The sequence below is a fragment of the Wandonia haliotis genome (assembly GCF_039523435.1).
In the GTDB taxonomy this organism is placed as follows: domain Bacteria; phylum Bacteroidota; class Bacteroidia; order Flavobacteriales_D; family Crocinitomicaceae; genus Wandonia; species Wandonia haliotis.
In genome coordinates, this window is the sequence record NZ_BAAAFH010000003.1 from 1 (window position 1) to 57,671 (window position 57,671).

Genomic DNA, 57,671 nt, shown 5'->3' on the forward strand with positions numbered 1-57,671 from the left:
TTCTGCGTTCGTTTTACATAATCTGATCTTTGACCTTCTTTCATAACGATTTTTTTGTGTATCGCTATTTCAGGACTAGACAATTGACACAATAAAAAAGTCGGTGGAATACTCCACCGACTTTTATTTTTCTCGTATATCTAATCAATTACTTGCGTACCAGTGTTAAGTATCCATGACCGGAAACTTCCTGTCCGTCTAGTCCCAGAACTCTGTATTTAAAGAAATAGACTCCTTCAGCAGCCTCTCCTCCTGACGGTGTTCTTCCATCCCAACCCGGAGACTTCACATCTATAATCTCTGCCATGGTATTTCCCCATCGATTGAAGATATATAATTCTATCTCCGCCGCGTGCTCTATTCCCAAATGGAAATAATCGTTACTTCCATCACCATTTGGTGTGAATACATTCGGAACGTGATATACTAAAGGAGGAAACTCAACAATAATACTGAAAGACGCTGTATCTGTACACCCTTCATTAGAAGCAACAACAGTCACCGTGTACTCTCCTTCATTATATATATTCAGATAAGTGTCAAAATCTTCATCCGAGAAAGTTCCGTCTCCAAAACTCCACTCATAATCTGTAACATCACCGGTTGTTTCATTAAAGATTGTCGCTTCCAGAGGAGGGTATCCTGTTTGAGGATCTACTGACAAACCAGCTTCCGGGTAGGAATACACCGTTACAGAAACCACAGACGAATTCTCACAACCATTTGCATCCACTCCTGTCACCGTATAAGTTGAAACACCTACTGGTGGCGTAAACGGAACACCATCCTGGACACCGTTATCCCACGTATAAGAAACACCTCCTGTTCCGGACAAAGTAACTTCTTCTCCTTCGCAAACTCCAGCACCTTCCGCAGAAATCTGAGGTAAATTATTTACCGTCACAGTTACCTCGTCACTCGCCTGACAACCATTCGGGCTTGTATAGGTAACCGTATATGTTGTTGTTTGTGTCGGTGAGAAAGGAACACCATCCTGGACACCATTATCCCACGTATAATTAGAAGCTCCTGAAGCAGTTAACGTAACCGATTCTCCTATACAGATCGTTTGATCTGCTCCCGCATCCGGTTCATCAATTTCATCGACAAAAATTGTTATCGAATCCGTAGCTGTACAACCGGTTGGACCAACTCCTACAACTGCATAAGTTATTGTGGTATCACCAATGGCTATTTCTACACCGTCTACCAATCCCTGATCCCACGTATAAGAAACACCACCCTGTCCCTGCGGAGTAAATGGTTCTCCGGGACATAAAGTCAAATCGGGTCCAGCAGAAATCGGAGGTGCAGGAGAAACCAAAATTTGCTCCGTAGCTGACGCCGCACAACCTGCATCCGATGTTACTGTAAGCGTTGCAGTAAAATTCCCGGACGTAGTATAAGCGTGTGTAGGATTGTCATACGTTCCTATCGTATTTGTTTCCCCGGTAATCGGTCCACTCGCTGATTGTGTCGTAATCCCATTGCCAAAATCCCATTGCCAAAAATCAATACTACCTGAACTTATCGTAGAATTATCCGTAAATGTAACCGAATCATTTTCACAAATCGATGTTGGAACAGCTGTGAGGTCTGCTACAGGATACGGTGCTGTTCCAATCGTTATGGAAGCAGTTATCGAACAAGAAGACCCTGTAACCGGAATCATTTCCACCTCGTAATAACCTCCTGCCGTAATGGTAATAGCCTGTGTGGTTTCTCCTGTGTTCCAAAGATAAGAACTGGCTCCCGGAGGTGCAGTTAATACCAATGGATCGTTACCACAAATAAAAGCATCACCTGTCGAAGTAATGATCTCTGATCCACTGCATGAAGCATCCACATAAGCATATCCGTAATGTCCTGACTGAGAACAGTCGGCTACACGGAACTCAACTGTAACATTCTGGCCTATGTATGCTGTTAAAGGGGCAAAAGCTGTTCTCCAGGTCTGATAAAGTACATCATTTCCTGCACTGATGAAATCAGGGTTACTGGCAGTTGACTGAACACTGTAACTTCCACAAGGTACATCATTACCATTCTCGTCGTAAACTCTAACCACAAAATAAGGTTGTTCTGCCAGTGTATGCCCCGGTTCCTCAACAATCACAGCGTAACTATAAGTAAACAAATCATTTGTAGCATCGACCAAATACGTTTGTCTTAACAAAGAAACATCTGCTCCACTCACGTTTCCATTTCCCAACAATGCTGAGTATTGACCTCCATCGGGGTTTACACGTGGAATACCTACAACCCCGTCTGTACCACCAGACATGATTGAGTGTTGCAAACCAGGTGTTACTGTACTAACTCCTGTAACGCCATATGCATTACCCGGATGAGATCCAGCGGACAATTCCCAACCGTTGAATGTACCATCTTCGAAATCCATATTAACGCATGGTCCGTTCAGAACTCTTGAAGTACGTTGATTTGCCTGTTCATCCTGATTTTCTTTGTCCAAAGGAATCAGCTCTACCTCTTCCTTCAGTTCTTCGATCCAGTCTCCATACATCTTATATACCTCTTCCAACGATTGTACTTTTCCGGACTTCAACTGTTTTGCAAGATTTCTTGCAAATTTATGCCTACTATCCAAAATAAAGTCGATTGTTTTCTGATGACTTTGTTTGTAAAGATTCAAGCGGATATCATCTGATATTTTCATAAATGATACTTCAGAAGTGATATAATCTACAATATCACCAACACTTGATTTTTTAATAAACGAGGTGAGTTCCTCCTGACTGTGAATATGTTCATGCTTCTCCTGAGAAAAAGTTTTAGTAGTAGCCAAAAGAAACAAAACCAGTAGATAAAAGCTATACTTTTTCATAACTAGTTGTTTTAAATTAAATAATGATTAGATCTTTTCTTTAACGCAGCGCGACAACATCACGCCCGGATTACCCCCTGTATCACAACCTGTTAATTGAATAACATCCGAGTAGCAACTATGATAAGAGATATCTGAAGAACCCGCTCTCGCCTGAGCAAAAAATAAGAATTGCACGAAAGGAAAGAGGAGTATAAAAACCACCTTTTTCATAATAAATAGTAATAATAGTTAGCGATCAAAACGTGGTTTTCAGGAAACCACCTTTGACTAGACAACAAATGTAACCAAAAGGTTGCACTAAATGTATTTTTTTATTTTTCCTAACAAAACGAAAGTAATTTGTTAGGAATTGTTTGATTTTCAATACCAAAAGCAACAATAAGAAAATAAGTCAGGTTAGCGTTTGAAAAATTCGATTCTATAAACAACTCCTATAAAGAGCAGCAATAGTATATTATGAACAAAGAACTGAACAAAACCAAACTCAAGATTTAACAACCTTTTTATTATATAAATTACAAGTGCCAGAACAAAATAAAACCCGGCCTTTCGTAAGTTGTATTTAATCGGGTAATGTTTTTGCCCCAAAAGATATGAGGCTGTCATTTGTCCACCATACACCAAAAGTGTAGTCCAGGCAGCAGCCATATATCCAAAAACCGGAACAAGTGAAACCAAAAGGACTACGGTTGCGGTAGCACCTACAATAGAAATGTAAGCACCGTATTTGGTCTGTCCCGAAAGTTTGTACCAAATAGACTGATTCATATAAATACCCAGAAATATATTGGCGATCAGAAGCACAGGAACAACCTTTAACCCTTCCCAATAAGCTTCATTCCGGATAAAATATTTAAAAATATCTATGTTTAATGTTACTAATAAAAAGAAAGCAGCCAAAGCAGCAATCAGGTAATTCATAACCCGACCATATATTTTTCGTTTGGGATCATCTTTTGCCTGTGCAAAGAAAAAAGGTTCTGCCGCATAGCGAAACGCCTGCAGGAAAATGGTAATCAGCATTGCCAGTTTATAATTGGCGCTGTATATTCCGACCTGACTCTCTGCATACCGCAAAGCACCTCCTATATAACCATCGGGAACCAGCTCCACATTATTCAGCAGCTGCTTGATCAGAATTCGGTCTATCGTTTCGTTAATGATTCCGGCAAATCCGGCAATAACAATAGGAAAAGCGTACCACCACATCTTCTTTAGCAGTTCCGGATCCACTTCAAGTCGAATCGACAAAAATTCTCTCCAAAGAAGCACCGGGCGAATTAAAGATGAAACCAGGTTAGCAATAAAAATATACAATACTCCCATAGCCGGATCATCCGTCTCCGGATCGAACAAAACAAGAAGAAAGAATAAGTTGAGAACAATATTGGTAAAAATAGAAGCCAGTTGGACTATGGCGAATTGCTTAGCCTGTTCTTTTGCTCTCAAACGGGCGAGTGGCAAACTGGACATTGCATCTACAGCAACAATGATAGCCAGAAGTGCGATGTACTCGGAATGATCCGCATATAGCATTGCTTCTGATATAGGTCCCAGAAATACAAGAACTACCAGAAGGAATAAAGCATTAATCCCGGTAAGTGAGACAAAAGCGTTACTAAAAACTTTATCCTGATTCTGTTCATTATTGATGAAACGGAAAAATGTTGTCTCCATCCCGAAGGTTAGCAGGACAATAAAGAAAGCAACATAGGCATATAACTCCGAAACAACCCCATAATCCGCCGGATCGGTAAAAACCATCGTATAAATAGGGACCAGCAAATAATTCAACAACCGACCTACGATACTTGACATACCATAAATCGCTGTCTGCCCCGCTAATTTCCTGATAGCACTCAACCTGTATTCCTTCGTTTAATTTCAAAAGTAGTGAAAGAATCCGAATCGAAGTATGTAATCACCTTATGTTCGAAATTTGAAAAGGGTTCGTACCTTCATCCTGAGAGTCGCTTGCACTGAAAAATCAGATACGCAAACACACTTAATGTATCTTCATTATCAATAACCCATTCATCTCACATAGGTATGCAACATATTTTTCATCCGGAGAAACAGATAGACTATGACAGTTCTCTCCTTCTGATTTCCAAAGTACTTCTGGTTTCTGCCCCTTTTTTGTTACGACTAACGCAACTTGGAATCCATCCATTCTTAACTCAATCTTGATCCCGTCAGAAGTAATTACTTCTCTGGGATGTAACTCGGACACTTTCATAAACGCCTCTATTTCTTTCTCCGTCATTTTACTTACGGCGTTTTTTGTACTTATAAAACCAATTGTTTGATTTCTCCAGGTAGCCTCTCCCAAGCGAATATTTGTCAGCCTGATTTTAAACCACTTTCCCATTACGTTACACCCAACGTAATCAGATTCTGCTGACCATATCGGGTATTCATCAATTGCTTGTGATTGAACAACAAGAACTGTCCCCGTTTTTATGCGAAGCATCTCTGCCTCCAACGTCTTCTTTTGAGGTTTTTGAGCAACGGAGCCAATTGAAATTATTAGGGAAAGTATAACTACTAACTGTTTCATAGTAAACTAGGTTTTGAAATTCAACGATTCTGTATTTAAATTATTGTGGTTTTATCTCTTAAAAAGCAATCCGTGTTACGTTGTTCAGGATATTTTCTGCTATGCATCACTGTCGGTTAATACAATTTGTATCAACCATTTTTTTGATGAAGTAAACAAGCATTTTTGAATCGAAAAGGTTGTTACTAAAATTTCTATCTTTGCGACTTCTAATTAACTGAGTAAAATGAGCGCAAAATATCAGGAGTACAAAGGGTTGAATTTGCCGCAAATGGCAAAGGAGGTGATGCAGGAATGGGAAAACAACAACATTTTTGACAAATCTATCTCAACACGGGAAGGTAAGAAGCCTTTTGTCTTTTTTGAAGGGCCTCCTTCGGCAAACGGACTTCCGGGAATTCACCATGTTATGGCGCGCTCTATTAAAGATATTTTTTGCCGCTATAAAACGCTTCAGGGATTCCAGGTAAAACGTAAAGCAGGTTGGGATACGCACGGGCTTCCTGTTGAATTAGGTGTAGAAAAAGAGCTGGGAATTACCAAAGAAGATATCGGAACGAAAATTTCCATCGAAGATTATAACAAAGCCTGTCGCGAAGCGGTGATGCGTTATACTGACATCTGGAATAACCTTACCCGCGATATGGGATACTGGGTGAACATGGATGATCCGTATATTACGTATGAACCGAAATACATGGAATCTGTTTGGTGGCTGTTGGGTCAATTGTACGAAAAAGGGTTAATCTACAAAGGATATACGATTCAACCGTATTCTCCGAAAGCAGGAACTGGTCTTTCTTCTCACGAATTGAACCAACCCGGATGCTACCGTGATGTAAAAGATACTACGGTTGTTGCCCAGTTCAAAATGGAAGACGGACAAAATACACCTTTTGGGGTAACGCACGACCTTCATTTTCTGGCCTGGACAACCACACCCTGGACGCTTCCTTCGAATACGGCACTTGCTGTAGGGCCCAAAATTGAATACGTACTGGTACAATCATATAATCAATATACCTACGAGCCTATTCACGTTGTACTCGCCAAAAATCTGGTTTCGTATCAGTTTGCAAAAGGATACAAAGCTGTTGAAACGGCAGATGAACTAAAAACATACAGTAAGGGAGATAAAACCATTCCTTACTTCATAGCAGGAGAATGTACCGGATCTGATCTTGTAGGTCTGAATTATGAACAATTGTTACCGTATGCTCTGCCTTACGAAAATGCAGATCAGGCGTTTCGTATTATCCCGGGAGATTTTGTTACAACAGAAGACGGAACCGGAATTGTACATATCGCTCCGACTTTCGGAGCAGATGATGCCAAAGTAGCTAAAGACGCTGGTGTACCGGCCATGTTGGTTCTTGATGACAAAGGAAACCCTGTTCCACTTGTTGATTTGCAAGGTCGTTTTCGCCCGGAAATGGGAGAGTTTGCAGGTATGTATGTAAAAAACGAGTACTATGCAGATGATGAGGCTCCTGAAAAATCAGCGGACGTTCAGATTGCCATTAAGCTCAAAGAGGAAAACAAAGCCTTTAAAGTAGAAAAATACGAACACTCGTATCCACATTGCTGGCGTACAGATAAACCGGTATTATATTATCCGCTGGATTCATGGTTTATCAAATCTACAGAGAAAAAAGACCGTATGATTGAACTCAACAAAACGATTAACTGGAAGCCCGAATCAACGGGAACCGGTCGTTTTGGAAACTGGTTGGAGAACCTGAATGACTGGAACCTTTCCCGTTCACGTTACTGGGGAATTCCAATTCCAATCTGGTCTACTGCAGAAGGGGACGAACGTATTTGTATTTCTTCCGCAGAACAGTTGAAAGCAGAATGTGAAAAAGCAGTTCAGGCCGGAGTTATGGACACAAACCCATTGGCAGATTTTGTACCGGGTGATATGTCAAAAGAAAATTACGACAAAATCGACCTGCATAAAAACTATGTGGATCAGATCACACTGGTTTCCCCTTCCGGAAAACCAATGAAACGAGAAGCAGACCTGATTGATGTATGGTTTGACTCCGGATCAATGCCCTATGCACAATGGCACTATCCATTTGAAAACCGGGAATTGATTGAAAACAGAACCGGTTATCCGGCAGACTTCATCGCTGAAGGTGTCGATCAGACACGCGGATGGTTCTTTACCCTTCACGCAATCTCTACGATGGTGTTCGATTCGGTGGCTTATAAAAATGTTGTTTCCAACGGGCTGGTTCTTGACAAAAACGGACAGAAAATGTCCAAACGTCTTGGAAATGCAGTCGATCCGTTTGAAACATTACCCAAGTATGGCCCCGATGCGACACGTTGGTATATGATCACCAATGCACAGCCCTGGGATAACTTGAAATTTGATGAAGACGGAATTGTAGAGGTACAGCGTAAGTTCTTCGGAACCCTGTACAATACCTACAACTTTTTCGCACTTTATGCAAATATTGATGGGTTTACATACAGTGAAGCGGACATAGATTATGCAAAACGTCCTGAAATTGATCGCTGGATTTTATCAAAATTGAATTCACTGATCAAAGAAGTAGAAAATGCCTATGATCAATATGAGCCGACCCGTGCGGGACGTTTGATCCAGGATTTCGTAAATGACCAATTATCGAACTGGTATGTACGTCTTTGTCGCCGCCGTTTCTGGAAGGGTGATTATACAGAAGATAAAATTTCAGCGTATCAGACTTTATACACCTGTCTGGAGGTTGTCACTATTCTTTCTTCTCCTATTGCTCCATTCTTTATGGATAAACTTTTCAGTGATCTGAATAAGGTTTCTGGCAAACACGACGCGGAGTCAGTTCACCTGGCATATTTCCCGAAAGCAAATGAGAACTTTATTGATCTCAATCTGGAGGAACAAATGGATATTGCTCAACGCGTTTCTTCACTGGTGTTGAGTCTCCGTAAAAAAGAGAAAATAAAAGTTCGCCAACCCTTACAAAAAGTAATGGTTCCAATTCTGGATCCTACGTTTAAGTCCCGTATCGAACATGTAAAAGACCTGATACTGGCGGAAGTGAATGTAAAGGAAATGGAACTGTTGGAGGACACTACCGGAGTTTTGGTAAAGAAAATCAAACCCAACTTCAAGACCATCGGCCCGAAGTATGGTAAACAAATGAAAGCTATCTCGGCAATGGTAAACGGTTGGGATCAACAAGCCATCGCGGAAGTGGAAACGAACGGGGGCTGGAACGGTGAAGTGGATGGTGCTGCTATCGAATTGACGCTGGAGGATTTCGATATTCAGGCAGAAGATATTCCAGGATGGCTGGTAGCGTCCGAAGGAGGAATTACAGTAGCACTGGATATTACCATTTCAGAAGAATTGCGCGACGAAGGAATTGCCCGCGAACTGATTAACCGCATCCAGAATTTCCGTAAAGAAAGTGGATTGGAGGTGACTGATAAAATCAGATTGACAATCGCTTCCACAGATGAAATTCAACAGGCTGTGGCAACCAACAAGACCTATATTTGTGAAGAAGTACTCGCAACAGATATTGTTTTCGAAGATACATTGAAAACAGATGCATTGTTGACGGATATTGAATCGGAAGGTGATACGCGGATCCTATTGGAAAAAGCGTAACTCACGATATCTATTGTTTATTAAGGCTGTTGCACTCTGTGTAGCGGCCTTTTTTCTATCCACTAAAAAAGGCGTGCTCACTGCACGCCCTTCAAAATATCGTATGAAATGCTAGTCGCTAGTTAAACGCTGCTTTCCGTTTTTCGATAAATGCAGTTGTACCTTCCTTAAAATCAGGTGTACCGAAACACTTTCCAAACTCTTCTACTTCGACTGTATAACCGTTTACACCTTCTTCGTAGTTTGCATTAATAGAACGAATCGCAGAAGCAATAGCTGTTCCTGAGTTGGCTGTGATTTTACCGGCAATTTTGTGTGCCAGGTCTAACAATTCCGCCTGTGGTACTACATGGTTTACCAATCCCCATGATTTTGCTTCTTCAGCAGAGATCATTCCCGCAGTAGCCACCATTTCCATAGCTTTGCCACGACCTACCAATTGTGCTAATCGCTGTGTCCCTCCGTATCCCGGAATAACACCCAAAGAAACTTCCGGTAAGCCCATTTTTGCATTATCCGAAGCAATACGGATATGAGATGACATGGCTAACTCCAATCCGCCTCCCAGCGCGAAACCATTCACCGCAGCAATAACCGGCTTTGTCATATTTTCCACATAGTTAAAAAGTAACTCGTGCCCTTTTGCGCTTAATTCTTTTCCTTGCGTTACATCAAAATGAGCAAACTCTTTTATATCTGCCCCTGCAACAAATGCCTTTTCTCCGCTACCAGTCAGAATAACTGCACGCACGCCTTGATCCGTATTCGCTTCCGTAAGTGCTTTGTTCAATTCTTCGATTGTCTCTTTATTCAGTGCATTCAACTGGCTCGGGCGGTTAATCGTAATTACCGTTGTTTTCCCGGTCTTTTCTACTAAAAGATTATTGTATGACATGTTTTTCTTTTTTTCGTAAAAATAACGTTTTTATGAGAGTAACAGGAAAGTTCTTCCTGTCTACTTTTCCTCTTTACCGGATTTGGGCTTGGGTTCTCTTTTCGCTTCCTGCAGAGCTTTATGAATAATCCACTCCAACTGACCATTAACACTTCTGAATTCATCAGCTGCCCACTTTTCCAGTGCTTCGAATTTATCGGTATCAATTCGCAGAAGAAATGATTTTTTATTTGCCATTACTTTTTCACTTCACGTTCCAACAATACGGTAATTGAACCATTCGTATCCGAAATGGATATTGCTTTCCATCCGCCAACACATTCTTCATTCAAACGCTGTTCGAATTTCTCAAGCGATTCAAATGCTCTTTTTCTAATAAGTCTATATTTCGGATTCATAATCTGCCGTTTTCTAATTATACAATGTTCCCGTATTCACAACAGGAGTTGCCTCTTTGTCTCCGCACAGCACCACCATCAGATTGCTAACCATTGCTGCTTTCTTGTCCGCATCCAGTTGGATATCTGTTTTCTTGTCCAACTCTTCAATAGCCATCTCAACCATTCCTACTGCTCCCTCAACGATTTTAAACCGGGCAGCAACGATAGCCGTAGCCTGTTGGCGCTTCAACATCGCCTGGGCAATTTCCTCCGCATAAGCAAGATAACCGATTCGCGCTTCCATCACTTCAATACCTGCCATTGCCAAACGTTCCGTAATTTCATCTTCAAGAGCTGTATTTACCTCATCCATTCCGGAGCGTAAGGTAATTTCAGACTGGTCATCATCAAAATTATCGTACGGATATGAACCCGCCAACTTTCTGACAGCCGCATCTGTTTGTACCCGTACAAACTCTTCGTAGTGATCAACCTCAAAAGCCGCCTTAAACGTATCCTTCACCCGCCAGACCAGAATTACATTTATTAAAATCGGATTTCCTACTTTATCATTCACCTTCACACGTTCACTGTCAAAATTACGTGCCCGAAGTGAAATACTTTGCTTAGAATAAAACGGATTCGCCCAATAAAAACCATTCGCCCGTACAGTCCCTTTATAAGACCCAAACAGAACCAACACTTTTGAACCGTTTGGCTGTACAATAAAAAAACCAGGAAGAAGGAAGACCGCAAGTACGTCCAGCGTAATAAATGCAACCTTATTGGTCAGGGCAATACCCGCAATGCCTCCTGCAATTAAAACCAACACTGCCAACAGAATAAAATATCCATTAAAAGCAGACACATTCTTTTCTTTCTCCATAATGATATTGTTTTGATATCACTAATATATAATAAAAAATGAAATATCTTCCGAATTTTTCAAAAAATCGGAAAACAGTCTTCCTACTGTACACACTATAGATGGACAGCAAACTTACTTTGTTCCGTAACAGAATTTATGATTTTCTAAGCCGCTTGTAGAGCTTTATCCCCATCATCAGACCTATGGCAACGGCAAAAAAGCCAACAGTACCCCAAATCCAGTTCAGGGACGATTTCAGAACGACAATAAACACAATGGCCACCAGTAATAGCGTAGCTACTTCGTTCCAGATACGTAGTTTTCCGGACGACCAGTTAAAAACACCTCTTTTCAATTGATTGAGAATACGCTGACAGGCAAAATGGTATACCAAGAGTACCACAACAAAACCTAATTTCAGATGCATCCATCCCTGCGCCAGGTAACCGGGAACGAGTATCAGCATCCAGATACCGAACACAATTGTTAATACCATGGCCGGCCAGGTGATAATATACCACAGTTTACGTTCCATAATTTCAAACTGATCTCTGAGTATTTTGCCTTCCGCTTCAGGTTTTTGAAGCGATTCCGTATGATAAATAAACAACCGGACAATATAGAAAAGTCCTGCAAACCAACTTACTACAAAAATTATATGTAAGGCCTTTACCGTTCCTAAATCCATGTGTCCAAATGTACGCATTTTCACAATTCTGCTTACCTTTGTGCAAAAATTCAGAATAATGAAGGCAAAGAAAGCTTCTGAGACACTGGCAATATCAACAAAAGTTGTTTTGCCCAATGATACCAATACATTAGGAAATTTGTTCGGTGGTCAGTTACTGGCGTGGATGGATGTAATTGCAAGTGTTTCAGCGCATCGTCATTGCAGAAGAGTTGTGGTTACGGCTTCTGTTAATAATGTTGCTTTCAATGCTCCCATTAATCACTCATCGATTGTAACACTTGAGGCAAAGGTTTCCAGAGCCTTTAACTCGTCTATGGAGGTGTTTGTGGATGTTTATGTCGAAAATCCGGTTACGGGAAATAAATTTCGTTCGAACGAGGCGATTTATACATTCGTTGCTGTCGATCAGAACGGAGGCCCGATCCAGGTTCCGGAACTGATTCCTGAGACACAAGAGGAAAAAGAACGCTATACGGCTGCTCTGCGAAGAAAACAGCTTGCATTGATTCTTGCCGGAAAAATGAATCCAAAGGATGCAAATGAGTTGAAAAAGTTGTTTGTCGATTAGTCAAATGCTTTTCTGACTTTGGTCGCGATTTCATCTATATTTTGATCATTCATACACTTAAAATGTCCTTTTGGGCATTTTTGGTATCCGATTTTACTGCACGGACGGCAAGAAAGCTCTTTTTGCTCGAACAATTCGCTTCCCTCACCGGGAAGATAGGGATACATTCCCAACTCCGGAGTGGTATTTCCCCAAATAGAAAAGATTCTTTTCTTAAAGGCACTTCCGATGTGCATTAACCCCGTGTCGTGTGTGACTAAACAAACGGATTGTTTCACCAGTGAGGCACTTTGACCAAGTGTACATTTCCCCGCAGCATTGAACACATTGGACGAAGCGATTGCTGCCAATTGATTCCCCGTAAGTTCATCTTCTTTTCCTCCCAGCAGAACAACCGGAAGTTGTATTTTATGCACCAGTTCTTCGAGTTTTTCCAGAGGCAATCGTTTTGTAGCAAACTGTGCTCCCATTGCAATAGCAATATAACCCGTGTGGAAAATCTCCGGAAGAAAGCTCGTCACATCCACTTCTTCACTTTCCGGAATAAAGTAATCCAGTCCTTTTTGATCGTTGTTAACCCCCAGATGACGGACTGTTTCAAAATAGCGGTCGACAATGTGGAGATCCGGCATCATCTTCCATCCCAACCGCACGTACAGAAACTTTTGGATATTTAATTTTGGAAACGACTTTGCTGGTCTTTTCAACTTGCGCTTTAGTCGTAGTGTACGTAAATTGTGATGCAGATCAATTATGTAATCGTACTGTTCGTTCTTCAATTCTTCGACTACCTCGTCTATATCTTTTTGAAAGGTAATGACCCGATCGATATACGGATTAGGAGCTACTATTCCTGTGAAGGGTTGTTTGGTAAGATAATGAACTTCTGCTCCGGTCTGTTCTTTGACAGCCCGTACAACTGGTGTAGTAAGAACAATATCCCCTATGGAGCTAAAACGAAGAATCAGAATTTTTTTCATCCGCGACAAAAATAGAACAACTCGTTGACCTTACAATAGAATCTTTTAATGGGCATCCAGCCAGTTGTGACCAAACTCAGCTTCTACAGTCAGAGGTACAGCAAATTCTATCGCATGCTCCATTTCTTGTCGTACTAACGCTTCCATTCGCTCTTTCTCCTCCTTCACCACATCAAACACCAATTCATCGTGTACCTGCAACAAAAGTCGGCTTTTCAGCTGCTCTTTCTTCATCGCATTCTGCACACGGATCATTGCCAGTTTAATGATGTCCGCAGCTGTACCCTGTATAGGTGCGTTAATCGCATTTCGTTCAGCAAATCCCCGTACTACTGCATTATTCGAAGTAATATCCGGTAGGTATCGTCTTCGCTTCATGAGGGTCTCAACATATCCATGATCTCTTGCAAACGCAATAGATTCCTCCATGTAGGTTTTGATCCCCGGGTATTGTTCAAAGTAACTATCGATAATAGTTTTCGCTTCTGTTCTGGATATTCCCAGATTCTGCGCCAGTCCGAAAGCACTTTGCCCGTAGATAATTCCAAAGTTTACCGCTTTTGCATGGCTTCTTTGTTCCCGGCTGACTTCTTCCAGAGGAACATTGAAAACTCTTGCCGCAGTGGCTGCGTGAATATCTTTCCCTTCTTTAAAAGCCTCCATCATGTTCGGGTCTTTACTCAATACCGAAATAATACGCAATTCAATCTGGGAATAATCGGCAGCCATCAATTCAAAATTTTCATCGCGAGCCACAAAAGCCTTCCGGATTTCACGTCCTCTTTCGGTACGAATCGGGATATTCTGCAAATTCGGATTGTTGGAGCTCAATCTACCCGTTGCTGTAACCGTTTGCATATAGTTCGTATGAATTCTCCCATCTACAGGATCAGCAAGTGTAGGCAATGTATCTACGTATGTATTCTTCAACTTACGAAGTTGTCTGTATTCCAAAATCAACGGAACAATCGGGTGATCATTACTGTGTTTGTTCAGAATATCTTCACTGGTTGCATACTGACCGGTCTTGGTTTTCTTTGCTTTTGCAGAAATTTTCAAATGCTCAAACAGGACGTCTCCTAATTGTTTCGGAGAGTCAATATTGAACTCCATTCCTGCCAGTTCCAGAATCTCTTTTTCAAGTCTGTCGATGTGTTCCCCCAACTCCTTAGAATAGGTCTTTAGGTTTTCTATATCAATTGATATCCCTTCTTTCTCCATCTCTTGCAGAACCAATACCAAAGGCATTTCAAGATCATAGAACAGATTCTTCAGATGCGGTTTTTGCATTTCCGGCTCAAACAGTTCTTTTAGCTGCCAGGTGATATCAGCATCCTCACAGGCATAATCTTTAACCTCAGCCGGCTCCAAATCCCCCATAGAACGCTGGTTTTTACCTTTCTTCCCGATCAGATCTTCAATAGAAACGGGTTTATAATGCAAATAATACTCTGCCAACTGATCCATCCCGTGTTTACTCTCCGGCTGAATCAGGTAATGTGCCACCATGGTGTCAAAAACCGGACCTTCGATGGCAATTCCATACCGATCCAACACATGTGCATCGTATTTCATATTGTGTGCCACCTTCTCAATAACAGGACTTGTAAAAAAGTCGGCAAAGGGAGTTAAAATTTCTTTTGCTTTGTCAAAATCCTGCGGAATCGCTACATAATAAGCTTCTCTCTGTTTCCAGGATAAAGCCAACCCGACAATATCTGCATGCCGCGCCTCCAGCGATGTGGTTTCCGTATCAAAACAAACGGAAGGTTGTTTCAGCAATTGAGCAAGTAATTCTTTTCTCTCTTCCGGTGTGGTAACCAGATGATACGATGGCTTTTCGGTTGCTATTGTTTTCAATTCCGCCGTTTCAGTTGGTGCCTGATTCTCTACCAGGGATTGGGTTCCGAACAGATCCAGTTGCCCCTCATCATTAACAGGAGCTGCAACAACGATTTCTTCACCGATCACCCGCTTTGCCAGGTTACGGAATTCCAGCTCAGTAAAGATCTCCTTAATCTTTTCTTCATCGACCGGAATAACCCGCAAATCCTCTTCATCCAACTCCACATCCACGTCCGTGATGATCGTCGCCAGCATTTTGGAAATCATCCCCTGCTCTGCAAAATTGATGACATTCTCTTTTTGCTTTCCTTTCAATTCATGAGAATGTTCAATCAGGTTTTCTACCGAGCCGTACTGGGCAATCAGTTTTTTCGCAGTCTTCTCTCCGATGCCCGGAATACCCGGGATATTGTCCACCGAATCGCCCCAGAGCCCCAGGATATCAATTACCTTTAAAGGGTCGTCCACTTCGAATTTTTCGCAGACTTCTTTCACCCCCAGAATTTCGGGACCATTCCCCATCCGGGAAGGTTTGTACATAAAAATATGCTCCGACACCAATTGACCAAAATCTTTGTCCGGTGTCATCATATAGGTAACAAACCCTTCCTTTTCTGCCTTTTTTGCCAGTGTTCCTATCACGTCATCCGCCTCAAAACCATCTCTCATCAGGATAGGAATATTAAACGCATCGATAATCCGTTTGATCGGTTCTATCATACTGCGAATATCTTCCGGCATTTCCTCCCGGTTGGCTTTATAAAAACTGTGTTCCTCTGCACGATTCGTTGTAGTCGGAGCATCAAACACCACCGCAAGGTGAGTCGGCTGCTCTTTTTTCATTACATCAATTAACGCATTTGTAAACCCAAAAGCCGCACTGGTATTCTGCCCCTTTGAATTTACCCTCGGGTTCTTCGAAAAAGCAAAATACGCTCTATAAATCAATGCAAACGCATCCAGTAAAAACAGTTTTTTTTCTGCGGGAGGAGTCATAATTTATCTTTCAATTTGAATCATTTCAAAGGTAGTGAAAAATTATTGTAGCAGAAGAACAAGAAGATCCGGGCAAGGAGTCCGGTAGGTTTGCATTGTGGTATTTTGGTCAATAGTTTTGCTATCTATATCTGCTAATTAATTATATGCAGGATGTTTTTCTCCTTGCACGCCGAAGGTAAGTATATGCAAAGTAGGCGATTTCGGGCTTCAGACTTATCAAACTGTTACAGTTTTGTAAGAAGGAAAGAACACCTGGTAACAGTATGTATACTTTACATTCCTACTTTCCGCAAATACGCAAAACATAATTGCTAACTTGCGGGAGCAAACAAATAACACAAGCTTTTACGGAATGGAAGAGTTCACAACAGAGAAATTAATTCGGAAACTTGGTAAATCAGAAGGGTTTTCTATTGTGCTAATTTGCTTCGGTATATTTTATTTGTTTCTACAAAATTGGTCTGCTATTTATAATTTCCGTAGCCTTTTCAACTTTTTAAGTGCATTTACTCCTCTTTTATTCGGAACTGTCATATTAATTAACAACGCAAATAGAATTAAAAAATTAAGAGGATCGTACGTCAAAATATCTAATCAAAAGATTGCTTTCAAATCAAGAGGAGTAGAATACCACTATGATGACTCCAACTCCCTGGAAAGTATTGAAATACGGCTTTATGAAATTGTGTTTACAGAAACTGGCGGAACAAAAGGAACTCTCTATTTAGAAGACTATATCGGAGACGGAGAGCAAAAGAAAATAAAAGAGTTACTTGCCCTTAATAAAGAAAATCTAAAGGCTAGATAATTGGTCGCAAATAAATTGAAAAATAATTTATCCAATGTATAGAACAGAAGCACGCACCCTGATTAAACGTATAGTAATCGCATCAGCAACAGTATTTACACTAGTAGTTCTGACAGGCTGTAAGACAACTAAAACATATACTGATTTTCATGCCCCATTACAGCCGGATAAGGTTGTTAGAGTTACTATCGAAATCCAGACTGATACAATAAGAATTCACTCTATTACAGCCCAACAGGAAATACAAGCGTTTATAACGGACCTGAATAGCGCACAAATTAATGGCATCTGGAAAGGCGCAAACTGGTCTAAGATAGTGCTACACTACAGTGACGGGGAAATGGTCTTTAACACAAACGGAAAAGTATTCGGACCACAATCAAATGGACAATTTTACGAATTGAGTGACAAGTATAATCAGTATTGGAAGTAGTTCATGTTTATACAGATTCAGGAAGTAAGAAATCATGAAATGGAGTACCAATTGCTCTCCTTTCTTCAATGCCGGAAAGGAATGGTGGGGAACTTTCTTCTGGACAATCTATAACCCCGAGAAGAATTGGTATATTGGAATCTGTGGATCAGAAACCGATTAATTAAGAAAAATGGCAAAGAAAATTCAATTACTATTCCTCGCAGTCGTATTGACTGTAACAGGAGTATGTGCACAGACCATCGAATCGCTGCGAAACGACATTGAACAAATTGTACGTTCGAAAAATGCAATCGTAGGTGTTGCTATTAGCGGAGCGAATGGTGATGATACCCTAAGTAGCAATGGAACTGAGCATTTTCCAATGCAAAGTGTATTCAAGTTTCCGATTGCTTTAGCTATGCTGTCAGAAATAGACAAGGGTCGTTTTTCGCTTGACCAAAAAATTGATATCAAAAAAAATGAACTGCTTCCTGGTCTCTGGAGTCCCATCCGAGAAAAGTATCCCGACGGGGTCACCCTGACTATTGCCGAAATCATTGAGTATACTGTTGCTTTGAGTGACAATGTAGGTTGTGACGTTTTACTGAAATTGCTGGGGAAACCCCAAAAAGTTGAAACCTACCTGCTGAAAAATGGTTTTAACGATATTTCTATTAAAATCAACGAAGAGACGATGCAGAGTAATTGGGATTTACAATTCCAAAACTGGACAACACCCCTGGAAGCCAATAGAATTCTACAGGTATTCTATGAAAACAAAGACAACCAGCTTTCTCAAAAAAGTTATGATTTTGTGTGGGAAACCATGAAAACTACTCAAACAGGGAAGAACAAGCTGAAAGGTCAACTACCTGAAGGAACTATTGTTGCACACAAAACCGGTTGGTCCGGACAAAACAAAAGCACAGGAATTACTGCAGCATCTAATGATATCGGAATTGTTTTTCTGCCCGATGGGAGCTATTTTGTCATCAGCATTTTTATAACCGCATCAAAAGAAGATGAGGAAACCAATGAGAAAATTATTGCTGATATAACAAAAGCAGCCTGGGAGTATTTTATAAAAAAATGATAACTCTAAGAGAGTTATTACTGATAGTATAAGAGCTTTTATCATAATACGAAAGGGATACGTAGCAAACCGTAATATTTGCGCAAATCCTAATCAACAAAATATAAAAAACTACAATCATGTCATCAAGTATTCAATTTGTCAGAAATGCAACCTTTGTACTACACTACGCAGGAACATCTATTTTGGTAGACCCTCTGTTTGCTGAAAAGGGAAGATACCCCGGGTTTCCCGGAACAGTTAACTCAGAGTTATCGAACCCTCTGGTGGATATGCCCATAAACCCGGAAAGTTTACTGGATGGAATTGATGCGGTTGTTGTTTCTCACTTACACCCTGATCATTGGGATGAGGTAGCCGTTCAACTCATTCCGAAGGACTTGAAAATCTATGCTCAGAATGAGGAAGATGCGGAGATCATCCGATCACAGGGTTTTACGCATGTTGTAGCCATGAAAGAAGAGAATGATATCAACAGAATTAAACTCCAAAAGACCTATTGCCAACACGGAACAGATGCAGCGTATTCCATTCCTGAACTTGCAGCAATTTTAGGCAAAGCTTCCGGTTGTTATTTTACTGCATCAGGTGAAAAATCGGTGTATTATATAGGCGATACGATATGGATAGAAGAGGTGGAAAATAATCTGAAAAAATGGAAACCTGACATCGTACTTGTAAATGCGGGAAAAGCAACTTTACTCGATGATCGTTTGGGAGCCATTATCATGGGAAAAGAAGATCTTTTAAAAATTCACAGGATTCTGCCGGAAGCTACAATCGTAGCCATTCATTTGGAAACTGTAAACCACTGTGTCCTGAGCCGACGAGAATTACGACAGTTTACTGAAGAGCATGGTTTCTCTGATAAAGTCCGGATTCCGGAAGACGGAGAACAATTCAGCTTAGAATCGTAACATTTTCATAGTAAAGACCAACTAACAAACCAGAGCTGTTCTTTTGAAAACAGCTCCGGTTGAAAACAAAATGTCTACTTCAACTTCGCAAAAACAGCATCTAGCGCTTCGCAGAATGCAGGAAAAGTTGTATCCAGAATCTCCTTTGTATGTGCTTTTGAAATGAATCCTACCTCATAACCACTTGGCCCGATATAAATACCTCTGTTTAATAATTCAGAGTGCAGCATCTTAAAAGGAGTCATATCACTATCAATTTCGTCAGCTCGTCGAATAGCTACTTTGTCGGAAAAAGCAATCCAGAAAATAGACCCGATCGAGAAAATTTCAAAAGCATATCCCTTTTCACCGGCATACGCATTGATTTTATCAACCAGATAATTCGTTCTCTCTTCCTGATCCTGATAGAACCCGGGCTGCGCGCACTGCTCCAATGCCGCAATTCCTGCCGCCATAGCTACAGGATTCCCTGAAAGCGTCCCCGCCTGGTAAACCGGACCATCCGGAGAAATACACGCCATAATCTCCGCTTTTCCTCCATACGCACCTACCGGAAGACCTCCCCCGATAATTTTACCATACGTAACCAAATCAGGCGTAATTCCATAATATTCCGCTGCTCCTGAAAAAGCAACTCTGAAACCGGAAATTACCTCATCAAAAAGCAGAAGAATTCCGTATTGCGTACAAATTTCACGCAGTTTTGTTAAAAACCCTTTCTCTTGTAAAAGCAGTCCGTTATTTGCAGGAATCGGTTCTATTATCGCACAGGCAATCTCATTCCCCAATTCACGTACGCAGGCCTCCAATGCTTCCGGATCATTCAAAGGAAGGACAATCGTCTCCGCAGCAAATGCTTCCGGCACTCCGGCACTCGACGACTCTCCGAAAGTTACCAGTCCTGAACCAGCCTTTACCAGTAAAGAATCGCTGTGCCCGTGATAACATCCTTCAAACTTGATAATTTTATCTCTCTTCGTATATCCTCTTGCCAAACGAATCGCTGACATAACAGCTTCCGTCCCGGAACTTGTGAACCGAATCTTATCCGCATACGGATTGCGGGAAAGAATTAATTCCGCCAATTCATTCTCTAACTTCGTAGGAGCTCCAAAACTCGTTCCGTTTGCAAGTGTCTCTTCAATTTTCTTACGTACTTTTTCATTGTTGTGACCAAGAATTAATGGTCCCCAACTACAACAAAAATCGATAAACTGGTTATCATCTTCATCCCATACATACGCCCCGTCTCCTTTCTTAATAAATAACGGAGCCCCCATCACCGATTTAAAGGCACGTACAGGCGAATTTACTCCTCCCGGAAAATAGGTTTTCGCTTTTTCAAAAAGTTGTTCGGAATTCTTGCGTGAGATCATATCAGTATACTATCTAAATTTTGTACAAAAATAACAGCTTTAAAGGGATTCCCCCCTCTTTTTTACGAAAAACAGCTACAAATTCATTACGCCCCGATACAATTTTAGGAAAACACTATCAATACTCTTAATCAGAAGTGTTTCCTACAAGAATTTCTCAGCATTTCGTATTTTCGTCACATGGAAAACACGAGGAACATTCGACCAAACGAAATAGAACTGGTACACTTTTTATTGGAACAGCTCGGGCTTTCTCCCGAAAACTATCCGTTACCCGACACGGTTCATGAATACGAAGGGGGAATTATGGGTAGTATCAGTTTTCAGTTAACCGACACCCCTCAATATGCAGGAGATCTTATTCAGGTGAAATATATTGATACAGATGAAGTTCCTGTCGTAATAACTCTGACACAAGACGTAAACGGAAAGTTACTCGATCTTGACTTCTGGAAAGAAGATTTCAGCAAACTCCTTGAGTACCCTGTCCCTCAAAAAGTAGAGCGACTTTAAACCAACCCGGACAGATTTCATTTTTAGGTACGGAATCCTCGGGTTGAGTGGGTTTACAATGAAAAATTTATACTAGTTTTGTTATTGAATCCGGCAGATACTAACCGGATTATTTTAATTAACAGAATATGACGCGCACAAAAATTGCATCGCTATTATCCCAGTATGAGCTGGGACAAGAAGTTTTGGTAAAGGGATGGGTACGTTCGTTCCGCAACAACCAGTTTATTCAACTGAACGACGGGTCAACGATAAAAAATATCCAGGCTGTCATAGAATTCGAGAATTGGAATGAAAATGAGTTAAAGCGCATTACCACCGGAGCTGCTTTGGCAATCAAAGGAACAGTTGTTGAATCCACAGGTGCAGGACAGGCAATCGAGATTCAGGTAAAAGAACTTGACATCCTGGGAGATGCTAATCCGGAAGAAGTTGCTAAAACAGTAATGCAGCCCAAACGTCACTCACTTGAATACCTCAGAGAGCAGGCACACCTTCGTTTCAGAACGAATGTTTTCGGAGCTGTTTTCAGAATTCGTCACGCTGTTTCGTATGCGATCCATCAGTTTTTCAACGATCGTGGATTCTATTATCTGCATACGCCTATCATTACAGGATCTGATGCCGAAGGAGCGGGAGAAATGTTTCGCGTATCTACGCTTGACCCAAAAAACCCACCACTGAATGAACAGGGAGAAATCGACTGGTCGGAGGATTTTTTCGGAAAACAAGTTAACCTTACGGTTTCCGGTCAGTTAGAAGCCGAATTAGGAGCACTCGCTCTTGGACAGGTATATACGTTCGGACCTACTTTCCGCGCTGAGAATTCAAACACCGCTCGTCACTTAGCTGAGTTCTGGATGATCGAACCGGAGGTTGCTTTCAACGATCTGGAAGACAACATGAATCTTACGGAAGAATTCCTTAAACATATTTGTAACTATGTATTGACCAACTGTAAGGATGATCTGGAGTTCCTGAACGAACGTGAGAAAAACGAGCAGAAACAAAAACCACAGAACGAACGCAACGAGCTGACATTGGCAGAGCGTCTGGAGTTTGTGGTTGCGAATTCATTCGAGCGGATCACTTACACAAAGGCAATTGAGTTATTACAAGATTCCAAACCGTTTAAGAAAAAACAATTCAAATATCCGGTTGAATGGGGAACAGATTTGCAATCTGAGCACGAACGTTACCTGGTTGAAAAACATTTCAAAAAACCGGTTATCATTACAGACTATCCGGCAAGCTTCAAAGCTTTCTATATGCGTCAGAACGAAGATGGAAAAACAGTAGCGGCAATGGACGTATTGTTCCCTGGAATCGGTGAAATCGTAGGAGGATCGCAGCGGGAAGAAAGACTGGACGTATTGAAGAAAAAATGTGCCGACTTTAACATTCCCGAAGAAGAAATCTGGTGGTATCTTGACACCCGACGATTCGGAAGTGTCCCTCATTCCGGTTTCGGTCTTGGGTTCGAACGAATGGTAATGTTCGTTACGGGAATGACTAATATCCGCGATGTTATTCCTTTCCCGAGGACCCCAAAAAATTGTGAATTTTAAATAGCAGATTAAACAATATTTTAGTACCTTAACAAGGAAACAACAAGCGTATGGCAGCAATGAAGCAAATACTATCGATGAAACTGGAGCAGCGACTTTCTCCGCAACAGATTCAATTGATGAAATTGCTCGAAGTTCCGACAATGGAACTGGACCAACGCATTAAAAAGGAGCTGGAAGAAAACCCGGCACTGGAAGAAGGAAAAGAAGAAAATCCGGATGATCTTTTTGAGGACAGTGAACCTGATTATGAAGATGATACCCGTACGGAAGCAGAAATGGAATTTGATGTTTCCGAGTACCTGGACGATGATGCAGATTATAAAACGCACGTCAACAACAAAGGGAAAGATGACGACGATGTCTATATGCCTTTGGCACAGGGGTCCAGTTTTCAGGAACGCCTGATGGAACAAGTCAGTCTCCGCTATTTATCCGAGAAAGAAGATATTATTGCGGAAACCATAATAGGAAACCTTGATGAAGATGGCTACCTGAGCAGAGACATCGAAAGTATTGTTGATGATCTGGCTTTTTCACAGAATGTTTCGGTTACCGAAGAAGAAGTAGAAGCCGTTCTGGAAATTGTTCAGGATTTGGAGCCGGCCGGAATCGGAGCCCGAAATCTTCAGGAATGTCTCCTTCTTCAATTGAAAAGAAAACAAGACGGAAATATAACCCGGTACACAGCTAAGATTATTCTTGAAGATTATTATGACGAGTTTACCAAGAAACATTACGACAAGATCAAAAGTAAACTTGAAATTGAAGAAGAAGATCTTAAGGAAGCAATTGCTGAAATTGTACGTTTAAATCCAAGGCCCGGAGGATCCAGTAAGGAGGCAGGGAAACCACTCGGCACCATTACGCCTGACTTCATGGTGATGGAACACGAAGGGAAACTGGAACTTACATTGAACGGACGAAACGCTCCCGAATTGCGGGTAAGCAGAGGTTATGAAAATATGCTGCGCAGTTATGCAGAAGGAGCCAAGACTTCTAAAGGCGATAAAGAAGCCGTTCTGTTTGTTAAACAGAAACTGGATGCCGCCAAATGGTTTATTGATGCAATGCGCCAACGTCAGGAAACGCTGTACTTTACTATGCGTGCCATCGTCGAATACCAGAGAGAGTATTTTCTGACAGGAGACGAATCCAATCTGAAACCAATGATTTTGAGAGACATATCGGAACTGGTTGGTTTAGATATTTCGACCATTTCACGTGTAGCCAATAGCAAATATGTACAAACCAATTACGGGATTTTTCCGTTGCGACACTTTTTCTCCGAATCCATTGTCAGTGACAGCGGTGAAGAAGTTTCTACACGAGAGGTAAAACAGATTCTGGCCGAAGCGGTTGAAAATGAAAATAAACGTAAACCACTTACGGACGATAAACTTGCTGAGATCATTAAAGAGAAAGGCTATACTATCGCCCGAAGAACAGTTGCAAAGTATCGGGAACAGATGAATATCCCTGTTGCCAGATTAAGGAAAGAACTGTAAACAAATCATGAAGCAACCAGCAAATTTTCTTTCTTACATTTTTCATCCGCTTTTTGTACCCATTTATGGATTACTGATCCTGATGTACACATCGAGCACACCCGAAAGCTTTTTAATAAAAGACTCTTTGTTTCATATTGATCCTTCTATCAAACACATTTTGCTTTTCCTTTTCGGCATCTTTGGTGTTATAGCTCCCGGAGTTTCTTTATTATTATTCCGGTATAACAATACCATCACAAGTCTGGATCTTGAAATCCGTGAAGAAAGACGAATGCCTATCTTCATGATGGCTGTTTACATGGCCATATTGTATGGTTTCCTCTTGTATCAGGTCCCTCAGGGAGCAATTCCCCCTGCAGTAGTTGGCATAGCGCTTGGAGCAGCTATAGGCATTGCCCTGACAGGCTTGCTGAACAATTATTTCAAAATCAGTCTGCACATGATTGGAATGGGGATGCTTAGTGGTGCCGTTTATTCCTATTACCTCTTTCAGGTTGTTTTCCCAACATGGGTACTGCCTCTTATTTTTATGATTTCAGGAATTGTAGCTATGTCAAGGCTGGCTTTAAAGGCGCATACTTATCCTGAATTAATCTCCGGGTTTTTACTCGGATTTGCTGCTCAGGCTATTTCCGTTTATTTTTATTTGAGTTAACTTTGTAGCATTGATATTTATCTCTTAAACAGAACGAAAATGAAACATTTACTTGTTCTTTTGCTTGCAACACCACTGTTTCTTGCATCATGTGGAAGTTCCGGGAAACTATCCGGAAAAAATATTAACCTTTTTACCATAGACCAGGATAAAGAACTGGGTGCTCAGGTTGATTCAGAGATCAGATCCAACCCACAGGAATATCCAATTCTGAATGAGATCCAATACAAAGAGGTGTACGACTATGTCTATAGTATTAGAAACACCATTCTGAACTCCGGAACGGTTGAACACAAAGATGACTTTGAATGGAACATTAAGATTATTCACGACGACAGCACGTTGAATGCTTTCTGTACTCCGGGAGGATATATCTATGTTTACACAGGTATTCTTAAATTTCTCGATTCGGAAGATCAGTTTGCCGGAGTTCTGGCACACGAAATTGCACATGCTGACCTGCGTCACTCAACACGCCAGATGACACAAATGTACGGTGTTCAGGTATTGTTAAATGTACTTGCAGGTGATCGCGAGATGTTGAAGCAAATTACTGGAGGTCTTATCGGATTGAAGTTTTCCCGTAGTCACGAAACAGAAGCAGATTACAACTCCGTAAAATACTTATGTCCTACATCCTATAATGCTGCAGGCGGCGGTGGTTTCTTCCAGAAAATAACAGAAATGGGGGGAAGCCAGACTCCGGAATTCTTAAGTACACACCCCAGCCCGGACAATCGCATCGAACAGTTTAATACCAATAAAGAAACAATGGGTTGTTCGGGACGCGAATCTTACCAAAGCCGATACAAGCAGGTAGTCGCTAAGTTACCTTAAGAGATAACAATACTAGATGAAATACAAAAAGGAGCGCAAATGCGCTCCTTTTCAGTTTATAATAATTCATTTGCAAGATTAGCCAGCTCAGACCGCTCTCCCTTCTCCAGTTTAATGTGTGCAAAGAGTTCCTGACCTCTTAACCGGTCAATCAGATAGGTCATTCCGTTACTGTGTTCGTCCAGATACGGAGAATCAATCTGATGAATATCTCCCGTAAAGATGATCTTCGTTCCTTCTCCTGCCCGGGTAATAATCGTCTTGATCTCGTGTGGTGTAAGGTTTTGTGCTTCGTCTACAATAAAAATGATATTGGACAAACTTCTTCCCCGGATAAACGCAAGCGGAGTTATTACGATTTTACCACTCTCCTGCATTTCGACGATCGCCTTATGCTTCTTTTCATTCTCTCCAAAATGCGATTTAATAAACTTTAAATTGTCCCACAGTGGCTCCATGTAAGGTCCGATTTTATCATTTGCATCTCCCGGCAGGAAACCAATTTCTTTATTACTCAATGGGACAATCGGGCGCGCCAGAATAACCTGATGATATAATTTATGCTGTTCGAGCGCACAAGCAAGGGCTAAGAGCGTTTTTCCCGTTCCTGCCACCCCCTGTAGGGTTACCAACTTCACATTCGGATTCATCAAGGCATTTACTGCAAACGCCTGTTCCGCATTTTTGGGTTTAATTCCATATACAAACTCCTTTTCTACGCGTTCAATTCGTTGTGAAAAAGGATTAAAATAGGCCAGAGAAGATGATTTACCATTCTTCAGAACATAGTATCCGTTGTTTTCTTTGTGATTGCCCAAAACATCGAGGTTTTCTGTAAATCCTTTGGTAAATAATTCACGGATCAATTCCGAATCCAGTCCGTCAATTGTCTTCAGACTTCCCTCTACGATATCGACATCCTCTACCTTATCCGTTTCATAATTCTCAGCTATAAGTCCCAAAGCTTTTGCTTTAATCCGCAAATTCACATCCTTGGAAACCAGGATAACATCCTTACGGGGCTCCTGCTCTTTCAATGTAAGCCCTGCATTAATGATTTTGTGGTCGTTCTTCCCGACAGCATAAATTTGCTCTGCATCCAGTTCCTGTTGCGTATTGTCGAGGACAATTTTGAACATTCCCTTATTCTTCCCGAGCGGTATCCATTCCCGGAGACTCGCACTTCCCGATAATTTATCTATAAAACGAATGACTTCCCTGGCGGAAAAGTTCTTCGTTTCATTACCTACTTTAAATTTATCCAACTCTTCCAGAACAGTAATCGGTATAGCAACCCAATGTTTATCAAAATTTGAAATTGCCTGGTGATCGTGTAACAGCACTGAGGTATCCAACACGAAAATTTTCTGTTTTCTTGCCATAAGCCATCCTTTTTGTTTCTTAACAAGGTAATCAGTTTTTACACCTCACCGACCCGGCAAAAATTCAACTATACACAAATACATGTTAATACATCAACTCAAATAACTGGAAAAAAGGAGGTTGACTAATTCTGTAAAACAATTTAATAACAATTGAGTAATACTGAGCAAACAGAAGGTCTGCTCCCAAAAAACACACGAATTTTTCTTATAACTTTTCGACCGATCGGATCGTTTTGACCATGGTCTCAATAATCGGTTTATGGTATCCTTCATCCCGACTGCGCAGCACGTAGGTAATTCCATCTATCTCTTTCGTTCCGTAACAATGATATGTGATATGCTCTGCTCCTACTGCCTCAGCTTCTGCTGATGATTTTCCGGAATAACTTAACGTGCGTTTATACATAATCAAGTCCGGCTCGTCGATACTGTACTCTATTGTATAAAAACGAATACGCGAAAGCCGGTCCTTCTCTTCCTGCACCATGCTTTTTTCATTTCCGTAATCTTCGATTTGCATAGTAAAATTCGGACCAATGATAATCTCCCACTTAAAATCACCGTCTTCGTGCAGTATCTCCGGTTCAACAGCAGCCCCGATATTTGAGGTCTGATCCGGTAACATAATAAGAGCAGGAATTCCATAGTCGCGTAACGATTTCCCCTCAAATTCAGAGTAATCAATCTCATCCGGATTGGTTTCAATTCTCTCTCCCGAATTATCAGCATCAGCAGTACAGGAAAAAAAACCGAACAGGAGAAGCCCTAGAAAGACACTATGGATTAGTGATTTCATAGTTTAACATGTTTGTACAAATATAAGCTATTCCACTTTTTTTCCAAACAAGTTCAGGAAAAACTACGAGCCCTTTGCCAAAGCAAACTTTTACTACAGACGATTCTCTTTTTCGTATATTTGAAAATATGCCCTGTACTTATGAAAGATTCCCGAAAACTCTTCCTGTCAGTCATTCAACTGAACTTATTGGTTCTACTCTTTCATTGTACGATCAACGCTAACGCACAATCTGACACGACGGATCGCAGTTTCCTGTTGGAAACCTCCGGTATTCGATCCACCTATCGCGATTTAGCAACTTCACCTCTCTATTACACCGGTTATGGGCTTTCCCTCGGACTGGGATGGGATTGGAAAAAGAAACAAAGTGAGTCTTCTGTCTTTTTTGATCTTTCAGGAAGTATACTTCGTTCCGTATCACCGGAGTCTAACCTCATTCCTTCTATCACCAGAAGTTACATGGCTTCCGCAAACTTCTTTACCGAGTATCTCAGAAGAATTCCTCTGCAAAACAACAGGTGGCGACTATTTTTAGGTGGTTCTTCGAACCTTTCACTTCCATTCAGGTACAATCCGTCACTTGGAAACAGTGCATTAGGAGCAGATCCCCTGCTCAATCTTATGGGAGCAGGAAGAGTTCGATTTGATGTTTCACGAAAAGAAGAACGAACCTTCTCTTTCTGGTTAATCTCCCGACAACTTGTCCCGGTACGGAGGTATTTTCAATTGGATCTTCATGCTGGTCTGTTCAATTTTAACTACAGACCCGGATATGCCTATACGTACGATGCTTCCATTCAGGGAAATGATACCCGCTTATTAAATTACTATTTTGATAATTACAAGTGGTCACTCAACGGTTGGCGCATACAAACCCGGCTTTCTTTCTTTCGCGAATCCCAAACCGGGAATGGTTTTCAGCTCTTTTATGCCTGGGAGGCTACTGTAGCCAAAGGAAGATTTGAGCCTCTGGCTCTGGCAATACACAAAATAGGTATCCGGTTAAATGTTCAACGAAAACCCCGAATAAAATGAGTCGATTAGCTATTATAGTAGTATTCACACTTGCAGGGTTAACTTTCTCCTGCGAAAAAGTGCTGTTCGGGCCGGATAAAGCAACAACGAATCCCTATGCCAACTTCGATTACCTTTGGGACGAAGTAGACAAAAAGTACAGTTATTTTGTATTGAAAAGTGTAGACTGGAATGCCATCAGAACACATTACCGCAGTCAATTGTATGAAGGAATGGGAGAAGAGGAACTTTTTTCCGTGCTCGCTTCTATGCTAAATCAACTCAGAGATGATCACACCAACCTTATCTCCCCTTTTTCTGTTTCCGTTTACACACAACCCCAACAAGCCAATCTTAATTTTCACCCGACTACTGTGTGGGAAAATTATATAGATGAACGAATCCTGACCGGATCATTTCAACATGGTAATATTACCGGGAAAAACATTGGATATGTTCGTTATTCTTCCTTCTCCAATGCTGTTTCCAATGCACATCTCTATTATATTTTCAATACATACGCCAATGCCAGGGGAATCATACTCGATCTGCGGGAAAACGGTGGGGGGAACAGCCTCAACGTGGGAACCTTATTGAGTGCCTTTTCCTTATCTGAAATACAAGTAGGTTCTTTTATCACCAGAAATGGTCCTGAGCACACTGATTTTAGTTCTCCGGAACCCTTTATGGTCTCTGCCGGAAGCATTGTATATACCAAACCTGTTGTCGTACTCATTGACAAAGGCTCCTATAGTGCTACAACCATGTTTGCCCTTGGAACAAAAGCGATGCCGGGCATCACTCTCGTCGGAGATACAACCGGAGGAGGTGGAGGACTTCCGAACGGCGGACAACTCCCGAATGGCTGGAGTTATCGCTTCAGTATTAGTCAGCTTCTGGATCTTGTAGGCAACAGCTATGCTGAATCCGGTGTTCCTCCGGATATACTTGCAGACTTTGACTGGTCTGATCTTTCTAAAGATGAAATCCTGGATCAGGCAATTCTGACTTTTGAATAATCACCTGTAAACTGATAACTTATGATACGACTTTATCTGACTTTTGTACTGCTTGTAAGTTGCTTTTCTTTCGGACAAACGACTTCTCTTCTGGAGGAAATCAACCAACGTCAGGTACAACAAACCCGTAACGGTATGATCTCATTAAACGCATGGGCAGGAGCAAATTTGCTCTCCGGTGGAATTGGTTTTTACACAACTTCAGGTGATACCCGATATTTTCATCAGATGAATGCATTCTGGAATGTTGTGAATCTTGGAATTGCGATACCCGGAATCATCGGAACCTACAAAAAAAGTTCGGAGCTAACCTTTGAATCTGTTTACAAAAGACAAAAACAGCTGGAAACTATTTATCTGTTTAATGCCGGATTAGATGTTGGTTATATGGCAACGGGCTGGGCTTTATTCAATTTTGGAAACACAAAAACCGGTGAGCTACGCCATCGTTTCAGGGGATACGGACAATCACTTGTATTACAGGGTGGATATCTCCTTATTTATGATCTGGTTATGTTTGCTCTCTTTAAAAAATCAGGTAAAAAACTGGATACTGTGTGGAAAAATGTCACAATAACACCAACAGGTATGGGAATGATTATCTCATTCTGACCTTTCTTATTTTTTAATGATACGTGCCACTTTTGTTTCTTCCTCTCCCTTGAGGTAAATAGTATACGTCCCTTGTGACCAACTGTCCGTATTTATCGTAAAGGTTGTCAATCCTTCGGGAAGAGATGCGTTATTGACCAGGCGATACACCAATCTACCCCCGGCATCGTAAATAAGCAGATCAATTACTTCTTCTGCCGGCATAATTACCTTTACAATAAGGTCTGTCTCAACAGGGTTTGGATACGGTAACAAAAGTATTGCTTCCTCACCTAAAACATTTTGACACAATTCATTATTCTGCGGTCTTTCATCTTCAAGCCCCGCGGGAAGAACAATGCGGGCTTCTGCACAAATGTATCGCTCTGTTTCAGTATCCATATTAACCGGTTCCGAACTTGTTGAAGGGAAAATGAACATTTCTGTTTCTCCGGGACGCAACTCGCCTACCCAAACAGCCTTCAAAGGTAGATTATCTGTCATTCTTACTATTACATCAGAACGTGTGATCGTAGAAGAACCTTTGTTGCTTAATTCCACACCTATAGTCTGATCACCAAACTGATCTGTATACGTATAGAGGTTAGTAACCGCAAGATCCGTTATGGCTTCATAAATACGCATACTATCCACCAATGTGTCTGCACAACCAAAACTGTTGGTTACAATCAGAACAACTTCGATCGTATCGTCAATATAACTTTCATCAAAGGTTACTACCGGGTTACTATCCGATCCGGAATAGAAACCTCCTATTGTCCATGTTACTCCTTCGTCACCTGTGCTTTCATTATTGAACGCTATCGGGAGTCCTGCTAAAAGAGGTTCAGGATTTGTACTAAAATCAGCAGCAAGCGCCGGATTCGTCGTGATCGTAGTAATCTCAGTGTGCTGACAACCAAACTGAGAAACAACTGTCTGACGTACCTGTTGTGTTCCTGGGTTGACAAAAGTATGCGCTACTTCATCACCATTCACCGGATTTTCGGCATTAAACTGCCAGGTTACAAATGCAACGTTTCCGTCCGGAACAATAGACTGATCGGTAAACACCGTTGGCAATTGCGCACAGGAAGTCCCAAGTGTATAATCCGGCTGAGGTAACGCATGGACTTTCATTAGTTGTGTAAGCGATTGCTGACACCCGTTATTGGCATTTACGGTAAGTGTAATATCAAAACTGCCTGCGTTAACATACAAACGGGAAGGACTAAATTGTGTTGATGTAGCTCCCGCCCCTAATTGCCATTGTGCTGAAGAAATCAAATACGGAGTTTCTATCGTGCTCTGGTTGGTGAACGTCACTGTTTGTCCCTGGCAGACCTCGCTAAACGTAAAATCCACCTGTGGCGAAGGAAGTATCGTGATCGCTTGTTGTATCGTATCCCGGCAACCATTTACATCCTCTCCTCTCAACGTTACCGTGTAATTACCAAATCCGTCAAAAACATGTGTTGGGTTTTCTCCTGTCGCTGTATTATCTGCACCACTTGAAGGGTCTCCAAAATCCCATTGCCAATCACTCATCAATGTAAGGGACGTTTGTGAAGCAGCAAAAGCAATCGGATCGGATTGACACTCATTCGTACTTGTAAAATCCAATACCGGCTTTTGATACACTTCCACAGCAACCTGTCCGGTGTTTTCACAACCTGCATCTGTTGTTACCGTCAGTATTACGTCAACTATCCCATAGCTCGAATACGCATGCATTCCGGATGATGTAACCGATCCTGTTGCATCACCAAAATTCCAATCCCAACCGACAATCGTCGAACCATCCGTAGTATAACTCTCATCTGTATAGGGAAAATCCTCTAACTCACAATAAGACGGATCAACTCCAATTTGTACTACCGGCGCATCCCCCACAATCGTTACCGTGATATTATCTGTTGCAACGCATCCGTTAGCGTTATACGAAGTAAGACTATAATTTCCGGTAGTATTTACTACAATAGACGGGGTTGTCTCAGAAGTATTCCATAGATAGGATTCTGTTTCAGCAGTTCCGCTTACCAGACCTATACTATTTCCTGAACATAGGCTTACATCCGGTCCAAGGCTTACTGTAGTAGCGTATGTGTCTTCCTCAAATTCGATAGAAGGGAATGTTTTCGAGCAACTATTCGTATCAGTTACGGTGACAAAGTATGCACCATGTGTGTTAACATCAATACTTTCCGTTGTTTCTCCTGTTGACCACTCATACGTATAATACATTCCCAGATTGGCGCTCCAAGTTACGGACGAACCAGGGCAAAACAATGTAGAATTTGGTTGTGAAATTGTAGGATAAGAAATTTCAAACGTGTCTCTATCAACATAGCCATATATGTTTGTAGCTTCTACCCAATAAGTCCCAGGTGTGTTAAAAGTTGCTTCATGGGTTGTAGAACCATTACTCCACAAGTAATCTGTGTAGATATTTGGAATGAAAACTGTTGTATCACAAAACCCATAATCAACCTCTATATCATCGATATCAATGTAAGAAATATATTCGCTTGGAAAATACCTGTATCTAAAATAATTTTCAACTTCAAATTGTTCCTGATTGTTTAAATATCGATTATATAATAATAATTCAACAATCTCTCCATTAAGTGTTTGGACTGCATCACCAAGGGCACCAACTGTATATCCATTAGCAGTATGTGTATTAACAAGGTTGTTTGTTGTGCCTGTTTGAATTCCATCAAAAAAGTAACGGGTTACCACAGATGAGTCATTACTTGTTAAGACAGAGTAGTAATGATATTCATTATTTTGAACGACTGGGTCAAAAACAACGGAGTTTGAAGTCCCTTGGGGCCAATATCTAAATTTACCGTCACCCTGACCAGACAAACCAAAAGAAAAATTATTTCCAATAGGAGTATTTCTATAGATCCAATTATAACTCTTCCTGCCGTTTATACGAATAACACACATCAAGGTGTAGTCTGTAATCTCACCCAAACTACCCGTACCATTCATAAAATCATTGAACCCATCAAAAATAACTGTGGGATGACCAGTAATTGCAGCTTCGCTATTGTTATAAAGAGGTCGCTTATCATTTACCGATTGATTAGCATGGTACTCGTTCCCACTTAAATCATAGAGCTGAATAACCCGTGTTTCAGACACATCTAGTTCTACGCTATCAGATCGCAACCATAAAGTTAGGCTATCAATGGTAGAAGGAATCATATCGTTTTGACCGAAACAATTAACTAAAGCAAAAAAAATAGTAATTAGAAGAAAGACGATTCGCATGATAAATGACTATTGAAAAGTAAAAATATGGAATTTATGCATCTGTTGCAAATGTTATATTAATCAAACATTAACAAAAGAATTTTGTAGTTGAATATTGAGTTTTAGATTTTTGCTTATAGTCAAATTATACTACATTTGGAGCAACTATTTATTGCAACGCTGTGGAGAATTCAATAATATCAATTCAAAATGTTTCAAAAGAATATAATATTGGAAGCAGCAAATCAGCCTCTCTAAGAGAGTCATTGAGCCAATTTTCTAAACACAAATCATCCAAAGAGACATTTTTTGCCTTGAAAAGTATTAGCTTGGAGATACAACAAGGAGATGTTATAGGCATAATTGGTAAAAATGGTGCAGGTAAGAGTACACTTTTAAAAGTTCTATCACAAATTACTAAACCAAGCAAAGGAAGAATTGAAATTTCTGGACGCGTTGCATCACTACTTGAAGTTGGAACGGGATTTCACCCTGAATTAACCGGACGTGAAAACATTTTTCTGAATGGAACAATTCTGGGAATGACTCGCAAAGAGGTAAAGGAAAAGTTTGATGAAATTGTTACCTTTTCTGGTGTAGAACAGTTTATTGACACACCCGTAAAGCATTACTCATCAGGAATGTACGTGCGATTAGCTTTTGCTGTAGCCGCTCATTTGGAGCCAGAGGTATTAATCATTGATGAGGTTTTGGCTGTAGGTGATGCCGAGTTCCAAAAAAAGTGTCTCGGAAAAATGAAAGACGTGGCTAAACATGGTCGCACCGTTTTATTTGTTAGTCACGACCTTGGTGCAGTTAGCTCACTATGTAATAAAGGTGTATATCTAAAAAATGGTACCATTGCTTTTAAAGGTGAAATAAATGATGTAATTAGCGCATATACAAATGATAGTACTAATGATGCGTTAGCAGCAAAAATATATTCCAAAGAAGATAAGTTTGTCGAATTTGATGGCTCTGTTGATCTACTAGAATTGTCGCTGATTAACACGAATCTAAAAACTATTACAGCAGCAAAAATTGATGAAAAGATAGGTATTAAGATTAGATACAAACTTAACAGAGATTTTACACATCAACCCATTCCAAATATTCACTTTAGTCACAATTTAGGCGGAAAGTTATTTGTTTCGATTGCGAATATTGATTCGGAGGCTAGTGACAGTTCAGGGATAAAAGAAATGATTGTGTGGATACCGGCAAACTTTTTAAATGCAGGTTATTACAGCGTGGGGGTAGCTATAAGCACTCTTAATCCGGTAAACGTTCATGTGGCAGATTATGAGGGTATTTCTTTTGAAATAATCGATGATCTAAATTCGGAAGTGCGGAATGGATACACAGGTAAGCTTGATGGTTATTTACGCCCAAAGCTTGAATGGGAAAAAACGATTATCTAGAAAATGAAAGTAGTAATATTTGCCGGCGGGCTGGGAACGCGATTAGCAGAAGAAACAGATGTGCGACCTAAACCAATGGTCGAAATCGGGGGACAACCAATTTTGTGGCATATCATGAAGCTATATGCAGCACAAGGATTCAATGATTTTGTTATATGTTTAGGGTACAAGGGATATGTTATTAAAGAATACTTCATTAACTATTTTTATCACAACTCCGATGTTACAATAGACCTGGCTAATAATCAATTAGAAGTGCATGATTCGAAAGCAGAAAACTTTAAGGTTACATTAGTTGATACGGGTTTGAATACGAAAACCGCGGGAAGATTAAAACGGGTTCAAAAACACCTTAACAACGAACCATTCATGTTGACTTACGGAGACGGATTGGCAGATATTGATCTACAAAAACTACTGAAATTTCATAACGATCATGGTAAAATTGCTTCAGTAACAGCTGTACAGCCAGAAGGTCGATTTGGGGGCATGGAAATACAAGAAAATGGAAATGTATCAGCTTTTAAGGAAAAGCCTGTAGGAGATGGTCATTGGATAAACGGAGGTTTTTTTGTTTTACAACCTACTGTTTTTGAAATACTACCAGATAATTGTGATCACATCATGTGGGAAGAACTCCCAATGGATCAATTGACTTTCAAGAATGAACTCGCTGCATTTAAACATCACGGATTTTGGAGGTGCATGGATGCATTGCGTGATAAAGTTATTTTAGAAGAAATGTGGAATAGCGGTGTTCCAAAGTGGAAGCTATGGTAAAGAATAAACTCATTACATCCTACTGTGGAAAAAGAGTTTTTTTGACTGGTCATACAGGTTTCAAAGGTTCTTGGATGGCAAAATGGCTCGACATGCTTGGTGCTGAAGTAACAGGGTACGCCTTACCACCTCAAAATGATGAAGTTCATGAACCTTCTTATTCTAAGAACTATAAATCGATTTTAGGTGATATTACTAATTTTGAGTTCTTGAGAAAAGCAATAGAAGAAGCTCAACCGGAGATCGTTTTTCACCTAGCCGCACAGCCATTAGTTCGATATTCCTATCGTGAACCATTAGAAACATACGCAACCAATGTTATGGGAACCGCAAATGTTTTGGAGGCAATACGTGGTTGCGATAGTGTTCGAGCTGTGATTTGCGTAACCACAGATAAAGTTTACCAAAATAAAGAACGTCAAGAAGGCTATCGGGAAGAGGATAGACTTGGAGGGTATGACCCATACAGCTCATCAAAAGCATGCTCTGAGATGGTTATTGAGACATTCAGGAATTGTTTTTTCTCGACCGACAATTCAGAAGGTAAACATAAAGCATTAATTGCCAGTGCTAGAGGTGGTAATGTAATTGGGGGGGGAGATTGGTCGCAAGATCGAATTATACCGGATATAATCAGAGCAAAAATCAATAGCGTTCCCTTGGAAATTAGGAATCCAAATGCCGTTCGACCATGGCAACATGTTTTGGATTGTCTACTTGGATATTTGTCATTGGGAACGCACCTTTTGGATGGTAAGGCAGAAAATGCCTCAGCATATAATTTTGGTCCACTACCAAATGAAAGACCGTTTACGGTTAACGAAATAGTAGAATACGCCAAGAATCATTGGCCTTCAATTCCAGTTATTTCACAACCATCCTCTCTCCACGAAACAACATTTCTGTCCTTGAATTGTAATAAAGCAGTTCAAGAGCTTAAATGGAATCCTTTTTTGTCAACAGAAGAAGCGGTCAATTGGACGTTTGATTGGTATAATGCCTTTTTTCAAAATGAGTGTATTACAGAACAACAAATCAATACATATCAAAATCTAATGGGGTAAATGACATTTGTTGAATTAAACATATCAGGTGTAGTTGAGATCATTCCGGATGTAAAAGGTGACGAAAGAGGCGGCTTCTTTCGCTCCTATTGTCAACAAGAGATGGATAAAATAAACATGAAGCCAATTGTTCAAATGAATCATTCATTTAACGTTCAAAAAGGCACATTACGGGGGCTACATTATCAGAAACCGCCACACCAAGAGCAAAAATTAATTCGCTGCGTACATGGGGCTGTTTGGGATGTATTTGTGGACCTGCGAAAAAACAGTCCGACATTTCTGCAATGGGACAAAGTAATCCTATCTGCCGAAAAGATGAATAGCATCTTTATCCCTGAAGGTATGGCACATGGTTTTATCACCTTGGAGAATAACTCAGAATTGATTTACGCACATACGGCTTTTTATCAACCACAATTTGAAGCAGGCCTGTCATTTGATGATAAAATGTTGAATATTACATGGCCTACAAAACCAACTATTATTTCGGATAGAGATCGTAATCACCCGCATCTGTCTGACGAATTTAAAGGAATTGAATTATGAATTGTAGACATTGTAATACCCCGTTAATTCATGTTTTTTGTGACCTTCAAACATGTCCGCCAAGCAATGCTATGGTAAATCAAGATCGATTACTTGAGCCGGAAACCTATTTCCCACTCAAAACTTTCGTTTGTAATAATTGCTGGCTAGTCCAAGTAGATGAACTGGAAAAGGCAGAAGCGATATTTAATGCCGAATACACTTATTTTTCATCTTTTTCTACCAGTTGGTTAGAACACGCTCGACGCTACACGGAGCAAATGATAGATCGCTTTGGATATGATGACTCCTCCATGATTGTTGAGATTGCTTCAAACGATGGATATTTATTACAATATTTTAAAGAAAAAAACATACCTGTTCTGGGTGTTGAACCGACTGCAAATACGGCCGCAGTTGCTAAAGAAAAGGGAATAGATTCTATAGTCGATTTCTTTGGCTCCCATTTAGCCGAACAACAATTAAAAGCAAAAGCAGATTTAATTTTAGGTAACAATGTACTTGCACATGTGCCAGACATCAATGATTTTGTCAAAGGTGTTAAATTAGCACTAAAACCTAACGGGGTAAACACATTTGAATTTCCCCACTTGTGTAAATTAGTCTCAGAAAATCAATTTGACACAATTTATCACGAACATTTTTCTTATTTATCTTTAACCGCTGTAAAAACAATATTCGAGGCGCAGGGATTGACAATCTTTGATGTACAAGAGTTACCTACTCATGGAGGTTCATTGCGTATTTTTGCAAAGCATTCGGATTGCGTTTTGCATAAAGTTACATCCAACGTACAGTATATACTTGACAAGGAAAGAGACTTAGGAGTCACCAACCTATCCTATTACCAAGGTTTTCAGACTAATGTGGATCAAATTAAATACCAAGTTTGGAGCTTTTTAATTGATGCAAAGCGAGAAGGGAAAAAGGTAATCGGTTACGGTGCTGCAGCAAAAGGAAATACGTTGTTGAATTACGCAGGAATAAAAGGTAATGATTTAATTTCGTTTGTAGTAGATGCTTCACCCTACAAGCAAGGTAAGTTTTTACCAGGCTCTAGGATTCCAGTTGTTGGAAAAGAACAAATAGACCAATTTAAACCTGACTACATCCTTATTTTTCCATGGAACCTGAAAACGGAAATTGCTACTCAGCTAAACTACTGTAAGTCTTGGGGCGCACAGTTTGTCGTCTTCGTACCGAAGTTATCTGTTTTTTAACTCTTGGAAATATGAAAGAAGTTACTTATTTCCAAAACCTTGACTCGCTTCGGTTCATTGCATTTTTTTTTGTTTTTCTTTCTCATTTAGGACCACAGTTTCATTTTGATCAAACGGATAGTTTCTCCTTTTTAAATGTGGTTTTCCAACACGGAAGGACAGCAGTTTCTTTCTTCTTTGTTCTGAGTGGGTTTTTAATTAGTTATTTGTTGATCAAAGAGCGGTTTGCAACAAAATCATTAAACATTAAAGCCTTTTTTGTTAAACGGATTTTTAGAATTCTACCCTTGTATTTCATTGTGTGTATCATTGGCTTTATGGTTATTCCAATCATTTTTGGTGAGACTACAAACGAAAGTGTTTTACAACATCTTTTTTTAGGCGCTAACTTCAACCAAATCCAACTAGCATCCAGTGGCATAGAAAATTCAATGATTTTAGCGCCGTTATGGTCTATTGCAATTGAAGAACAATTTTATTTGGTTTGGCCGTTCTTGTTGTTGTCTTTAAAACCAAAACGCTATATATACTTGTTCGTATTCATTCTTTTGGTTTCTTATAGTTTTATCTATTTGAACAGGCATTCTTACATCGTTCTAATGTTACATACAGTAAGTGTTTTGCCCGAATTTATGTTAGGCGCAATTGTGGCCTATTGGACGTATTCATATGCAAAACCTATTCAAATAATACAAGAGCTCCCAAAATGGTTTTTAATTGTAGCTTATATCGTTTCGATTTCGCTGATCTTATATTTACCACCACCTTATTCTTATATTGCTAACCCGTTGATTTTCACTTTCATCATGCTAGAACAAGTTTTTGCAAAGAATTCGTTATTCAAAGTGTCAGCGATTAAAGGATTAGATTATTTGGGTAAGATATCATACGGTTCTTATATGTATCATTCCATTGTAATATTTGTTGTGATGTATTTTTTTACTCAGTGGGACTTATTCTCGTGGAATTCACTCTTGTTTAAATTACTATTTATAATACTCAGTTTTGTGTTAACAATTGGATTGAGTTACCTGAGTTTTAATACTATCGAAAAATACTGTTTAAATCTTCGTAATCGCATTTTGAATAAATAGAATATGAAAGTAGTTGTAACAGGTGCGACAGGTTTTATTGGAAATTATTTGATTCGTGATTTATTGGATCGAAAACTTGAAGTATTTGCAACTTCAAGTAATTGGGGAAGAGCAAAGGAAATGGACTGGTTTTCACAAGTCAGCTATCATGCATTTTCTATAGGAGACGACATGGACGAAAAGACTGTATGTTTTTTTGAGGACGCTGATGTGGTAATTCACTTGGCCTGGCAAGGATTGCCCGATTTCAAATCTGACAATCATATACACCTATACCTCAAGCAACAAAAAAAATTCATCACACAACTTACAACATTAAAAATCAAACGATTAATCAATATTGGAACATGTCTCGAGTATGGTCTTCAAGAAGGTGGTTTGTCCGAAGAGATGCCAGTTTGTCCTGTTGTAAATTATGCCATTGCAAAAAATGAACTACGATTGTATACTGAACAGATCGAATCCAGTTTTGTAAACAGAACCTGCTGGATAAGACTATTTTATATGTTTGGAGAAGGGCAAAGCAGGAAGTCTTTTTTACCCCAGCTGCATCAAGCAATTATCGAACAACGCGAGACTTTTGATATGTCAGATGGAGAGCAAGAACGAGATTATTTACCTGTTCAAAAAGTTAGTGAATATATTGCACGCATTGCTTTAAATCAAAATGCACAAGGAATTATAAATTGTGCTAGTGGTAAACCTATCAAAATTCGTACTTTAGCGGAAGAGTTTATTAAAAAAATGGATTCATCTATTCAACTCAATTTAGGTGTCTATCCATACCCTGATTATGAACCAGTATGTTTTTGGGGTATTAATAATAAGATGAGAGGGATTTTAAATGAAGAAGTTTGAGGTTGACCTGTTAAAAACGATTCGTTCATTAAATAATGAACAGTTAGCAGTGTACATTACGCAACAATTGAATCATTTTTTTCCAGACAACCAACCTGTTTCTGAAAAGGAGGTTCTAAAAGCTATCCAAATTTCAGAAGAACGTATTTTTTACTGTTTTCAAAATATCCGAAAAAAGTATTTTCACACTGACGGGGTTACACAATTTAACCATCTCATAAGTGACCAATACTGCATGTATTTGTATATGCTTTCCAATTTCTATTACCGGGAAACAAAAGAGGAGCATCTATCAACTAAGTTATATTATTTAAATAAAGCGTTACATGCTGTAGATATTTTTTACACGTCACATTTACCTGATATTTTTCTATTAGTACACCCACTTGGCACCATTATTGGCAGAGCAACATTTTCGGACTATTTTATTGCTTATCAAGGATGTACGGTTGGTTGTCTAAATAAAGGAGTATTTCCGACCTTTACAGGCAAAACAATCATGTACGCGAACTCAAGTGTTCTTGGTGATTCAATTATTGGAGACAATGTATGCTTTGCGGCTAATTCAACAGTTATAAACACAAATATTGATGCCAATAAAATAGTAATTGGGTCTACCCCTTCACTATTTACAAGACCTAATACAAAAAGTATAGAAGAAAGACCCCCATTTGTTTATGGCTAATCAAACTCCTTTTTTTAGTGTTGTCATACCAACAAAAAATCGCCCTGTGTTACTTCGAGATGCAATACTGAGTGTCCTCTGGCAAGATTTCACAGATTTTGAATTAATCATTTCGGATAATCATAATGACGAACAAACGCAACTTGTTTTGCAAGAGTTTGAGTCCGTACCTCAGGTGAGAATTATTAAGCCTAGTGAGGAAATGAAAATGATAGATCATTGGGAATTTGCAACCAGTCACTCATTAGGTCAGTATGTTATACTGCTTGCAGACCGAAAAGTTTTGTATCAAGGTGCTTTGAAAAAATTAAAAAACAATGCACAAAAATACCCCAATATCAATGCTTTTTCTGTTGGTGTTCAAATGTACGATGAGGTCAATCATAAAATGGGTTGGTGCAATGCTATTGGTAAAACCAAACAATGGAAATCAAGTGATTTGGTGTCTAATTTCGTGAACGAAAATCTATTTTCTAAAAAGTCATATGATATTTTCTTTCCAAAGACCTTAAATGGGATGTACAAAAACTCATTTGCCAAAAAGGTACGTGATGAATTTGGCCACTATTTCAACACAAAGGGTGTAACAACACCAGATTATTCTTCGTTTTTTATCAATACAGCTTTGAATGATGAGATCGTGTATATAGGCGAAAAAATCATACTTACCCAAGGTGAACGAAGCAGTAACGGTAGAATTTTTGGGGCAGGGAAATTTCAATCCTATATGGATTCATTGGGGTATGAGGATCCGTATAAGCATGTGCCGATAAAAGCTCCGGTTATATATAACTTGCTTGTTATAGATTATTTAACAATACAAGATGTTGTAACCAACAACCCTACACGAGGTAACCTGAACTGGTTTAATTATTTCAAAGTGAATTATTTTGAAATCTTAACTAAACGCAATCAAGGATTAGACGATGAAGGCTTCAAATATTTTACTGATGCCTGGGAAGAAGGTCTTCTAAACACTCCTGTAGCCTTAGATATGGGAACAGTCAAAGAAGCTGCTCTGAATGAATTAAAAATCAATAATGAGGCTATAAAACACGATAAAATTAAACGCTTATCGCATCATACCCGTGATTTTTTAGCCGTGCGTTTTTCGAAGAAGAGTATCATGAATAAAGTATTTCCTTTTGTATTTAGAGATGTATTTCACGCAGCAGGATTTAATAAAACATAATACAAATTATGCTTTTTAGTTAGCTACTTTTCTTAGGTATTATTTCCTATTGTTGAGACTTGTATTTTTCGCTTTCACCAAAATATCATTTAGCCCCTTTACTTATTGCAAGTTATATTTTTACATGTCATAGAAGCCGGAGTATGCCATTCTAATTTTTCTTTCAATAATTGATGATTATAGAGGTGCAAATATATGAATCAAAGAAATTAGTCATTATTATAAACATAAGCACTTTAAACCTTAATATTGCACGTCAAATAATAAATGAAACTTACTAATTAAGTGGCTTTTCGTTTCGATAATCTAGACAGCATCAGAACCATTGCGTTTCTATCAACGTTTATGGCACATGGGTTTTATTCGGAATCACCTGAAATATTAAATCACGAAGTATTTAAAGGGGTCATCAAATTTAATGAATTATTTAGTTTCGGTGTTCCCATTTTTTTTGTTTTGAGTGGTTTTTTAATTACTTATTTAATGTTTCGTGAAGTAGAAAAAAACAATCGTTTTAGTATAAAAAACTTCTATATAAGACGTATTTTAAGAATTTGGCCGGTGTATTATCTTGTACTTGTTATTGGCTTTATTGTTTTCCCTATAGTCCGAAGTGCATTAATTGGTTCTGAGTACCCAGAAACAGCCAATCCATGGTATTATACCTTCTTTTTAAGTAATATTGATCAAATTCAAGCTAGCACTTTACCCTTCGGTATTGGACTTGGTCCAACATGGTCTGTAAGTGTTGAAGAACAGTTTTACCTAATTTGGCCTTTAATATTTGTCTTGTTACCAAAAAAAAATTTTCTCTGGGGAATATTACTAATAATTACAAGTTCTATTTTCTTAAGTTCATTCTTTGAACTTTCTAATAAAAATCTTATATATTGTATTTCATACTTGGGAATAGGAGCACTTGCAGCATATATTGCTTACCATTATGAGGGTTTTGTCCGAAAAATAACCAATATTTCCGTTTTTACATTGTTACCTGTATTTTTACTCCTTTTATTAACTATATATACATCATTGTATATTTATAGTTCATTTTTATTTATCCCTATAATTGCTATTTTGATCTCATATATTATTTTGCAGCAATGCTATGGTACTAAAGGTGCATTAAAAAAAATACCTCTACTCGAAAGAATGGGTAAATACACTTACGGTCTCTATTTATACCATGTGATTTGTAATTTTGTTGTTTACACACTTTTTGTAACCATCCTAAAATTTGACGAATCAATTTGGATGGCAGTTGTTTTTCGACCAATAATCTCTTTAATTTTGAGTGCTATTGTTAGTATCTTCTCATACCGTTATATGGAAAGTTATTTTTTAAGATTAAAAGAGCATTTTTCTAAACAATGAAAATATTACATGTAATTCCTAACCTCAATAAAGGAGGTGCCGAGCGCTTATGCCTCGATACCTGCCGAGCGCTTCAGAATATACAAGGCGTCGAGGTATTACTCATTAATCTATATCCAGAAAATGCTTATTCTTTTCTAACCAATGCGCTTAACCGAAAGGTCATTCCGGCTAAAGTAACTCCCTCTATTAGCGGAAAATCGACTATTGAAATCAATCACTTACAACAAGAATTAGAAGTCTTTCAACCCGATGTAATCCATGTGCACTTATTTGAAGCATTAATGGTCGTGAGTCACCTGCATTTTTCGGCTCATTTAGTTGTGCATTTTCACGACAACATGGTACAGTTTGAAAACTTTTCGTGGCGCACATTACTCCATAAGCAAAAGCTGACCAGTTTTTTTGAGAAACGAATCATTCTTAAAGCATTAAAACAACATAAAGTTAGTTACATCGGGATTTCGGAACATACTTATCAATACATGAACAAGGTTCTTCCAAGGTCGGTACAAAAGGTTAAACTACTCAATGCCATAGAGACCAATCGTTTTCATGCTTCTCCTGAAAGTCAGCGTTCAAATGAACTTACTATGATTGCAAGCTTAGTACCGAAAAAAGCACAACACATTGCAATTCAGGTTGTGGCAGAATTAGTTCTACGTGGAATTAACATCCGGTTAAATCTATTGGGAGACGGGTCAGAAAAAGGAAAGCTTCAAGAATTAACTAAAAAGCTGAACCTTGAGCAACATATTCTATTTCATGGTAATGTAGATGACCCTGAACGATTTTTGAAAAACTCCGTCGTTTATATCCACACAGCTCTTTACGAACCATTTGGTTTAGTCATCCTGGAAGCCATGGCCGCCGGTCTTCCTGTTGTGTGTACAGATGGCGGAGGTAACCGTGATCTGATACACGATGGAGAAAACGGATTCCTAGTGACGTCCACCAAACCCGAATATTTGGCTGATAAAATTGAATACCTGTTGAAGCATGAAGATAAACGAAAGCAAATGGGAAAACAAGCGCAGCATTTTGCAAAAGAGTTTGATATCGAACACTATGCTACACAGTTAATGATCAAATATTCTGCTATGTAATATTTTGTAACGTTTTAACAAACTCCCTGTAATTAGCATCCGCATTATACATTTCCTTCCAGGTCAAATAAGCCGCTTCACCTTTAGCTTCAGCTATACTGGAATCAAAAAACTCACAAATAGCTTCAGCGACTTCTTGTGTGGAAGGATGATCTGAGAGTAATTTGCCATTGGAATCATTCACTATCTCCCCGTTTCCTCCAACATTCGTGGCAATAACAGGTATCCCAAAACTCATCGCCTCCATAATGGAAACAGGAATTCCTTCAGAGGAACTAACATTAATAAACAAAGAAGGACTGTTTTCTCTGTACCATTCCATCAATGCCTCATTCGATATATGCCCTTTGAAGATGCACGTTATGTTTGGTCTCAACTGTTCTTTCGCTAATCGTTCTAATCGCTCCCCTTCTGGACCGTCCCCAAAATGCACCCATACTAATGAAATATCATGGATATAACTTAATGCTCCGACAATCAATTCAACACGTTTAAGTGGAATAAGATTCGAACAACTTACCAACGTAAAAGTCCCGGAAGGTATGACTTTGCGCTGTGCTGAAACACCAAGACGTGAGGGAATAAGATTGCTTGGGTTTGAAACCTTCCATTTTTCAGTTATATAATCCTTTCCTTTTTGAGAAATAGGATAAACAGCATTCAGCTGGTTGGTTATATAATGCCGAAAAGGTAAATAGTTTAACGCGTGAACATTAAAGTACAAATCCCACCCATGTACACGTGAAACAGTTACCACCTTATTGTATTTATTGAACATGGCTATAGCAAGCGCAGCATCGTCGCACCAATAGGAATACAAAACGGTGTTATGCTTAAGTAGGATTCGTTTATTCAACTTGCGTCGTATCTTTTTTGCTCGTGCTAAAGAAATGAGCATAGTCTTGAGTTTACCTAACGTTAAACGTTGATGGTAGATGTTGTTGATAATGTTGAATTCTTGCCACACACATCTGTTTAGTATACCTAAGATACTCAACCATTTTTCAACCCCTGATAATTGAGCAGTCAAAGCAACAACATTACAATTGGATGGTACTGGTCGTTGTTCAGTCGAAGTAGCGTCGACAGTAACAATTGTCACCTGTTCGAAACCCTCGGACAAGTATGCAATTTCAGTTTCCAAAAACGTTTCGTGTGTTCCAAATGGAAATCCGGCCGTAATTAGCACCAATTTTTTGTTCATCTTTAGCCTGATGTTTTACCTTTGTAAAGGTAACCAAACTAATTTAGTCGCTTGAAAAAAATTCTCCTCATATCCTATTTCTATCCCCCCTGTAACCTAACGGCAGCGCAACGTGTCGCTGGATGGGCGAAGTATTTGCATGAGAGTGGATATTATCCAATTGTGGTTACACGGAATTGGGATAAGCGCATAGAGCAATCGGAAGATGTATTGTATTCTAGCGGCACCTCATTACAAGTAGAAAAAAGAGGGACACACGAGGTGCATTATGTTCCCTACAAACCCGGGCTGAGAGATCGAATTTTCACACGCTTATCAGGCACTAAGCTTCAAGGATTAAGCAAACTCTTCACGGCATTGGAGCTGATCATGGAGAACTTTTCAATGCGCTTTATTCCACACCGAAACATATACAGACATGCGGACAAGTTACTGTCCGAAGATGGATCCATTCAACAAGTCATTATCTCAGGAAATCCCTTCAACCAATTTTCATTTGGCTATCATCTAAAAAAACGACATCCCATTCAATGGATTGCCGATTACCGGGATGATTGGAATACATCCGAATTGGAAGTCAAGCCGTATGCTTCGTCACGACTTATTGCTAAACTACAAGCACACAGCGAAAAAAAATGGGTAGGTACAGCGGTCTGTATTACCTCTGTTTCTCAATACTATGTACAAAAAATCGAGCAGTTTGTAAAACGTCCAGGTTATGTTGTTCTCAATGGTTATGATTTTGAGTTGCCAAATCCCTGTCCACAACCCGAATCAGATATTTTCCGTATCACTTATAATGGAAGTTTATATGCCAGTCAACCAATAGAAGTCTTTTTGGAAGCTGTCAAAAGTGTGATTCGTTGCAACGATAAGGTATTACCCATTGAAGTTCATTTTCCCGGATTGGCATATGATCCAGTCCAAAAAATGCGAGTAGAAGCATTGACCAAAGACATTCAAGCACACATTTTTATCACCGCTCGTTTACCAAAAGAAGAGGTAATTGACTTGCAGTTGCGATCGGACGTGTTATTAATGGTTGCGCATAATAATATTAAAGGAATACCTTCCAGTAAGTTATTTGAGTACATTGGGTTGGAACGTACCATTTTGGTTTGTCCCACAGACAGCGACGTTATTGAAGAAATGGTTACCACAACTGCTACTGGTCATACAGTGCAATCAATAGATGAATGTATTTCTGTTTTGACAGAACTCATACATAAAAAGCGGATGAACGAGACCTTAACTACACACACTGGCACAATTGCAATGCGTAACCAATATAGTCGTCGTCACCAAACGAAGGTATTGGGTGAGTTGTTGGACAGCATTACATCGGTTTAATTTCGGTTTTGATCAGCTCTCTTTCGACAAAGGCTACAGTACCAGAGCGGAGTTAGAGATAGAACAGCTCTAAAACTCATACTACCCACTCACAATTACCTATCGCCATCCGAAAAACGAAATAGGATACGGAAATATTTTTTATACCTTTTCTAAAGAACAAAAGGGTTTGTCTATATCTCTCACAAAAACTATAACCAGAGTCCATATCAGGTTTATCAAATTTTCACTTCTCGGATCAAAGAACAACACCCCAGATAAAACAGGGCTTCTACCCGATAAACTCCTTCAATCTTATGTTAAAATTAATTGTTTATTAAATTAATTGTTAAAAAGCTTTGTTAGAAAAAAATTGATTTCATACCTTTGCACCGCAAAAATTTAACCACCATGAATCAATTGTTTAAAAACTTACTGGTAATAGCTATTTGTATGCTGCCGCTTTTTTCTGTTGCGCAATACAAATATGAACTGGAGTTATCATCTTTCAATGAATCAAGCCCTAAGCAGGCCTATTCATTTATCTCTCAAAAGTTGACTTACGGAAAACGAAGTATTGAAAACAATCGTTTTTACTTCGAGTCTTCGGAATTGTACAGTGAAGAGAAAATCAATCAAATTGTAACGTTCTTCGATTACGAACTAAAGAGCTTCCAAATACTGGATCGTCCGGAAGAAGAACAAGAATAATCAATCATTTAAAACAACCATCATGAACATTTTTAACCGATTACTTTTAGTAATCAGTCTGGTTTCTGCGATCCTTTTTGTGCCTTCGGAAACAGCTTTCGGGCAATGTCAGAACGCAACTGCATACGGGTCTTCCGCAGCACCAACAGAAAATATCGAAGTTCAAATAAGTAGTAACCTTTGGCGCGGATACGAGTACAATACCTTAACAGGTGTTACCAGTGGTCGCACCTATCTTTCGGATATGAGTCGATCCGGATATATTACCGTTAGATCCGGATCTCCCGGTGGCCCGGTTGTTGCCTATGGAGCTGCACCTTTAAGCTGGACAGCAGTAGCAAGTGGTACACACTACATCCACTATAGTTCGAATTCGAATTGTGGGCAAAGTGACAGGAACACAAGAACTACCATACGTTGTACATCCTGTCCGACTTCTCAACGTGATTGTGAAGGGGCTCAGCTGGTATGTAATAGCTCTACTATTAATGCCAACTCGAATGGTGCAGGTATACAGGAAATTTCGGGAGCGAATTCAGGATGTGACATGGTAGACGAGAATCAATCTACCTGGTTCTATGTCTATATTCAATCAGGAGGTACGTTGGAGATGACCATCTCTCCCGAAGACCCGAGTGACGACTATGACTGGGCAATCTGGGGACCCTATAATGCCGCAACGGCTGCTGCAAACTGTAGCCCTACAGAAGCACCATTGCGTTGTAATACTTCAGCAAACGCACCGTTAACAGGTATGAATCCATCTGCTACGAGCGACTATGAGTTTCCAGGATATTCAACCAACCGATGGTCGAACCCTATCCAAGCAAATAGTGGTGATGTATACATCCTATTGATAGACAACTGGTCAAACAGTGGACGTCCGTATCAATTGAACTGGAGCGGAACCTGTGCATTGGGGTGTACAGCCATTGAACTCCCTGTTGAGTTGATTAGTTTTCAGGGAGAGAGCTTTCCGAATGAAAATATTCTTACCTGGAAAACGGCTTCTGAAAAAGACAATGCTTATTTTGTCCTGGAAACATCGGCAGACGGATCAGTCTGGACAGAAATTGATCGCATTCCGGGTGCAGGAACCACTTCTACGAAACAAACGTATACAAGTACACATCGCGTTCAGACGACGACTGTTCAGTACTACAGATTATTCCAGTACGACTATGACGGTAGCGAAGATTTTCTTGGAATCGTATCACTGAATAATCAGGAAGAAGCAAAGACAATTACCAAGAGAGTTAACCTGTTTGGTCAGGAGGTAAACGAAACTTACCGCGGAATGGTAATTGAATATTATTCAGACGGAAGTATTCAAAAGAAAGTACAATAGTACGTCTATAAATATACTCTTTTACACCACCTTCTAAGTTATAGAAGGTGGTTTTTTTTATTATATCCGATTCCTGTAAGAATCTTCAGCCAGACCAGCATTATCAGGGCATAAAGGTTTATCTAAGATCAAACGCTATCTACTTATAAAACAGAAATTTGTTAAAAAATTTGTTCATAATTAATTAACGTGTTAATTTAGCCTTAACACCACGCTAAAAATTATTATGCCCCTGTACTATTATTTATGTAAAATGAATTGACTTGACCTTTTAAGGTTATGCTACTGTTTACCAAAATTTATTATTGCTATGGGAAAAAACATTACTTCAGTGTTTTTACTGGTCTTTGTATGGACCTGTTTTAACGTATTCGGACAGGATGAAAAAAAAGCGCACGGGCTTGTATCTAATTTCGAACAATCATTTGATTTTCAACCCGAAAAAAAATATTCGCGAGAAGACGGTCTGAAATATAATGAGGCAGAATACACAAATCACCCCGACTTCGGAAGGCTACCTGTTGATGCTCCATACGGGAAAAGGGTCGTGGAAGATCTTAGTAAACGAACCGCTGATGAACGCTACTACATTGATTTGGATGACCCAACTTTTTTCTATGTGCAAAAAGCTGCAACACCAATTAATTTCGAAAAAGACGGGTATCTTGTTGCTATCCATCCTTACCTGAGTCCATCGCAAAACGGAGTATATAAAGCCGAGCGACAACCGTATCCGGCAGAACTGAATACACTGAATAAAAATGCTGTAATTTACATTGACGGGCAAGAATTCTCTTTCAGTAACTATTCGCTTGTTGCTACGCTACCTGATGGGACTCAAGAAACATTTAGTGCAAACTGGGAAGCTATTCAGGTCGGTAATGAAGGGGCTCTGATCGAGAATATCTTTCCAAAGATAGATTTACGTATTCTATTCAGTAAAGGACAAATAAAAACAGAGTTTATTCTTACGGAACAACCTGTTTACACAGAACTGGAGTTTACAGATGAAATAGGCTTTAACAATGATTTCGAATTAATTGAAGATACAGAAAACCATAGAGGGAAACTACTCGTTCGTTCTTCTGATCAAACTCCTTTCTTAAAAATTGGTGCTGTTAAGTCTTTTGATGCATCTCAGGCAAAAGAACTTGCCAGTATTCATCCCTACATTAACGATGAGAACCATCTTAAATTTATCTGTGATGCAACTTTTCTTCACAATCCTGAACTTACCTACCCATTACTAATTGACCCACTATTTACAGCTGTAGGTCCTGTGAACTCAGCTGTAGGCGTAATAGGTTCATTAGAATCTCCTGCATCGTGTAGTTCAACACTAAATGTAAACTTTCCGGGAGGTTCTACTCCATGGGATTTTTCCGCAGCATGGTCTATCTACGCTGATGAGTGTTTCTATAATTGGTATTACTATGGCTACTGGCCTTGCTATACAGGTGAAGCGCAAGTGAGTATCACCAGCAACTGTGGAGGAAGATCTCCTGCTACCGGAATCTGGAACTGTTCACCCGGGTGCTCAAATCCGGGAACATGGAACCCGACACTTCCCTTTGCTGCGTCAGGAACACAAAGTTTAGCACAATGTTATACACCTTCCTGCTCCAACCAAACCCTTTCTTTTTCCTTTAACCTCGATCGAAACTCCGGATGTCCTAGTTTTGGTGGAGCAGATCAATGTAACTGGTCTTCCAGTTGGTGCATTACTCTTAATCAATGGCAGGTAACTGTTCAGGGAAGATCTCTTGAAACACTAGGAAATACATCCACGGGGAATGGATATACCGCTGTCGTATCATCCAATTGCCTTGGTAATTCAACATTAGATCCAACTGTACAGTATGGAGTTCCCGGGTATTCCTACTCCTGGAGTACAGGAGCTACAACTCCAACCATTACAGTTAGTAATGCAAGTTCCGGTGCTACCTATACTGCAGATGTTACCGACGCTTGTGGAACAACCCGAACAGCGACTTTTGATATCACCTGTCCATTAGCTGTAACACTTACAAAGTTCGATGCTGTAAACCTGGAACGTGAAGTCCTTCTCGAATGGGAAACAGCTACTGAACAGGATAATGACTATTTTGTTGTCCAGCGATCAACCGATGGTATACACTTTGAGAATATCGGAATGGTTAAAGGTGCCGGAAATTCAAATACAACACGGTATTACCATTTTTCAGATCCCGAACCATACGCGCATATCAGTTATTACCGCCTTGAAATAGTAGATTTTCAGGGAACCAGAGATTACTCCTCTACCGAATCAGTCGTTCGTAATAATACAGACGGATCAATTCAACTGATACCCAATCCGGCAAAAGAATCAGTAAACGTCGTATACACAGCTTCAGTACAGGATGAGTATACGATTCTAATCAACTCTTCCAGAGGTGAAAGGATGCTGGAAAAAGTCGTAGAAGTTAAAAAAGGAATGCAAAGCACGCACTTTGACGTCTCAGGACTTGCCTCAGGTATATATATTGTTCAGATACTTACAAAGCATGAGGTCTTTTCCGAAAGACTGATTATCGAATAGAAAAAAAGGGAGGTGAATGATCACCTCCCTTTTTTGAATCCCGGTTATATCTATCTTATAACAAACTTTTTCGTTAACGTCAGCTTTCCTGTCGTTATACGTGCAACATATACACCAACTGATTGTTTTTGAATTTCATGCTGCGAGAAATTCGTCGTTGCAGATTTCCTTTCCAGCACCCTTCCTACTGGATCAATAATCTCCACCTGATCTCCTTCTGTCAAACCAACCACTCTGAATGTTCCGTTATTCGGATTCGGAACAATTTCAATCCCATCGCTATTATTACAGGTCACAATTATTGTTTTAAGAACTACGTGTGTTCCATCATAATCCGTCTGGGACAAACGATAATATCCAAAATCAGAAGTTTTCCTGTCCAACCAACTATACTCCTGCGTATGATTGGTTGTTCCTGCTCCCTTGATTGTTACTAGGGTTTCCCAACTCAATCCATCTTCACTATACTCAATACTATAATAATCATTATTCAATTCTGTAAGAGCCGACCAGGAAAGTAGAACTCCTTCTCCCACACATTCACCACTAAACGCATGTAAAGCAACCGGAAGAATGTCAGGAAGACCTGCCAACCCTGTAACATAAAATGGTGAAGTTGCTCCTCCATTACCGTCAATTACCAGATAATAGGTCTGACCCGGAGTAGCTGTAAAACAATGCGTCTGGTTTCTGTTTGTTCCGGTAACAGCCGAATAAATATTATCCCTCGGGCAGGAAACTACATTCCAGTACATCCCCCCATTTGCTCCGGTACAAGCATTTCCGTCTCCGTCTGTATTTGGGTCCTGAACAACAATAGACTGTTGGTTGTCAGTCAGACCACTTAAATTTACACAGACTTCTGTTTCTGTCGGCTGAAATGCGACCCAAACCGTATTATCATTCGAATTATTCCAGGAACAACCAAAAGAAGAAGAAAATGAACCCGAGGAATTCATTCCCGGGATATTCGAACTTCCGGACATTCCTGAGCTTGTAGAACAAAAAGGACCCCCTGTCCAATTTATAGCATTTACACATTGATTACCCAATCCGCTTGCTTCCTCATACGAAGGATCACCAAATACTAACTCCGCTAATGTAACACAAGGAGCCGAGGTCGTACTTTCTGCAAAATAAATCGTCCAAATACCATCTGCATTCTGACCGGCAAAAGCTGTTTCGATATCTCCACTTGTAGAAAAGACCCCAAATCTACCACTCCCGTTTGAAGCTGTAGCTGTGGAACTTGGAAAACTTGAGTAATCCGGAGCTTTATTTAAACAGGATGACTGGTTCCGAAACTGGTAATCTATGCGGTTGGTCGGAGCAACCGTATAATTGGATGTTGTTCCCATCTGTGGAGCAATCTGTACACAAGTGCCGGAAGGAGACTTAATATAACAAGAGACAGCACTTAAGTTTCCACCACATGTTGCACTTAACCTAAGACGTATTTCTGCCAGTTGAAGATCTGATGTATTCAAAACACCAACCCCTGTTACTGAAAAATTGAATGCTTTGGTTCCCGGTGTACCACATCCGGAATAACTTGTACCATTATCAAGATCAATCGGTAAAGAATTTGTTGCAGGAAAAGTCTGACTAGTAGCAAGTGCTGTTACAAAAGCACATAAGAGTAAGCTGATTAAATGTTTCATAAAATTAACCTGGTTTATTATCGTAATATTATCAATTATTTACGCAAAAATAATTTTAAAAATCACTTCACTGATTCTACAGATAGTTATATCTCCTCTCTCTGGACAAAAATTTCTCACTAATAATCTAAACGTTAACAAATTAACAGATTGTTACCTTTTTGTTGAAAGCCTGAAATATTTATCGTAAAAAATAACATTTACATCTTCTACTTAAGAAGATAAGACGAAAAGAAAGATTAAGTTTTATTAATGCTTTTAGAGGAGATAAAGTCGGGTCGTAACTTTGTCAATCAAAAGCTCTGTCATGTCAACATCTATCCATTCAAAACTGATTTACAGCCTATTATTATGTATTCCGCTGTTCATCAAAACCACTTCTTTTTCGCAAACGTATGCATCGGAAGAACTCCGTCAGCAAGCAGAAATATCGGAACGTAAGAAAGCCCACTTGTTAGAGAAAGAACCTCTACCAATCGAATCAAAACATAAATCAGCTCTTCCTGATATATCCCTTGACGGATATATGTCTACGTACGATGTTACTATCGTTTCGCTTATGGGAGAAAAGCTAAACAATTCTGATCTGGAAGAAGAAGCTGCCAATGAACATAAAATATGGCAGGCTTTTCTTCATCCTGAAAAAGAAATGCTTGTTTTCAAGAATAGAGAAACCGGGCACATACGACACTATTCCATCTCAATTAAAAATAACTACCTCTACATTCTCTGTGAAAGTTGCGATTTTCCTCCATCGAAAATTACCATTACAGAAAACGGAGGCTGGCTTATGGATATACCTTCTCAGGACGAAGGTGTAAACGCTTGTTTCAGATACCACTTTAATCCTTCCAAATAATGAAAACACTATTTATACTAGTAATCGCACTCAGCATGTCCGTCATCACGCATGCTCAGATGGCAAATGCAACCTTTACCGTTCGGTTCAACACGATTACTTCTTACGAAGACGGAGGATCAAACAACTGTTATGAAGCAGGTGACGAAGAGTATACACTTGCCTATGCACGCTTCTTCGACAATGTAAACGGAGCAACTTCAGGCACCGGATGTTTCACTTGTACGCAAAATGGAACCGGTTGTACCTATGGTTCGGTTACTACCATGGGTACACGAACCAATACTTCAAACATTCTTACAGCGCAGGTAGATGCATTTGAAGACGACATAGGAGACAGATGCCAATTTAACACTTCCTGGTACAATGACGATGACTGTCGCTACAATGGGAATGTTGCTTCTATTGATTATAGGGTCGACAGCTATCCTTCTAACGGCACTTACAGAAACTGGCAGTTCGGAAACCATAATCACCGATTGACGTATTCGTATACCTGGCGCTATTCCGGTTCAGCGAATCAAATCACTCCTTCCTGCACCCAACAGGTTGTAAATTATGCTGCCGGAACTATACGTTCCTGGTCCGTTTACCTTACGGCCGGAGTCACCTATAATTTCAACACTTGTTCCAGTGGGACTGCCCATGACTCATATCTTCGTATATATGCACAGGACGGATATACAATAACTGCTCAAAACGATGATAATTGTGGGGCGCTTTCATCTATTGACTTTACACCTACAACATCGGGGACATATTATCTGGAGGTTTCCAGATTTTCCAGACAGGCATTAACTACTCCCGGAGTACTTTCTTACAGTATTGTTACCCCTACAACATCTACCAATGGAGGAAACGTAACTGCGTGTGCGGGAACAAATTCTCCAGTTTTAAACGGAAATAATCCGGTTATCGGATCGGGAACATGGACAGCATCCCATCCATCCGTAACATTTTCAAACGCAAGCAGCCCTGGCTCAACACTTAGTTCAAACACACCGGGAACCTATACTGCGACCTGGACAATAAATAACGGCGGGTGCCTAAGCTCAAGCAATCTTACAGCTTCTATTCAGCCGGCTTCTGTAGCACCTTCAGGAATTTCAGGAACAGGAAGTGTTTGTGTTGGAAATGCTGCAACTTTATCTGTAAACGGAGGAAGCCTTAGTACAGGAGCTCAATGGGAATGGTTTACCGGATCCTGTGGAGGAACACCAGTTGGAACGGGATCTTCCATTACTGTGAACCCAGGAACTACTCAGGCCTATTATGTCCGTGCTTCTGCAGGAAGCTCCTGCCCCGCAACAGCTTGTGCATCAGGAAGTGTTTCTCTTCCGTCTATCTCCGGGAATTTATCTATTGATGGTGAGTCTGCAACCTGTGTTGTTCAGGAAAACGGATGGGTACATTTTTACAATACCTCATCAGGACGTTTATTGTGTGCAATCAATTCCAATGGACAGAACCTGGGAAGTGTTTCAGTAACCTCTTATGTTCAGACAGCTCCTTTCAATGTGGATGCCTGCGCTGACCCACAACCTCAGTTTAATACGGCAACACTTGGAAGACGTTGGGTCATCACACCACAGTATCAACCGACCTCTGCTGTTAGTGTACGGTTGTATTTCCACGCCAACGAATACAATGCATTATCTCCGGTAGCTAATGCTAATGCAAACGGCAACGATAATACGGTTGGCTACTACGACCTTTCACTCAGTAAATACACGAATTCCGTAAATACAGCTCTTGTCAACAGCACTCCTTTTGACAACTGCGCATCTGGTTCCACTACATTACACGGACCTGCCGCATCAGGAACAGCAAACAGCATTATCAGTGGTTTCGATGCCAATGGTTTATACACAGAGTATAGTATCGGTAATTTCTCAGAATTCTGGTTACACGGTAGTACAATTAACAGTCCTCTTCCGGTAACACTAACTCATTTCACCGCCGAATGTACAGAAAGTACCATCGACATCAATTGGGTAACGGAAACGGAGAAAAACTCCGCTTTCTATCGTGTTGAAAAAAGTAGTGATGGTATTAGTTGGAGCCTTCTTCAGGAAGTTACAGCTGCCGGAACCACACAAATGCAACAGAACTATAGTGTTACAGACAATCGAATTAATGCCGGTTCGGTATACTACAGACTTCGACAAGTGGACACAGACGGAACAGAAGAATTGTACGGCCCAATTGCTGCAAATTGTCAACTGCCAACTAATGAAGTAGTCGTTTACCCCAATCCAAGTAACGGGTCATTTACACTAGAAATTGTCAGTTCAACAGAAATACAATCTGTAACTATCGGTATTTATGATTTAAATGGTAAACTGCTTCTGACAAAGAAAAGTCCCGTTGTACAGGGAGTCACTACGATTCACTTCAATGATTCTCAACTGGCAAAGGGCACCTACATCATCAAAATACCTGGTGAAGAGAATTACTTGTTTGTTCCGGTAAAACTGGTTGTACAATAAAAGGATAAAGCAAAAGCACAAACATTCAATGATTATAAATCCGGTACATTTCGCTTTGTAATAATCGCTTTTGCTTTATCCTTTTTTATTCTTCCCGCTGCTAATACAATAACTAAAAAAGGAAGTATTGGTGCTTTAAA

49 protein-coding genes (1 of these 49 running past the window's edge) are annotated in these 57,671 nt (G+C 39.9%); 32 read left to right on the top strand and 17 right to left on the bottom strand.

The annotated features are described in order from the left end of the window. Nucleotides 1-148: 148 nt before the first annotated feature. The 3 genes from ABDZ97_RS00520 to ABDZ97_RS00530 form a co-directional block, all read right to left on the bottom strand. Nucleotides 149-2,845 carry a PKD domain-containing protein gene (locus tag ABDZ97_RS00520; RefSeq protein WP_343783973.1) on the bottom strand — a complete coding sequence of 899 codons (2,697 nt, stop codon included), beginning with the start codon at nt 2,843-2,845 and terminating at the stop codon, nt 149-151. Nucleotides 2,846-3,244: 399 nt separating this feature from the next. Next, nucleotides 3,245-4,711 carry a lipopolysaccharide biosynthesis protein gene (locus tag ABDZ97_RS00525; protein ID WP_343783975.1) on the bottom strand — a complete coding sequence of 489 codons (1,467 nt, stop codon included), beginning with the start codon at nt 4,709-4,711 and terminating at the stop codon, nt 3,245-3,247. Nucleotides 4,712-4,853: 142 nt separating this feature from the next. Continuing rightward, nucleotides 4,854-5,408 (bottom strand): hypothetical protein, encoded by a 555-nt coding sequence (locus ABDZ97_RS00530; protein WP_343783977.1) that lies wholly within the window; start codon nt 5,406-5,408, stop codon nt 4,854-4,856. Nucleotides 5,409-5,634: 226 nt separating this feature from the next. On the opposite strand from ABDZ97_RS00530, the gene ileS reads away from it, so the two are divergent. Then, nucleotides 5,635-9,036: an isoleucine--tRNA ligase gene (ileS, locus tag ABDZ97_RS00535; protein ID WP_343783979.1), complete on the top strand. Its 3,402-nt coding sequence runs from the start codon at nt 5,635-5,637 to the stop codon at nt 9,034-9,036. 118 nt (nt 9,037-9,154) lie between these two features. Here the strand turns inward: ileS and ABDZ97_RS00540 are convergent, their stop codons facing one another. From ABDZ97_RS00540 to hemJ, 5 genes are all read right to left on the bottom strand, one after another. Beyond that, nucleotides 9,155-9,931: an enoyl-CoA hydratase/isomerase family protein gene (locus ABDZ97_RS00540; protein WP_343783981.1), complete on the bottom strand. Its 777-nt coding sequence runs from the start codon at nt 9,929-9,931 to the stop codon at nt 9,155-9,157. A gap of 60 nt (nt 9,932-9,991) precedes the next feature. Continuing rightward, the gene (locus ABDZ97_RS00545; protein WP_343783983.1) at nt 9,992-10,168 is read right to left on the bottom strand and encodes a type II toxin-antitoxin system antitoxin; all 177 of its coding nucleotides are present in this window, start codon (nt 10,166-10,168) and stop codon (nt 9,992-9,994) included. Further along, nucleotides 10,168-10,329 (bottom strand): hypothetical protein, encoded by a 162-nt coding sequence (locus ABDZ97_RS00550; protein WP_343783985.1) that lies wholly within the window; start codon nt 10,327-10,329, stop codon nt 10,168-10,170. Before ABDZ97_RS00550 ends, ABDZ97_RS00545 begins: the two co-directional genes overlap by 1 nt. Before the next feature lie 13 nt (nt 10,330-10,342). After that, nucleotides 10,343-11,197 (bottom strand): SPFH domain-containing protein, encoded by an 855-nt coding sequence (locus ABDZ97_RS00555; protein WP_343783987.1) that lies wholly within the window; start codon nt 11,195-11,197, stop codon nt 10,343-10,345. A 136-nt stretch (nt 11,198-11,333) separates the two neighbouring features. Then, entirely contained in the window at nt 11,334-11,885 is a 552-nt protein-coding gene (hemJ, locus tag ABDZ97_RS00560) for a protoporphyrinogen oxidase HemJ (protein WP_343783989.1), read from the bottom strand. Between the two features lie 40 nt (nt 11,886-11,925). On the opposite strand from hemJ, the gene ABDZ97_RS00565 reads away from it, so the two are divergent. Further along, the gene (locus tag ABDZ97_RS00565) at nt 11,926-12,438 is read left to right on the top strand and encodes an acyl-CoA thioesterase (RefSeq protein ID WP_343783991.1); all 513 of its coding nucleotides are present in this window, start codon (nt 11,926-11,928) and stop codon (nt 12,436-12,438) included. Here the strand turns inward: ABDZ97_RS00565 and ABDZ97_RS00570 are convergent. Together ABDZ97_RS00570 and polA are read right to left on the bottom strand one after the other, a co-directional pair. Further along, the gene (locus ABDZ97_RS00570) at nt 12,435-13,418 is read right to left on the bottom strand and encodes a glycosyltransferase family 9 protein (protein WP_343783993.1); all 984 of its coding nucleotides are present in this window, start codon (nt 13,416-13,418) and stop codon (nt 12,435-12,437) included. The genes ABDZ97_RS00565 and ABDZ97_RS00570 overlap by 4 nt on opposite strands. Nucleotides 13,419-13,463: 45 nt before the next feature. Continuing rightward, complete coding sequence (polA, locus tag ABDZ97_RS00575; protein WP_343783995.1) at nt 13,464-16,259, bottom strand: DNA polymerase I; 2,796 nt, start codon at nt 16,257-16,259, stop codon at nt 13,464-13,466. Between the two features lie 355 nt (nt 16,260-16,614). Between polA and ABDZ97_RS00580 the strand changes: the two genes are divergently transcribed. The 5 genes from ABDZ97_RS00580 to ABDZ97_RS00600 all read left to right on the top strand — a co-directional run bounded on the left by ABDZ97_RS00580 (nt 16,615) and on the right by ABDZ97_RS00600 (nt 19,495). After that, complete coding sequence (locus ABDZ97_RS00580; RefSeq protein ID WP_343783997.1) at nt 16,615-17,070, top strand: hypothetical protein; 456 nt, start codon at nt 16,615-16,617, stop codon at nt 17,068-17,070. 34 nt (nt 17,071-17,104) lie between these two features. Beyond that, nucleotides 17,105-17,503, top strand: a complete 399-nt coding sequence (locus ABDZ97_RS00585; RefSeq protein WP_343783999.1) for a hypothetical protein — start codon at nt 17,105-17,107, stop codon at nt 17,501-17,503. A 34-nt stretch (nt 17,504-17,537) separates the two neighbouring features. Continuing rightward, the gene (locus ABDZ97_RS00590; RefSeq protein ID WP_343784001.1) at nt 17,538-17,666 is read left to right on the top strand and encodes a hypothetical protein; all 129 of its coding nucleotides are present in this window, start codon (nt 17,538-17,540) and stop codon (nt 17,664-17,666) included. Nucleotides 17,667-17,675: 9 nt separating this feature from the next. Further along, complete coding sequence (bla, locus tag ABDZ97_RS00595; protein WP_343784003.1) at nt 17,676-18,578, top strand: class A beta-lactamase, subclass A2; 903 nt, start codon at nt 17,676-17,678, stop codon at nt 18,576-18,578. A gap of 119 nt (nt 18,579-18,697) precedes the next feature. Further along, a complete protein-coding gene (locus tag ABDZ97_RS00600; protein ID WP_343784005.1) occupies nt 18,698-19,495 on the top strand; it encodes an MBL fold metallo-hydrolase in 798 nt (265 codons plus the stop codon). Nucleotides 19,496-19,569: 74 nt separating this feature from the next. On the opposite strand, the gene hemL is transcribed toward ABDZ97_RS00600, so the two are convergent. Beyond that, nucleotides 19,570-20,871: a glutamate-1-semialdehyde 2,1-aminomutase gene (gene hemL, locus ABDZ97_RS00605; RefSeq protein WP_343784007.1), complete on the bottom strand. Its 1,302-nt coding sequence runs from the start codon at nt 20,869-20,871 to the stop codon at nt 19,570-19,572. A gap of 180 nt (nt 20,872-21,051) precedes the next feature. Here hemL and ABDZ97_RS00610 point away from each other — a divergent pair, with 180 nt between their 5' ends. The 5 genes from ABDZ97_RS00610 (at nt 21,052) to ABDZ97_RS00630 (ending at nt 25,955) form a co-directional block, all read left to right on the top strand. Beyond that, on the top strand, nt 21,052-21,384 hold the full coding sequence (locus tag ABDZ97_RS00610) for a DUF6984 family protein (RefSeq protein ID WP_343784009.1): 333 nt from the start codon (nt 21,052-21,054) through the stop codon (nt 21,382-21,384). A 128-nt stretch (nt 21,385-21,512) separates the two neighbouring features. Beyond that, a complete protein-coding gene (gene asnS / locus ABDZ97_RS00615; RefSeq protein ID WP_343784011.1) occupies nt 21,513-22,952 on the top strand; it encodes an asparagine--tRNA ligase in 1,440 nt (479 codons plus the stop codon). 50 nt (nt 22,953-23,002) lie between these two features. Continuing rightward, nucleotides 23,003-24,460 (top strand): RNA polymerase factor sigma-54, encoded by a 1,458-nt coding sequence (gene rpoN / locus ABDZ97_RS00620; RefSeq protein WP_343784013.1) that lies wholly within the window; start codon nt 23,003-23,005, stop codon nt 24,458-24,460. 7 nt (nt 24,461-24,467) lie between these two features. After that, on the top strand, nt 24,468-25,118 hold the full coding sequence (locus ABDZ97_RS00625) for a hypothetical protein (RefSeq protein WP_343784015.1): 651 nt from the start codon (nt 24,468-24,470) through the stop codon (nt 25,116-25,118). A gap of 39 nt (nt 25,119-25,157) precedes the next feature. Then, nucleotides 25,158-25,955: a M48 family metallopeptidase gene (locus tag ABDZ97_RS00630; RefSeq protein WP_343784017.1), complete on the top strand. Its 798-nt coding sequence runs from the start codon at nt 25,158-25,160 to the stop codon at nt 25,953-25,955. Between the two features lie 56 nt (nt 25,956-26,011). On the opposite strand, the gene ABDZ97_RS00635 is transcribed toward ABDZ97_RS00630, so the two are convergent. Next, complete coding sequence (locus ABDZ97_RS00635) at nt 26,012-27,337, bottom strand: PhoH family protein (RefSeq protein ID WP_343784019.1); 1,326 nt, start codon at nt 27,335-27,337, stop codon at nt 26,012-26,014. 208 nt (nt 27,338-27,545) lie between these two features. Then, complete coding sequence (locus ABDZ97_RS00640; protein ID WP_343784021.1) at nt 27,546-28,136, bottom strand: hypothetical protein; 591 nt, start codon at nt 28,134-28,136, stop codon at nt 27,546-27,548. 141 nt (nt 28,137-28,277) lie between these two features. On the opposite strand from ABDZ97_RS00640, the gene ABDZ97_RS00645 reads away from it, so the two are divergent. Genes ABDZ97_RS00645 through ABDZ97_RS00655 form a run of 3 tightly spaced genes read left to right on the top strand, consistent with a single transcriptional unit; the run spans nt 28,278 to nt 30,784 of the window. Then, nucleotides 28,278-29,174, top strand: a complete 897-nt coding sequence (locus ABDZ97_RS00645; RefSeq protein WP_343784023.1) for a hypothetical protein — start codon at nt 28,278-28,280, stop codon at nt 29,172-29,174. Then, nucleotides 29,171-30,172: a S41 family peptidase gene (locus ABDZ97_RS00650; protein WP_343784025.1), complete on the top strand. Its 1,002-nt coding sequence runs from the start codon at nt 29,171-29,173 to the stop codon at nt 30,170-30,172. Before ABDZ97_RS00645 ends, ABDZ97_RS00650 begins: the two co-directional genes overlap by 4 nt. 21 nt (nt 30,173-30,193) lie before the next feature. After that, entirely contained in the window at nt 30,194-30,784 is a 591-nt protein-coding gene (locus ABDZ97_RS00655) for a DUF6992 family protein (RefSeq protein WP_343784027.1), read from the top strand. A gap of 6 nt (nt 30,785-30,790) precedes the next feature. Here the strand turns inward: ABDZ97_RS00655 and ABDZ97_RS00660 are convergent, their stop codons facing one another. Then, nucleotides 30,791-33,979 carry a PKD domain-containing protein gene (locus ABDZ97_RS00660; RefSeq protein WP_343784029.1) on the bottom strand — a complete coding sequence of 1,063 codons (3,189 nt, stop codon included), beginning with the start codon at nt 33,977-33,979 and terminating at the stop codon, nt 30,791-30,793. Between the two features lie 230 nt (nt 33,980-34,209). Here ABDZ97_RS00660 and ABDZ97_RS00665 point away from each other — a divergent pair, with 230 nt between their 5' ends. The 11 genes from ABDZ97_RS00665 (at nt 34,210) to ABDZ97_RS00715 (ending at nt 45,370) form a co-directional block, all read left to right on the top strand. Beyond that, nucleotides 34,210-35,448 (top strand): ABC transporter ATP-binding protein, encoded by a 1,239-nt coding sequence (locus ABDZ97_RS00665; protein ID WP_343784031.1) that lies wholly within the window; start codon nt 34,210-34,212, stop codon nt 35,446-35,448. A 3-nt stretch (nt 35,449-35,451) separates the two neighbouring features. Further along, a complete protein-coding gene (gene rfbF, locus ABDZ97_RS00670) occupies nt 35,452-36,228 on the top strand; it encodes a glucose-1-phosphate cytidylyltransferase (protein WP_343784033.1) in 777 nt (258 codons plus the stop codon). Next, a complete protein-coding gene (gene rfbG / locus ABDZ97_RS00675; protein ID WP_343784036.1) occupies nt 36,222-37,292 on the top strand; it encodes a CDP-glucose 4,6-dehydratase in 1,071 nt (356 codons plus the stop codon). Before rfbF ends, rfbG begins: the two co-directional genes overlap by 7 nt. Then, nucleotides 37,293-37,841, top strand: a complete 549-nt coding sequence (gene rfbC, locus ABDZ97_RS00680) for a dTDP-4-dehydrorhamnose 3,5-epimerase (RefSeq protein WP_343784038.1) — start codon at nt 37,293-37,295, stop codon at nt 37,839-37,841. Further along, complete coding sequence (locus tag ABDZ97_RS00685) at nt 37,838-39,061, top strand: methyltransferase domain-containing protein (RefSeq protein ID WP_343784040.1); 1,224 nt, start codon at nt 37,838-37,840, stop codon at nt 39,059-39,061. Before rfbC ends, ABDZ97_RS00685 begins: the two co-directional genes overlap by 4 nt. A gap of 11 nt (nt 39,062-39,072) precedes the next feature. After that, nucleotides 39,073-40,155: an acyltransferase family protein gene (locus tag ABDZ97_RS00690; RefSeq protein WP_343784042.1), complete on the top strand. Its 1,083-nt coding sequence runs from the start codon at nt 39,073-39,075 to the stop codon at nt 40,153-40,155. A 3-nt stretch (nt 40,156-40,158) separates the two neighbouring features. Beyond that, nucleotides 40,159-41,013, top strand: coding sequence for an NAD-dependent epimerase/dehydratase family protein (locus ABDZ97_RS00695; protein ID WP_343784044.1), 855 nt, complete (start codon nt 40,159-40,161; stop codon nt 41,011-41,013). Continuing rightward, the gene (locus tag ABDZ97_RS00700) at nt 41,000-41,698 is read left to right on the top strand and encodes an LbetaH domain-containing protein (RefSeq protein ID WP_343784046.1); all 699 of its coding nucleotides are present in this window, start codon (nt 41,000-41,002) and stop codon (nt 41,696-41,698) included. The genes ABDZ97_RS00695 and ABDZ97_RS00700 overlap by 14 nt, the downstream gene beginning before the upstream one ends. Further along, on the top strand, nt 41,691-42,890 hold the full coding sequence (locus tag ABDZ97_RS00705; RefSeq protein ID WP_343784048.1) for a glycosyltransferase family 2 protein: 1,200 nt from the start codon (nt 41,691-41,693) through the stop codon (nt 42,888-42,890). The genes ABDZ97_RS00700 and ABDZ97_RS00705 overlap by 8 nt, the downstream gene beginning before the upstream one ends. A 285-nt stretch (nt 42,891-43,175) precedes the next feature. After that, nucleotides 43,176-44,264, top strand: coding sequence for an acyltransferase family protein (locus ABDZ97_RS00710; RefSeq protein ID WP_343784050.1), 1,089 nt, complete (start codon nt 43,176-43,178; stop codon nt 44,262-44,264). After that, complete coding sequence (locus ABDZ97_RS00715; protein ID WP_343784052.1) at nt 44,261-45,370, top strand: glycosyltransferase family 4 protein; 1,110 nt, start codon at nt 44,261-44,263, stop codon at nt 45,368-45,370. Before ABDZ97_RS00710 ends, ABDZ97_RS00715 begins: the two co-directional genes overlap by 4 nt. Here the strand turns inward: ABDZ97_RS00715 and ABDZ97_RS00720 are convergent. Next, a complete protein-coding gene (locus ABDZ97_RS00720; protein ID WP_343784054.1) occupies nt 45,363-46,574 on the bottom strand; it encodes a glycosyltransferase in 1,212 nt (403 codons plus the stop codon). The two genes, ABDZ97_RS00715 and ABDZ97_RS00720, sit on opposite strands and share 8 nt — an antisense overlap. Before the next feature lie 162 nt (nt 46,575-46,736). Between ABDZ97_RS00720 and ABDZ97_RS00725 the strand changes: the two genes are divergently transcribed. The 4 genes from ABDZ97_RS00725 to ABDZ97_RS00740 all read left to right on the top strand — a co-directional run bounded on the left by ABDZ97_RS00725 (nt 46,737) and on the right by ABDZ97_RS00740 (nt 52,522). Continuing rightward, nucleotides 46,737-47,924, top strand: a complete 1,188-nt coding sequence (locus tag ABDZ97_RS00725) for a glycosyltransferase family protein (protein WP_343784056.1) — start codon at nt 46,737-46,739, stop codon at nt 47,922-47,924. Nucleotides 47,925-48,314: 390 nt separating this feature from the next. Further along, nucleotides 48,315-48,614 (top strand): hypothetical protein, encoded by a 300-nt coding sequence (locus ABDZ97_RS00730; RefSeq protein ID WP_343784058.1) that lies wholly within the window; start codon nt 48,315-48,317, stop codon nt 48,612-48,614. 22 nt (nt 48,615-48,636) lie between these two features. Further along, nucleotides 48,637-49,962 (top strand): hypothetical protein, encoded by a 1,326-nt coding sequence (locus tag ABDZ97_RS00735; RefSeq protein ID WP_343784060.1) that lies wholly within the window; start codon nt 48,637-48,639, stop codon nt 49,960-49,962. Between the two features lie 310 nt (nt 49,963-50,272). Beyond that, nucleotides 50,273-52,522, top strand: coding sequence for a T9SS type A sorting domain-containing protein (locus ABDZ97_RS00740; RefSeq protein ID WP_343784062.1), 2,250 nt, complete (start codon nt 50,273-50,275; stop codon nt 52,520-52,522). A 50-nt stretch (nt 52,523-52,572) separates the two neighbouring features. On the opposite strand, the gene ABDZ97_RS00745 is transcribed toward ABDZ97_RS00740, so the two are convergent. Next, nucleotides 52,573-54,183 (bottom strand): T9SS type A sorting domain-containing protein, encoded by a 1,611-nt coding sequence (locus tag ABDZ97_RS00745; protein ID WP_343784064.1) that lies wholly within the window; start codon nt 54,181-54,183, stop codon nt 52,573-52,575. Between the two features lie 307 nt (nt 54,184-54,490). On the opposite strand from ABDZ97_RS00745, the gene ABDZ97_RS00750 reads away from it, so the two are divergent. Together ABDZ97_RS00750 and ABDZ97_RS00755 are read left to right on the top strand one after the other, a co-directional pair. Further along, entirely contained in the window at nt 54,491-55,042 is a 552-nt protein-coding gene (locus ABDZ97_RS00750; RefSeq protein ID WP_343784067.1) for a hypothetical protein, read from the top strand. Then, nucleotides 55,042-57,531 carry a T9SS type A sorting domain-containing protein gene (locus ABDZ97_RS00755; RefSeq protein WP_343784069.1) on the top strand — a complete coding sequence of 830 codons (2,490 nt, stop codon included), beginning with the start codon at nt 55,042-55,044 and terminating at the stop codon, nt 57,529-57,531. Before ABDZ97_RS00750 ends, ABDZ97_RS00755 begins: the two co-directional genes overlap by 1 nt. A gap of 32 nt (nt 57,532-57,563) precedes the next feature. Here ABDZ97_RS00755 and ABDZ97_RS00760 read toward each other — a convergent pair whose 3' ends face one another. Next, on the bottom strand, nt 57,564-57,671 hold the 3' portion of the coding sequence (locus ABDZ97_RS00760) for a hypothetical protein (RefSeq protein WP_343784071.1). The gene runs 1,266 nt beyond the window's last position; 108 of the gene's 1,374 nt are visible here — the last part of the coding sequence; its start codon lies off the right edge, out of view — the gene reads right to left on this strand; the stop codon is at nt 57,564-57,566.

What these genes read in the sequence shown, in the direction of transcription:
- ABDZ97_RS00715 (WP_343784052.1), top strand. Translation starts at nt 44,261, where the DNA reads ATGAAAATATTACATGTAATTCCTAACCTCAATAAAGGAGGTGCCGAG.
- ABDZ97_RS00730 (WP_343784058.1), top strand. Translation starts at nt 48,315, where the DNA reads ATGAATCAATTGTTTAAAAACTTACTGGTAATAGCTATTTGTATGCTG.
- rfbG (WP_343784036.1), top strand. Translation starts at nt 36,222, where the DNA reads ATGGTAAAGAATAAACTCATTACATCCTACTGTGGAAAAAGAGTTTTT.
- ABDZ97_RS00640 (WP_343784021.1), bottom strand. Translation starts at nt 28,136, where the DNA reads ATGAAATCACTAATCCATAGTGTCTTTCTAGGGCTTCTCCTGTTCGGT.
- hemJ (WP_343783989.1), bottom strand. Translation starts at nt 11,885, where the DNA reads ATGCGTACATTTGGACACATGGATTTAGGAACGGTAAAGGCCTTACAT.
- ABDZ97_RS00585 (WP_343783999.1), top strand. Translation starts at nt 17,105, where the DNA reads ATGTATAGAACAGAAGCACGCACCCTGATTAAACGTATAGTAATCGCA.
- ABDZ97_RS00610 (WP_343784009.1), top strand. Translation starts at nt 21,052, where the DNA reads ATGGAAAACACGAGGAACATTCGACCAAACGAAATAGAACTGGTACAC.
- ABDZ97_RS00630 (WP_343784017.1), top strand. Translation starts at nt 25,158, where the DNA reads ATGAAACATTTACTTGTTCTTTTGCTTGCAACACCACTGTTTCTTGCA.
- ABDZ97_RS00650 (WP_343784025.1), top strand. Translation starts at nt 29,171, where the DNA reads ATGAGTCGATTAGCTATTATAGTAGTATTCACACTTGCAGGGTTAACT.
- rfbC (WP_343784038.1), top strand. Translation starts at nt 37,293, where the DNA reads ATGACATTTGTTGAATTAAACATATCAGGTGTAGTTGAGATCATTCCG.
- ABDZ97_RS00705 (WP_343784048.1), top strand. Translation starts at nt 41,691, where the DNA reads ATGGCTAATCAAACTCCTTTTTTTAGTGTTGTCATACCAACAAAAAAT.
- ABDZ97_RS00685 (WP_343784040.1), top strand. Translation starts at nt 37,838, where the DNA reads ATGAATTGTAGACATTGTAATACCCCGTTAATTCATGTTTTTTGTGAC.
- ABDZ97_RS00580 (WP_343783997.1), top strand. Translation starts at nt 16,615, where the DNA reads ATGGAAGAGTTCACAACAGAGAAATTAATTCGGAAACTTGGTAAATCA.
- ABDZ97_RS00700 (WP_343784046.1), top strand. Translation starts at nt 41,000, where the DNA reads ATGAAGAAGTTTGAGGTTGACCTGTTAAAAACGATTCGTTCATTAAAT.
- ABDZ97_RS00590 (WP_343784001.1), top strand. Translation starts at nt 17,538, where the DNA reads ATGAAATGGAGTACCAATTGCTCTCCTTTCTTCAATGCCGGAAAGGAA.
- ABDZ97_RS00695 (WP_343784044.1), top strand. Translation starts at nt 40,159, where the DNA reads ATGAAAGTAGTTGTAACAGGTGCGACAGGTTTTATTGGAAATTATTTG.
- ABDZ97_RS00570 (WP_343783993.1), bottom strand. Translation starts at nt 13,418, where the DNA reads ATGAAAAAAATTCTGATTCTTCGTTTTAGCTCCATAGGGGATATTGTT.
- rpoN (WP_343784013.1), top strand. Translation starts at nt 23,003, where the DNA reads ATGGCAGCAATGAAGCAAATACTATCGATGAAACTGGAGCAGCGACTT.
- ABDZ97_RS00550 (WP_343783985.1), bottom strand. Translation starts at nt 10,329, where the DNA reads ATGAATCCGAAATATAGACTTATTAGAAAAAGAGCATTTGAATCGCTT.
- rfbF (WP_343784033.1), top strand. Translation starts at nt 35,452, where the DNA reads ATGAAAGTAGTAATATTTGCCGGCGGGCTGGGAACGCGATTAGCAGAA.
- ABDZ97_RS00540 (WP_343783981.1), bottom strand. Translation starts at nt 9,931, where the DNA reads ATGTCATACAATAATCTTTTAGTAGAAAAGACCGGGAAAACAACGGTA.
- polA (WP_343783995.1), bottom strand. Translation starts at nt 16,259, where the DNA reads ATGACTCCTCCCGCAGAAAAAAAACTGTTTTTACTGGATGCGTTTGCA.
- ABDZ97_RS00555 (WP_343783987.1), bottom strand. Translation starts at nt 11,197, where the DNA reads ATGGAGAAAGAAAAGAATGTGTCTGCTTTTAATGGATATTTTATTCTG.
- ABDZ97_RS00600 (WP_343784005.1), top strand. Translation starts at nt 18,698, where the DNA reads ATGTCATCAAGTATTCAATTTGTCAGAAATGCAACCTTTGTACTACAC.
- ABDZ97_RS00545 (WP_343783983.1), bottom strand. Translation starts at nt 10,168, where the DNA reads ATGGCAAATAAAAAATCATTTCTTCTGCGAATTGATACCGATAAATTC.
- ABDZ97_RS00745 (WP_343784064.1), bottom strand. Translation starts at nt 54,183, where the DNA reads ATGAAACATTTAATCAGCTTACTCTTATGTGCTTTTGTAACAGCACTT.
- ABDZ97_RS00625 (WP_343784015.1), top strand. Translation starts at nt 24,468, where the DNA reads ATGAAGCAACCAGCAAATTTTCTTTCTTACATTTTTCATCCGCTTTTT.
- ABDZ97_RS00565 (WP_343783991.1), top strand. Translation starts at nt 11,926, where the DNA reads ATGAAGGCAAAGAAAGCTTCTGAGACACTGGCAATATCAACAAAAGTT.
- asnS (WP_343784011.1), top strand. Translation starts at nt 21,513, where the DNA reads ATGACGCGCACAAAAATTGCATCGCTATTATCCCAGTATGAGCTGGGA.
- ABDZ97_RS00755 (WP_343784069.1), top strand. Translation starts at nt 55,042, where the DNA reads ATGAAAACACTATTTATACTAGTAATCGCACTCAGCATGTCCGTCATC.
- ABDZ97_RS00720 (WP_343784054.1), bottom strand. Translation starts at nt 46,574, where the DNA reads ATGAACAAAAAATTGGTGCTAATTACGGCCGGATTTCCATTTGGAACA.
- bla (WP_343784003.1), top strand. Translation starts at nt 17,676, where the DNA reads ATGGCAAAGAAAATTCAATTACTATTCCTCGCAGTCGTATTGACTGTA.
- ABDZ97_RS00660 (WP_343784029.1), bottom strand. Translation starts at nt 33,979, where the DNA reads ATGATTCCTTCTACCATTGATAGCCTAACTTTATGGTTGCGATCTGAT.
- ABDZ97_RS00740 (WP_343784062.1), top strand. Translation starts at nt 50,273, where the DNA reads ATGGGAAAAAACATTACTTCAGTGTTTTTACTGGTCTTTGTATGGACC.
- ABDZ97_RS00690 (WP_343784042.1), top strand. Translation starts at nt 39,073, where the DNA reads ATGAAAGAAGTTACTTATTTCCAAAACCTTGACTCGCTTCGGTTCATT.
- ABDZ97_RS00735 (WP_343784060.1), top strand. Translation starts at nt 48,637, where the DNA reads ATGAACATTTTTAACCGATTACTTTTAGTAATCAGTCTGGTTTCTGCG.
- ABDZ97_RS00635 (WP_343784019.1), bottom strand. Translation starts at nt 27,337, where the DNA reads ATGGCAAGAAAACAGAAAATTTTCGTGTTGGATACCTCAGTGCTGTTA.
- ABDZ97_RS00645 (WP_343784023.1), top strand. Translation starts at nt 28,278, where the DNA reads ATGAAAGATTCCCGAAAACTCTTCCTGTCAGTCATTCAACTGAACTTA.
- hemL (WP_343784007.1), bottom strand. Translation starts at nt 20,871, where the DNA reads ATGATCTCACGCAAGAATTCCGAACAACTTTTTGAAAAAGCGAAAACC.
- ABDZ97_RS00750 (WP_343784067.1), top strand. Translation starts at nt 54,491, where the DNA reads ATGTCAACATCTATCCATTCAAAACTGATTTACAGCCTATTATTATGT.
- ABDZ97_RS00520 (WP_343783973.1), bottom strand. Translation starts at nt 2,845, where the DNA reads ATGAAAAAGTATAGCTTTTATCTACTGGTTTTGTTTCTTTTGGCTACT.
- ABDZ97_RS00655 (WP_343784027.1), top strand. Translation starts at nt 30,194, where the DNA reads ATGATACGACTTTATCTGACTTTTGTACTGCTTGTAAGTTGCTTTTCT.
- ileS (WP_343783979.1), top strand. Translation starts at nt 5,635, where the DNA reads ATGAGCGCAAAATATCAGGAGTACAAAGGGTTGAATTTGCCGCAAATG.
- ABDZ97_RS00530 (WP_343783977.1), bottom strand. Translation starts at nt 5,408, where the DNA reads ATGAAACAGTTAGTAGTTATACTTTCCCTAATAATTTCAATTGGCTCC.